The following is a 57671-nucleotide window of genomic DNA, read 5'->3' as shown; positions in this document are numbered from 1 at the left end:
AGCAGATCAACGTCGGGACCGATGCGGTGGTGCCGCATCTGCGGCGCTTTGCCGATCGCATTCATACGCACGGCGCGGCACTGATGTGCCAGATCACGCATCTCGGGCGGCGCGGCGATGCATACACCGAACCCTGGCTGCCGATGATCGCGCCATCGGCCGTGCGCGAAACGCTGCACCGCGCCATGCCGCAAGCGATCCACGACGCGGACATCAAACGCGTGATTCGCGACTTCGGCCTCGCGGCGAAGCGCTGCCGCGACGGCGGGCTCGACGGCATCGAAACGCATGCGGGCGGTCATCTCATCGGCCAGTTCATGGACCCGACCGTGAACCTGCGCACCGACAAATACGGCGGCTCGACAGCCAATCGCGTGCGCTTCGCGATCGAGGTCCACGAAGAGATCCGCAAGCAGGTGGGCGACGATTTCATCGTGGGCTTTCGCTTCGCGCTCGAAGACGGATGCAGCTTCGAGGAAGGGCTGGAGATGTCGCGCATTCTGCAAGGCACCGGCCTCTTCGATTTCTTCAATGTCGCGTTCGGCCGCATGGACACGAAGATGTCGCTCGCGGTCAATTCGATGCCCGGCATGTTCGTGCCGTCCGCGCCGTGGCTGCCGAAAGCCGCCGCGTTCAAGCGCGCGGTCGATCTGCCCGTGTTTCACGCGGCGAAGATCGCCGATCTCGCCACCGCGCGCTATGCGATCCGCGAAGGCCTGCTCGACATGGTCGGCATGACGCGCGCGCATATCGCGGAGCCGCATCTCGTGAAGCTCGTCGAAGCGGGCAGGGAGGACGAAGCGCGGCCGTGCGTGGGCGCATCGTTCTGCCGCAATTTCCGCGCGACGTGCATTCATAACCCGGCGACGTCGCGCGAGACGTACCTCACGCACGACATACCCGAAGCCGCGCAGAAGAAGCGCGTGCTGATCGTCGGCGCGGGACCGGCGGGTCTCGAAGCCGCGCGTATCTGCGCGACGCGTGGGCACGACGTCACCGTGCTCGAAGCGAACTCGACGGCGGGCGGACAGATGCTGCTGGCGGCGACGGGAAGCTGGCGGCGCGATCTCATCGGCATCGTGGACTGGCGCGTGGCGCAGCTCGACAAGCTCGGCGTCGAGGTGCGCTACAACCACTACGCCGAACTGAGCGACGTGCTCGATCATGGCGCGGATGCCGTCATCATCGCGACGGGCGGGCTGCCGAATCTCGATGCGCTGCCGGGCGGCGAGCTGTGCAAATCCGTCTTCGATGCGCTCACCGAAACGCCGCCGCGCGATGGCAGCGTGCTGGTGTACGACGGCACGGGCCGGCACAACGCGTATCTGTGCGCGGAACGTTATGTCGATGCGGGCCTCGACGTCTCGCTCGCGCTCATCGACAGCATGCCCGCGCAGGAAACCGGCGGACGCGGCGACGATCAGGTGTGGATGCGCAACATCGCGCGCTGGGACGTGCCCGTGCGCGCGAACATCGAACTGATCGAAGTGAGTGCGTCGGCGGACGGCAAACGCCGCGCGGTGTTCCATCATCATCTGACGAATGAGCGCATCGAGATGGAAGCGGATCATGTGGTCGTCGAGCGCGGCATGCTCGCGGTCGAGGATCTCTTCGAGGCGGCGCGCATGTATTCCGTCAACGACGGCTATACCGATCTCGAAGCGTTCGCGACCGGCAAGCCGCAGCCCGCAGCGCAGGACGGCGAAGCAGGGCAATTCCATCTGTACCGCATCGGCGATGCGAGCGCGTCGCGCGACATCCACACGGCCATCTATGACGCTTACCGGCTTTGCCTTGCGCTATGAAGGCCCGTTCAACACCATCCGCCATAACGACATGACCGAGCGAGGCTGACCATGACATTGCCGAAGGAATTCGTAGTCGCCGATCCAGGCCGCCGCAAGGCGATCAAGACGCTTGCCGCCGCGGGCGCGGCGACCCTCATCCTGCCGGGCGCGTCATCACTTGCGTTCGCGGCGACCGAGCCCACGCCGCAACGCGGCGGGCGCATTCGCGTGGCGCTGGCGAACCAGTCGCTGATGGATTCGCTCGATCCCGCGAAGGGCACGCACACCGGCGACTATTCACGCGCGTACATGTTCTACAGCGGCCTCACCGAACTCGACGCCGACTTCAAGACGCAGAACGCGCTCGCGGAAAAGCTCGAAACGGACGACTTCCTGAAATGGACCATCACGCTTCGGCCCAACGTGCATTTCCACGATGGCAAGCCGTTTACATCGGATGATGTCGTGTTCTCGCTGATGCGCCACAAGGACCCGGCGACGGCATCGAAGGCGAAGTCGATCGCGGATGGCTTCAGCTCGGTCAAGGCGGCCGGCCCGCTCAAGGTCGAGATCACGTTGACGGAGCCGAACGTCGATCTTCCCGCGCTGCTCGCGATTCCGCATCTCGTGATCGTCGCCGCGAACACGACGGACTTCTCCAAGGGCAACGGCACGGGCCCGTTCACATGCAAGGAATTCACGCCCGCGCAACGCTGCGTCGGCGCGCGCAATGCGAACTTCTGGAAGCCGGGACGTCCCTATCTCGACGAAGTGGAGATCATCGGCATCGGCGATGATGCGGCGCGCACCAATGCGCTGCTCGCGGGCGATGTGCAACTCATCTCGCCGCTGCCCGCGCGCGATGTCGATCGCGTGAAGCAGACGGGCAAGGTGACGGTGCTCGAAAGCCCGTCGCAGCTTTATTCGGACCTCGCATTGCGGCAGGACATGTTGCCCACGAAGAGCGCGGACTTCAACGAGGGCATCAAGTATCTGCATGACCGGCAGCGCATCGTGAACGTGATGCTGCGCGGCCACGGCACGCTCGCGAACGATCATCCGGTGCCGGAGTGGCATCCGTACTTCATGAAGGGCTTGCCGCAACGCGCGTTCGATCCGGACAAGGCGCAGTTCCACTTCAAGAAGGCCGCCACGCCCGGCGCGCGCGCGGAGATCATCGCGCCGCCGTCGGTGGAGACCGCGCTCGATTCCGCCATGATGGTCCAGCAGGCTGCGAAGCAGGCGGGCGTCGACATCAACGTGCGCCGCGTGCCCGCCGATGGCTACTGGACGACCTACTGGATGAAGTACCCGATGACCTACGGCTCGATCCTGCCGCGCCCGACGCTCGATCTGCTGTACACGCAGTTCTTCCGCTCGAACGCGAACTGGAACGAGTCGGGCTGGAAGAACGAGCAATTCGATCAACTGCTGGTGCAGGCGCGCCGCGAGCGCGACGAAGCGAAGCGCAAGCAGATGTACGGCGACATGCAGACCATCGTCTACGAGAAGAACAGTCTCGTGATTCCCGCGTTCATCAACTTCATCGACGCGCAGAGTTCGACGCTGCGCGGTTTGAAGGGCACGCCGTCGGGTCGCGTGATGGGCTATCGCTTCGCGGAGTTCGCGTGGCTCGACAAGGCGTGAAGACCGGCCCCGCCGATGTCCACGCGCAAGGGATCACCACAGCGCCTGGCTGGTCAGCGCGAATTGTGTGAGCGTTGCATCGGCGGATGGCGGGCCGTTCAGCGCCATCTGCTCGATGGTATCGACGAGCGGCAGCCCGAGGCCTTCGAGCCACGAAGACAGCCCGTAGCGCAGCGGCGTATCGACGCGCACGAACATGCCCGCGTTGAGCGCGAGCCAATAGCTGATCAGCGCCTTGGCGCGGCTCTGATCGGGCGATTCGGGCGCGATCACCGGTCCGATCACGTGACCGTCGCCGAAACGCCGGAACAGCGCGAAGCCGATCAGCTCGCCATCGCGATCGAGCGCGATGCCGCTCGCGACATCGAGCAATGCAGGCATCAGCGCGGTGCGATCCAGTCCGCTCGCGCGCGATGCCAGCCCGGCGAGACGCGGCGTGTCCTTCGCGCCGATCGGGCGCAGCCGCTCGCCCGGCGGCAGCGACACGAGCGGAGGCTGAAACGCCGCGCCCTGATGCTGATGAATCGTGTCGATGCGCGTGAAGCCGCGCGCTTCGCACAAGGGTTTGCCTTCATTGGATGCGTGAATCAGCAGCATGCGCGAACCGAGCTTCGCGATCAGCCGGTCGAGCAGGCCGCGACCGATGCCGCGCCGCTGATGCTCCGGCGACACGATGAACATGCCGAGCGTCGCGGCCTGCGCGCCGAACTCGAATGCGAGCGCGGTGCCGACGAGCTGGCCGTGCTGATCGACGGCGGCGAAGCCGCTGCCCAGACGTGCGGCGAGGCGCCAGTCGTCCGCGCGATGCCGCCACTTGACGGACGCCGACAGCGCGTGCGCCGCGGGGATGTCGTCGAGCGTGAAAGCCCGGTATTCGACCACATCGTTATTGCTCGAGTCGGGCACGCCGGCCTCCTCACTTTGAAGACATTTACCGTGACTGTGACATCGCGCAGCGCCTATGGCTAGGACGATCTTCCTGTCCCGCGTGACGCATGGACTGCGCGCGTGGTGCAACGCAAAACCGCAGGTTATCGCAGCGAGAACGCGCGCGCCGTGCTGAATCGGCAATTTTGTCAGCGACATATGCCAGTGCGCCGGGCCTACGATGAAGCCATGTCAACGCAACGTCCCGGAGGACTTACGCATATGGACCGGTTCGATCCTGCCAGCATCGTCATCAGGAGCGGCCATTTCATCGGTGGCGAATTGATCGATGCGGGCGCGTCGCGCATCGAGGTCGCGCGGCCGTCGGATGGCGTGGTGTATGCATCGGTGCCCGTCGCCGATGAAGCGATGATCGACTACGCCGTGCAGAACGCCTACAGCGCGTTCAGGCAAAGCGACTGGGCGCGCCGCGCGCCGCGCGAGCGCGCTCGCGTATTGCGCCGATTCGCCGATCTCGTCGCCGCCGATGCAGCCAATCTCGCGCCGCTCGAAGCGCTCGGCTCGACACGTCCCGTGCGCGATGCGTACAACTGGGACGTGCCGTTCACCGCCGAGAGCATCCGCTTCTATGCGGAGTTCGCCGACAAGATCGGCGGCGATGTCGCGGCGACCGATCATCGGCATCTCGGCATGACGATCGCCGAGCCGTACGGCGTGATCGGCGCGATCGCACCGTGGAATTTCCCGCTCGTGATGGGCATATGGAAGACCGCGCCCGCGCTCGCGGCGGGCAATGCGGTCGTGCTGAAACCATCGGAGATGACGCCGTTTTCCGCGTTGCGTCTCGCTGAACTCGCTTTGGAAGCAGGCGTGCCGCCGGGCATCTTCAACGTCGTTCAGGGCGATGGCCGCACGACCGGCGATGCGCTCGTGCGTCATCCGCGCATCGGCAAGGTGACCTTCACCGGATCGACGCGCACGGGCGCGGCGATCATGGCCGCCTGCGCGGAGTCGGGCACCAAGCCCGTCACGCTCGAACTGGGCGGCAAGAGTCCGCAGATCGTGTTCGCCGATGCGCCGCGCATCGATGAGGTCGCACGCCGCATCGCGGGTGCGATCACGGGGAATGCGGGACAGGTGTGTGTCGCGGGTTCGCGGCTGCTGGTGCAACGCGGGATCGCGGATGAACTGACCGATCGCATCGCGCAGGCTTTCAGCGAACTCAAGGCGGGCGCGACATGGGCTGCGGGCACGACCTTGTCGCCGATCATCTCCGAGCCGCAGGCGCAGCGCATCGACGCAATCGTTCAACGCAGCATCGCGACCGGTGCGAGCCTGCGTTGCGGCGGCAAGCGCGCCGATGCGGCGACGCCGGGCGCGTTCTATGCGCCGACTTTGCTGTGCGACGTCACGCAGGACAGCGATGCCGTGCGCAGCGAGATCTTCGGCCCGGTGCTGACCGTGCAGTCCTTCGATACCGAAGAAGAAGCGCTCGAACTCGCCGCGCATCCCGACTATGGCCTCGCCGCAGGCGTGCATACGGCGGATATCGGCCGCGCGTTGCGCTTGGTGCGCGGCATCGAGGCCGGCACGGTCTGGGTGAATCGCTATGGCCGCACGAGCGACTTCGTGATTCCGACGGGCGGCTACAAGCGCTCGGGCATCGGCAAGGATCTCGGGCGGCAGGCGTACGAAGCGAATCTGCGCTTCAAGAGCGTGCTGATCGACACTGAAAGTTGATGAGCACGATCGTGCGAAAAGAGCGCCGCATTATCTGCTGCGGCGATGCTTCAAAACGCATGACTTATGTCGTCGCGAGGCGCGCATTCAACGCCATCAGTCATTTTTGCCTTGTTTAAATTTCTCTCAACACTTCGCTGTTGCTTGCTTTCACCACTGAACTCCGGACGGGTTCAATTCACGACAGGACTGACACCATGATCGATTTCGAGCCGAAGTACATCACGTTCGACTGCTACGGCACGCTGACGAAATTCCGCATGGCCGATATGGCTCGCGAGATGTACGCCGATCGCCTGCAAGGCGACGACCTGGAGCAATTCGTCAAGTTCTTCGCGGGCTATCGCCGCGACGAAGTGCTCGGCGCGTGGAAGCCGTATCGCGACGTGATCGTCAATTCGGTGCGCCGCACGTGCGAGCGCATGAAGGTTGAATTCAACGAAGCGGAAGCTGAAAAGTATTACCTCGCCGTGCCGACCTGGGGCCCGCATCCGGACGTGCCGGAAGGCCTCTCGCGGCTTGCCAAGAAATACAAGCTCGTGATTCTTTCGAACGCATCGAACGATCAGATTCAAAGCAACGTCGACAAGCTCGGCGCGCCGTTCCATCGCGTGTTCACGGCGCAGCAGGCGCAGTCGTACAAGCCGCGCATGCAGGGCTTCGAGTACATGTTCGACCAGTTGAACTGCAATCCGGAAGACGTGCTGCATGTTTCGTCGAGCCTGCGCTACGACCTGATGACCGCGCACGACATGGGCATCAAGCACAAGGCGTTCGTCAAGCGCGGCCACGAGCCGGGCACGCCGTACTACGAGTATTACGAAGTGGACACCATCGGCGATCTCGCCGGCCAACTCGGTCTGTAATTCCAGCCACTTCACGCGAGCAATGCCGATGAAACTCGACTCCTACTGGCTCGACACCGCGCCCGCGATGATCTCGACGTGCGAAGGCCCGGCGGATGGTCAGGTCGATGTCGCCGTGATCGGCGGCGGGTTCACGGGTTTGTCGGCAGCGCTCGCGCTGGGCAGGCGCGGCGCGTCGGTCGCCGTGCTCGATGCGGGGCGCATGGGCGGCGGCGCGTCGGGACGCAACGGCGGCCAGTGCAACACGGGCGTTGCGCAGGATTATGCGGCGCTGCGTGCGCAACTCGGCGCGGAGCGCGCGCAAGGTTGCTATCGCGCGTATGCCGCAGCCGTGGATACGGTCGAGCGTCTGATTCGCGAGGAGCACATCGATTGCGACTATCTCGCGTCCGGCAAGCTCAAGCTCGCCGCGAAGCCGCATCATCTCGAACACATCGCGAAGACCGCCGGCCTGATCCGGCGTGAAGTCGATCCGGACATCGATCTGCTCGATCGCGAGCAGGTCCGCAACGAAGTGCAGTCCGATGCCTTTTACGGCGGCTTGCTGCAGCGTCACGGCGGACAAATGCATATGGGCAAGTTCGCTGACGGACTTGCAAAGGCAGCGGCGAGGCAGGGTGCGCGTCTCTATGAGCACGCCGAAGTCACTGCAATAACGAAGGAAGGCTGCGGATATCGAATCGATTCGAAGCGCGGCACGTTGTACGCGAAGCAGGTTTTGATCGCGACGGGCCCGTCGAAGCACGGCCCGTTCTCGTGGTATCGGCGCAGGCTCGCGCCGGTGGGCTCGTTCATCATCGTGACGGAGCCGCTGCCTGCGGATCAGTTGCAACAACTGCTGCCGAACCGGCGCTCGTACACGACGAGCCGCCTGATGCACAACTATTTTCGCGTCACGCCCGACGCGCGCATTTTGCTCGGCGGACGTGCGCGCTTCACCGCATCGGAGCGGCCATCGGATGCGAAGAGCGGACGCATCCTGCAAGCGAATCTCGCGTCTATCTTCCCGAGTCTCGCCAATGCGCGCATCGACTATTGCTGGGGTGGTCTCGTCGATATCACCGCCGACCGTCTGCCGCGCGCAGGCCAGCACGATGGCATCTATTTCTCGATGGGCTACAGCGGCCACGGCACGCAGATGTCGACACACATGGGCCAGGTCATGGCCGACGTGATGAACGGCAACGCGGACGCGAACCCATGGCGCGATTTCGACTGGCCCGCGATTCCGGGTCATACGGGCAAACCATGGTTTCTGCCGCTCGTCGGCGCGTATTACTCGATCAAAGACGTGTTCTATTGAAGCATCGAAGCAAAGACAGGCGGCCCATATTCCATCAACAAGCCGTCGAACATTCACAGCCCCTATCGCGGAGAAGTTCATGAGCATCGACAAATCGCCTGAAGCACTTGCCCATGCCGATGCCGGCAAACGGCTCGAAGAACTGACGCGCAGCGGCGCGTCGCGGCGCAACGTCCTGCGCGCGATGGCCGCGGGCGGCTTGCTGTCGGTGACGGGCGCGGGGCTTCTCACCGCAAGCGGCGCGGCTTTCGCGCAGAGCAAGCCGAAGCAGGGCGGACGCATCCGCGTGGCGACGCAGTCGTCGTCCGCCGCCGATACGCTTGATCCCGCGAAAGGCGCGCTCGGCACCGACTACGCGCGTGGGTTCATGTTCTACAGCGGCCTGACCGAACTCGACAATCATCTCGGCGCGAAGATGGCGCTCGCCGAATCGCTCGAAACGAAGGACGCGACCGTGTGGGTCGTGAAGCTGCGCAGCGGCGTGCAGTTCCACGACGGCAAATCGCTCACGCCGCAGGATGTCATCTATTCGCTGATGCGCCATAAAGACCCGGCGATCGGCTCGAAGGCGAAGACGCTTGCCGACCAGTTCAAGGAAGTCAAGGCGACCGGCCCGAACGAACTAACCATCACGCTGACGGGCGCGAATGCGGACCTGCCGGTGATTCTCGCCGACTCGCACTTCCTCATCATCAAGGACGGCACGACCGACTTCAAGACGGCTGTCGGCACGGGCCCGTTCAAGGTGAAGGAGTTCTCGCCGGGCGTACGCACCGTGGGCGTGCGCAACGAGAAGTACTGGAAGCCGGGCATGCCGCATCTGGACGAAGTGGAGCTGATCGGCATCGCCGACGAGCCCGCGCGCGTGAACGCGCTCATGTCCGGCGACGTGCAGCTCATCAACGCGGTGAGCGCGCGCTCGACCGAGCGCATCAAGGGCACGCAAGGTTTCGCGGTGCTGGAAACGAAGACCGGCCAGTACACCGACCTCATTATGCGCGACGACGGCGGCATCACGGGCAATGCGGACTTCCGCCGCGGCATGATGTATCTGATGGACCGCGAGCAGATGCGCAAGACGATCTTCCGCGGCTATGGCGCGATCGGCAACGATCAGCCGATCGATCCGAGCAACAAGTACTACATGTCGGGCCTGCCGCAGCGCGCGTTCGATCCCGACAAGGCGAAGTTCCACTTCCAGAAGGCCAAGCTCGGCAGCGCGCCGATCCAGCTCTATGCATCGCCGGCGGCGGAAGGCTCGGTCGAAATGGCCGTGCTGATGCAGCAGGTCGCGCCGCAGGCGGGCATCAATCTGCAAGTGACGCGCGTGCCGTCCGACGGCTATTGGTCGAATCACTGGATGAAGCATCCGCTCGGCTTCGGCAACATCAATGCGCGCCCGAGCGCTGACGTGATCTTCACGCAGTTCTTCAAGTCCGACGCGCCGTGGAACGAAGCGAACTGGAAGAGCGCGCAGTTCGACCAGATGCTGGTCGCCGCGCGTGGCGAACCGGATGACGCGAAGCGCAAGAAGATCTACGGCGACATGCAGGAACTCGTGCACACCGATGGCGGCATCGGCATTCCGATGTTCCAGAGCTCGCTCGACGCGCACACCACGAAGCTCAAGGGTCTCGGCGGCATTCCGCTCGCGGGCCTGATGGGCTGGATGTTCGCGGAAAACGTATGGCTCGAGGCATGAACGTGCTGTGACACCGGACGCGCGTCGTCACGTATTCGGCGGCGCGCGAAGTGAACCCCGAAGTGAACACTTCAACGAGAGGCGATATCCGATGAAAGTTCATGCGCAACGACTCGTCGCCGCGCGCCTCGGCCTCGCGCTGCTCACGCTGTTCATCGTGTCGATGGTGGTGTTCGGCATCACCGGCCTGTTGCCGGGCGACGCGGCACAGCAGGCGCTCGGCCAGGCGGCCACACCCGAACAGGTTGAGGCGCTGCGGCATCAGTTCGGCCTCGATCAACCCGCTGTTACGCGCTATGTGCAATGGCTCGTGCATGTGGTGACGGGCAACTTCGGCACGTCGCTGTCGAACAATCTGCCGGTCAGCGAACTGATCGCCACGCGTCTGCCGAATTCGCTCGTGCTCGCGGGGCTGACCGCGCTCGTGTCCGTGCCGGTCGCGCTCGTCATCGGCATTGCATCGGCGATGTATCGGGGCTCGCTCGTCGATCGCGCGCTCAACGTGCTCACGCTGTCGACCGTCGCCGTGCCCGAGTTTCTCGTCGCGACCATCGCCGTGCTGATCTTCGCGGTGAAGCTGCGCTGGCTGCCCGCGTTGTCGTATCTGTCGGATGTGTCGTCGTTCAGCGGGCTCGTGCGCACCTATGCGATGCCGGTGATGACGCTGTGCTGCGTGATCGTCGCGCAGATGGCGCGCATGACGCGTGCGGCCGTGCTCGACCAGTTGAACGCGTCGTATGTGGAGATGGCGCTGCTCAAGGGCGCTTCGCCGATGCGCGTGGTGTTGCGCCATGTGCTGCCGAACACCATCGGACCGATCGCGAATGCGGTCGCATTGAGTCTGTCGTATCTGTTCGGCGGCGTGGTGATCGTCGAGTCCATCTTCAACTATCCCGGTCTCGCGAGCCTGATGGTCGATGCCGTCACCAACCGCGACATGCCGCTCGTGCAGGGCTGCGTGATGGTGTTCTGCGCGGCCTATCTCGCGCTCGTGCTCATTGCCGATCTGGCTCAGATCGTCTCCAACCCGAGGCTGCGTCAACGATGAACCGGAACGTTTCTTCTCACGCCACGACCATGCTATACGACCAGCCTCCCGCCGACGCGCCGCAGGACGAGGCGCCCGTGGTCAAGCGCAGCGTGTTCAGGCGCCTCGTCGATCGCTTCGCCGTACTGGGGCTGATCGGTCTTTTCATCGTCGTGTTCTGGCTCGCGGTCGCGTTCATCGGGCCGGTCATCGCGCCGTACAAGGGCGGCGCGTTCACGTCGACGGAAGTGTTCGGCTCGTTCAGCGCGGCGCATCTGCTCGGCACCGACTATCTCGGCCGCGACATGCTGAGCCGCATTCTCTACGGCACGCAATACACGGTCGGGCTTGCGCTCGCATCGACGGTCGCGGCGAGCGTCATCGGCACGTTCTTCGGGCTGGTGGCCGCCGTGTCGGGGCGCTGGGTCGATGAAGTGCTGAGCCGTCTTTTCGATGCGCTCATCTCGATCCCGAGCAAGATTCTCGCGCTCGTCGTGATCGCCGCGTTCGGCTCGTCCATTCCGATGCTGATGATGGTCGCAGCGCTCGCGTACATCCCCGGCGCGTTCCGCATCTCGCGCTCGCTCGCGGTGAACATCATGACGCTCGAATACGTGCAGGTCGCGAAGGCGCGTGGCGAGAAGCTGTTCTACATCGCGCGAGTGGAAGTGCTGCCCAACATGATCCATCCGATGCTCGCGGACTTCGGCCTGCGCTTCGTGTTCATCGTGCTGCTGCTCTCGGGCCTGAGCTTTCTCGGCCTCGGCGTGCAGCCGCCGAACGCCGACTGGGGCTCGCTCGTGCGCGAGAACATCGGCGGGCTTGCGGAAGGTGCGCCTGCGGTGCTGATGCCCGCTGTCGCCATCGCGACGCTGACCGTCGGCGTGAATCTGCTCATCGACAGCCTGCGTCGTCATGGCGCGCGTTCGCATGGAGGCGGGCAATGACTACGAACATGATCGAAGTGAAGGGCTTGCGCGTCGTTGCTGGCGTCGCGCCCGATCCGGTCGTCGAGATCGTGAAGGGCGTCGACTTCACGGTGAAGAAGGGCGAAGTGCTCGCGTTGATCGGCGAATCGGGCTCGGGCAAGACGACCATCGCGCTGGCGCTGCTCGGCTATGCGCGTGGCGGATGTTCGATCGCGGGCGGCTCGGTGAAGATCGGCGATACGGATGTGTTGTCGCTCGATGCAAAGGGCCGCCGCGCATTGCGTTCACGCACGGTCGCGTATGTCGCGCAGAGCGCATCGGCGGGCTTCAATCCGGCGCGCACGATCATGGATCAGGTAACCGAGCCCGCGCTGCTGCACAAGCTCATGACGCCCGTCGCGGCGCGTCAGAAAGCGATCGGCCTGTTTCGCTCGCTCGCGTTGCCGAATCCGGAGACGATCGGCGATCGCTATCCGCATCAGGTGTCGGGCGGCCAGTTGCAGCGCCTCATGGCGGCGATGGCGTTGATCACCGATCCCGCCGTCGTCGTGTTCGATGAACCAACTACCGCGCTCGACGTGACCACGCAGATCGAAGTGCTCGCCGCATTCAAGGGCGTGGTGCGCGAACTGGGCACGACGGCGGTGTACGTATCGCACGATCTGGCGGTCGTGGCGCAGATGGCGGATCGCATCGTCGTATTGAACGGCGGACGCGTGCGCGAGAACGGCACGACCGCGCAAGTGCTCGACGCTCCCGCCGACGACTACACGCGCCAGTTGCTGGCGGCGACGCGCCGTCCCGAAGCCGAACTCACCATGCCGGACGAAGCGAGCGATGTCCCGCTGCTCGAAATCCGCAACCTGAGCGCGGGCTATGGCCGCATCGATGCGAACGGCGTACCCGCCGTGCGCGTGCTCGACGACGTGAGCCTGAAGATCGCGCGTGGCAGCACGCTCGGCGTGATCGGCGAATCGGGCTCGGGCAAGACGACGCTCGCGCGCGTGATCGCGGGCCTCGTGGATCGCGCGCGCGGCGACGTGCTGCTCGACGGCAAGCCGCTGCCCGCGAAGCTTTCCGAGCGCACGCTGGAGCAATATCGACGCGTGCAGATCGTGTTTCAGAACGCCGATACCGCGCTGAACCCGAGCCGCACCATCGCCGATATCCTCGCGCGGCCGATGAATTTCTATCACGGCCTGCGCGGTGCGCCGGCGCAAAAGCGCATGCTCGAACTGCTCGATCTGGTGAAGCTGCCGGCATCGATCGCGAAGCGTCAGCCAGGCGGTCTGTCGGGTGGACAGAAGCAGCGCGTGAATCTCGCGCGTGCGCTCGCGGCGAAGCCCGAGCTGATTCTCTGCGATGAAGTGACCTCCGCGCTCGATACGGTCGTCGGCGCGGCGATCCTCGATCTGCTCGCGGAACTGCGTCGTGAACTGAACGTGTCGTACATGTTCATCAGCCACGACATCTCGACGGTGCGCGCGATCTGCGACGAAGTCATCGTGCTCTACGCGGGGCAGTGCGTCGAAACGGGGCAGCGCGATGCGCTGTCGCATCCGCCGTATCACCCGTACACGGGCCTGCTGGTCGATTCGGTTCCCGCCTTGCGCCCCGGCTGGCTCGATTCGCGCCGCGCGATGGCGCTCGGCGCGTTGCCCGCGCTCGGCCCCGAAAGCGATGCGCCCGAGCTGTGCAGCTTCCGCTCGCGTTGCGCGGCGCGTATCGATGGCAAATGCAACGTGACGCCGCCTGCGAAGAAGACCTTGCCATCGGGCGCGGAAATTCTGTGCCATCACAGCGCCGACGATCTCTCGCGCATGCAGTCGGCGGAAACGGTGACGGCATGAGCGGACGGTTCGTGAGGGTCGCGGAGCAAGGGCGCAGTACGTTCGAGATCGTCATCGACGGCAAGCGCGCGCTCGCAGCCGCCGGCGACACGCTGATGGTCGCGTTGCTGACTTCGCAGGACGCGCTGCGCGATTCCGAATTCGGCGATGGCCGTCGCGCGGGCTTCTGCGTGATGGGCGCGTGCCAGGACTGCTGGGTGTGGATGGCGAACGGCGAACGCGTGCGCGCCTGCACGACACAGGCCGTCGAAGGCATGTCGATCGTCACGCGGCTCTCGCAAGCAAAGGAGGGCGTATGGCCGCGACTGTGATCGTGATCGGCGCGGGGCCGGCGGGCGTGCGCGCGGCGCAGGCGCTGGTCGAAGCGGGTCTGCGTCCCGTGGTGATCGATGAAGGCAGGCGCGATGGCGGGCAGATTTATCGTCGTCAGCCAGAGGGTTTTACGCGCACGTATGAGACGCTGTACGGCACGGAAGCGCAACGCGCGCGGGCCTTGCACGAAAGCTTCGATGCGTTGCGCGCGAAGATCGACTACGTGCCCGATACGCTCGTATGGAACATCGAGCCGAACGCGGTGCATGTGGTGAGCGGCACACGTCATCGCAAGCTCGCGTTCGATGCGCTCATCATTTGTAGCGGCGCGACCGATCGTCTGATGCCCGTTCCGGGCTGGCATCACGCGGGCGCGTATAGCCTCGGCGGCGCGCAGGTCGCGCTGAAATCGCAGGGCTGCGCGATCGGCGCGCGCGTCGTGATGATGGGCACGGGACCGTTGCTGTATCTCGTCGCCGCGCAATACGTGAAGGCGGGCGCGACGGTGAGCGCGGTGCTGGATACATCGACGATCGCGCAACGGCTGCGCGCGTTGCCGCAATTGCTCGCGATTCCATCGACGCTGAAGAAGGGCATCGCGTTGATGCGCGTGCTCAAGGATGCGCGCGTGCCGGTCCATCGCGGCATCACGCCAGTTCAGATTCAAGGGACGCCGGAGCGCGGCGTGCAAGGCGTGCGCGTCAAACTCGCCGATGGCGCGCTGCTGGACGTCGAATGCGATGCCGTCGCGCTCGGTTATCACTTGCGCTCCGAGACGCAGCTCGCCGATCTCGCGGGCTGCGAATTCCGCTTCGATCAGGCGTTGCAGCAGTGGCTGCCCATCGCCGATGAAGACGGCCGCAGCAACGTGAAAGGCATCTATCTGGCGGGCGATGGCGCGCGCGTGCGCGGCGCGGATGCGGCCGAACGCGCGGGGCGGCTTGCTGCGCTCGCCGCATTGAAAGATCTCGGTATGACGCGCGACGAAAGCGAGGCCAACAATTTGCGCATGCAGCTATCGCGTTTCACGCGCTTTGCCGCGGGCTTGCGCACGGCATTTCCGTGGCCCGCGCGACTGGCCGCCGCGTTGCCGGATGAGACCATCGTGTGCCGCTGCGAAGCGATCACCGCTGGCGAACTGCGACGCGTGGTGAACGAAATGGGCGCGCAGGAAGCGAATCGCGCGAAGGCGTTTTCGCGTGTCGGCATGGGACGATGCCAGGGCCGCTTCTGCGCGCATGCGGGCGCGGAAGTGATCGCGGCGCAAGCGCGCGTGCCGCTCGAAGCGGTTGGACGCCTGCGCGGACAAGCGCCCGTCAAACCTTTGCCGATGGCGCTCGCGCCGCATCAGGACATGGAGACGAGCGAATGAGCGAGCGCGCCGATGTGATCGTGATCGGCGGCGGCATCGTCGGCACGTCGACAGCCTTGTTTCTGCGCCGCCGCAAGCGTTCGGTGATTCTGCTCGAACGCGGCCTGACCGGACAGCAGGCAAGCGGCGTGAACTTCGGCGGCGTGCGTCGGCAAGGACGCGCGCTCGAACAACTCGCGATGTCGAATCGCGCGCTCGACACATGGCGGCGTTCGCGCGAATTGCTCGGCGAGGATATCGAGTTCCTGCCATCGGGTCATACGCGCGTGTGCTATCACGCGCATGACGCGGAATACTTTCATCGCTATGCCGCCGATGCGCGTGACTACGGACTCGATCTCGAAGTGCTCGAAGGCGCGGCCATGTTCCGACGCTTTCCTTTCCTCGGCCGCGACGTGCTCGCCGCATCGATCTCGCCGCTCGACGGCCATGCGAACCCGCGTCTCGCCGCGCCCGCGTTCGGGCGTGCCGCTGCGCGACTCGGCGCCCGCATCGTCGAGAATACGGAAGTGATGCACGTCGAAAAGGAATCGGACGGATTTCGCGTGCAAACCGCGACGGGCGATGTGTATCGCGCGGATCAAGTGCTGATTTGCGCGGGCGCGTGGGCCAATGCGCTGTCGACGCAATTCGGCGAACCGGTGCCGCTCGCGGCGCGCGGCCCGCAAATGGCCGTGACCGAACCCGTGCCCTACGTGTTCCAGTTTTCGATGGGCGTGTACACGTCGATCAAGGAAGAGAGCGTGTATTTCCGGCAGATTCCGCGCGGCAATATCGTGCTGGGCGGCGGTCCTGCCGGCCCCGCCGATGCCGGCACGCGCAGAGCTTCTGTTCTGCCGGAGAACACCGTCGCGCAGATGGCGCAGTTCCGCCGCATGGTGCCCGCGATGGGTCCGCTGCATGTGATTCGCGTGTGGAGCGGAGTCGAAAGTTATCTGCCGGATTCGGAACCGGTGATCGGACCGAGTTCGAAAACGGACGGCCTCTTCTATGCGTTCGGCTTCAGCGGATCGGGCTTTCAGATCGGCCCGGGCGTCGGTGAAACGCTCGCCGAGCTGATCGATACGGGCAGCACGCCGATCGATCTCGCTTCGTTTTCCATCAGACGATTTCAGCGCGCATCGTCGACGCACGCGGAATCGGTCACTTCCGAGTCTTAGCCATGAGCCAAGCCAATCTCGTCGACGCGCTCGCCTATATCGAAGCCAATTTCGATCAGACCGTCAGCCTTGCGCAGCTTGCGGATCTGTCGGCGCTGAGCGTATCGCGTTTCGCGACCGTATTTCGCGAGCAATTCGGGCTGTCGCCCTACAAGTATCTGTGCGAGTTGCGCGTGCGGCGCGCGCAGACCTTGTTGCTCGCGGGCGTGCCGGGATCGGTCGTCGCAACGGAAGTGGGCTTCTTCGATCAGAGCCATCTCGCGCGGCATTTCAAGCGCATGTGCGGCATGACGCCGAGCGCATTCGTTGCGCGCACGCGCAAGAAAGCGCGCTCAGCCGAGCGTGATGCCGGAATGCTTAAGCGCGTCGCGCAAACCCAGCCGCGGGTACTGGCTTTCGACGATGCGCAGGTCGCTTAACGCTTCCTGAATGATCCACGCGCGCACATCGGCGACGATGGGCCTGACGGGCCGGTTCGGCGGCGTGAGCAGGCAGCAGCGCCGGCTCGTGACAATCAGTTCCTCTTCGGTCGGCACGAGCGCGCCTTGCGCAAGCCAGTGCGATGTCACGTTGAGCCACCCGAGCGCGATGCCCTGGCCCAGCAGCGCCGCCTGCACGACAATCGCGTAGTCGTTGAATCGCAACATGCCCGCTGCATGGCGCGCCTTTGAAGCGAATGCATGAAAGCGCTCGTGCCAGCCGCGCTCCTCGTCATCCATGACGATCACCGTATCGCCATGCGCGCGCGCCGCGTCCGTTTGCGCGAGTTCGTGATAGCGCGGATTGCAAAGCGGCAACAGCATCTCGGGCATGACGAGCACGGCGTTCTCGTCGATTTCCTCATCGTGAACAAAGCGCATGCCGAGATCGACATCGACGAGCGGCCCGCCGATGCGCCCTGATATCAATTGAAACCGCAGATCGACGGAAGGAAACGCCTGATTCAGGCGGCTCATGCGCGGCATGAGCCAGTGCGTGGTGAAGCCGGTGGACACAGACAGCGTGACCGTTTCGATGCCCGTCGCGCGCGCTTCTATTTCGCGGATCGCGCTTTCTATGCCGCTGAAGCCTTCCGATATCTTGCGATAAAGAATTTCGCCGCTTTCCGTGAGTTCGATGCCGCCGCGCACGCGCTCGAAAAGCCGCACGCCGATATGGTCTTCCATGCGCGCGAGCATGCGGCTCACGGCGGGCTGACTCACATAAAGCTCCTGCGCGGCGCGCGTGAAATTACCGCAGCGCGCAGCCGCTTCGAACACGAAAAGCGCGTTTGCGCTGGGCAGTTTTCTGCGAAGGTTTGGCATGACTTCGTGTTATGCCCGATCCAACAATTTTGGAATTGCCGTCAAAAACATCGCGACATAGTATTTTCCCAACCATTGCTCTTTTCGACGAGACGAACGACATGGACGCACGCGCTAAAACCGGAGTGTCGATCAGGTCCGCGACCAAGCGCTACGGCGCGGTGACAGCGCTGGACGATGTATCGCTCGATATCGCGCCCGGCGAGTTCGTCTCGCTGCTCGGGCCATCGGGTTCGGGCAAGACGACGCTGCTCGGCATCCTCGGCGGTTTCGTGCAGCCGTCTTCGGGCAGCGTGTGGGTCGGCGAGCGTGACATTACATTTGCGCCGCCGCACAAGCGAGAGATCGGCATCGTGTTTCAGAACTACGCGCTTTTTCCGCACATGAGCGTGGGCGAGAACGTCGCGTTTTCGTTGCGCGCGCGCCGCGAGCCGAAATCGACCTGGGCGAAACGCGTCGCCGATGCGCTCGCGATGGTCGAGCTCAAAGGTTATGAAGACCGCGGCATCCATCAGCTTTCCGGCGGACAGAAACAGCGCGTGGCGCTCGCGCGTGCAATCGTGTTTCAACCGCAACTCATTCTGATGGACGAACCGCTCTCCGCACTCGACAAGCAGTTGCGCGAGACCATGCAGATCGAATTGCGCAGACTGCATCGTCAGCTCGGCGCGACCATCGTCAACGTGACGCACGATCAGCGCGAGGCGCTCACGATGAGCGATCGCGTCGCTGTCCTGAAGGATGGCCGGCTCGTGCAGATCGATACGCCCGAGCGCCTGTATGACCGTCCCTGCGATGCGTTTGTCGCGAGCTTCATCGGCGAAGCGACGATGCTCGATGTCACGCGCGCCGGCGACGACGCCGTGCGTCTCGGCGACACGATTCTGCGCACCGCGCACCCTTTACCGCGCGGCGAAAAGCTGTTGCTCGCCGTGCAGACGGAAAAGCTCGTCATCGACGGCGATGCGGGTCACGCGAATGTGAACCGTCTTTCATGCCGCGTGACCGAAGTGCTCTATCAAGGCGAGAGCCTGCGCGTATTCGCCGCGCTGCCCGACGGCACCGCTATCAGTCTTCGGCAGCCCGGCAGCCACGAGGCGCGCAAGCGCATTCCCGCGCCGGGCGCCTCGATGACCGTCGCGCTCGATCCACAGGACACGATCGTCGTGTCGGCCTGATGCTTTTTCACCGCAACCCGTAGAGGATGAAGCAATGAATCTCACTGATTTCAAGGTTCTGACGTTCGATGTCGTCGGCACGCTGATCAACTTCGAAAAGGGCGTGCTGGATTCCGTGCGCCGGCTGGGCGGGCCGAAGGCAAAGGACCTGACCGATGATCAGATCTTCGAGCCGTATATGGACGGACGTGCAAAGCATCCGGGCCGCTCCAGTCATGAAATGTCGAATGTCTATCTGCATCTCGCGAAGCAACTCGGCCTGCCCGACGACGCGCAGTCCGCCGCTGCGTTTCAGCGCGATGTGCTCGAATGGCCCGCGTTCGAGGACTCCGTCGCCGCATTGAAGCGTCTGCGCAAGCACTTCCGTCTGGTGGCGATGACCAATGCGGATCGCGTGGCGTTGTCGGCGTATGCGCACACGCTCGGCAATCCGTTCGACGATACCGTGTGCTGCGATGAAACCGGCGTCGCGAAGCCCGATCCGCAATTTTTCGCTTATAACCGTGGGCGTCAGGCTGCGTTCGGCTACAAGTTCGAAGAGATTCTGCATACGGCGCAGAGCCAGTATCACGACATCGGCATCGCGACCAAGCTCGGTTATGCGACGTGCTGGATCGAGCGGCGTCAGGGCTTGAAGGGCTTCGGCGCGACGCCGGTGCCCGAAGCCGTCACCGCGCCGACCTGGAAGTTCGCGACGCTGGCCGCGCTCGCGGATGCCGTGGACGACGAAGTACGCGCCGCTGCCTGACAATGCGCGCGCCAACCACAGCATCGCGCCCGCAACCCGAATCGCTATGGCGGGCGATGGCCGCGCGCGTGCCCGTGATGGACGCGCCGGTCAGCACGGGCGCGCCGCTCGCACGCGACATCGATGTGGAAGTGGCGATCATCGGCGCGGGTTATTCGGGCTTGAGCGCCGCGTATGCGCTGCAAAAGCGCGGCGTCGAATGCGCGGTGCTCGATGCGAATCCGGTCGGTTGGGGCGCGAGCGGACGCAATGGCGGCGTGGTGTCGTCGAAGTTCCGGCTATCGTTTCCGGCCATCGCGGGCGCGCATGGCATCGATGTCGCGAAGCGCATGCATCGGCTCGCGCATGACGGCGTACGCACGGTCGAGGCGTTCATCGACGAATTCAGGCTGACGCGCGCGCGATTCGAGCATACGGGCAGCTTGCGCTGCGCGCATACGGAGCGCGCGCTCGCATCGATCTGTGCCGAAGCGGACTGGGTGCGCACGATGCTCGGCGATGCATCGATGAGCGTGCAATCGCGTGCGCAAGTGCAGCATGAAACGGGCTCGACAGGCTTCGTCGGCGGCGTGCTGAGCGCGGATGCGGGCACGATTCTGCCGCTCGAATACGTGCGCGGCATCGCGGCGGGCCTGACCGCGCGCGGCGTGCCGATCTACGACGCGACACCGGTGATCGACATGTCGCGCGCGCAGGACGGCCGCGCGCATTTGCGAGCGCCGGGCGGCACGGTGCGCGCGAGGCAGGTGATCGTCGCGACCAACGCGTACTCGAATCTGACCGATGCCACGGCTTCGTATCATCGTGAACTGGTGCCGTTCAGAAGCGCGATGATCGCAACGGCGCCGCTGTCGCCCGAGCTCGATGCGCAACTCATGGTGCAACGCCGCAGCTATACGGAAACGCGTCGCATGATGAAGTGGTTCCGGAAGGTCGATGGCCGCATGCTCTTCGGCGGTCGCGATGCATTCGGCAAGGAAGGCGAGCCGACCGGCTTCGATGCGCTGCAACGCGCGATGGTCGCGCTCTTTCCGCAATTGAAGGATGTGGTGGTGGAGTATCGCTGGTCGGGCTATGTCGGCATGACCTTCAACGCGCTGCCGCATGTCGGCCGCAGCGACGACGCCACCACGTTCTGTCTCGGCTACAACGGCGCGGGCATCGCAATGGCGAGTCTCATCGGTCAGCACGCGGCGGCGCTCGCGCTCGGCGAAAAGCCGGAACTCGCGCTGCTGGCGCAAGACGGCTTGCGGCCGGTGCCGTTTCATGCGCTGCGCGCGCCGGGCGTCAGGCTCGTCGCCGCGTGGTATCAGTTTCTCGACGCCGTAGGTGCATGATGACGACAGCCAAACGGATTCTCCAGGACACCGCCGTGATGCATGCCGCCACGATCGACCCCTCGGTGCGCCATCAGCGCCGCGAAGACCGCACGATGCTGATGTTGATGGCGCCCGCGTTGCTGGTGGTGATCGTGCTGCTCGTCGTGCCGCTCGCGTGGCTTTCGTGGCAGTCGCTTTATCACGACGGCGTGCTCTCGCTCGTGAACTATCGGCGCGTCTTCACGGGCGCGTATCTCGACACGTTCGTGCTGACCTTCAAGCTCAGCTTGATCGTGACGGCCATTACGCTGCTGCTCGGTTATCCGGTCGCGTATTTCGCGGCGTCGATCTCGCCGCGATGGAGCGCGCTCGTGCTCGGCATGGTGATCCTGCCGTTCTGGACCAGCGTGCTCGTGCGCACCTACGCATGGCTCGTGCTGTTGCAACGCACGGGGCTCATCAACAAGGCGCTGCTCGGCATGGGTTTGATCGATCGGCCCTTGCAGCTTTCGTATAACCAGTTCGGCACCATCATCGCGATGGTGCATATCCTTCTGCCGTTCATGGTGCTGCCGCTGTATTCCGCGATGCAGAAGATTCCGCCGAATCTATCGCAGGCGGGCGCGAGCCTCGGCGGTTCGCCGCTACACGTGTTTCTGCGCGTGTTCCTGCCGCTCTCGATGAGCGGCGTGCTCGCGGGCGTGACGCTCGTGTTCGTGCTGTGCCTCGGCTTCTACATCACGCCGGAGCTGATGGGCGGCGGCAAGTCGATGATGGTGTCGATGATCGTGAGCCGCAACGTCGAGATCTATAACAGCTGGGGCGCGGCGAGTTCGGTGAGCGTGGTGCTGCTCATCTGCGTGTTCGCGATCTTCTACGGCGTGAGCCGCGTGATTCCGCTCGAAAAGACGTTGGGGGCGAAATGATGCAAATGAGGAATACGATGTCCTTGGGTCGAGTGACGTTGGCTGCATCGGTGATGCTGATTCTCGCGTTCCTGATGATTCCGGTTGTGATCGTCGTGCCGCTTTCCTTCTCCGATGCGCGCTTCCTGACGTTTCCGCCGCCCGCTTATTCGCTGCGCTGGTATCACGCGTTCTTCGATAACGCCGCATGGATCGATGCCGCCAAGACCACCTTCGCTGCCTCCACATGCGCGGCCCTGATCGCGACGCCGCTCGGCGTCGCGGCGGCTTACGGCATTCAGTACGGATCGCACTGGTCGCGGCGCTATCTGCGCCCGTTGTTGATGCTGCCGTTGATGGTGCCTATCATCATCGTCGCGGTGGGCGTATTCTTTGTCTTCACGCAAGCGGGTTATGTGAATACGCTCGGCGGACTGATCATCGCGGACACGATGCTCGGCCTGCCTTATGTGCTCATCTCCGTGGGCGCGGACTTGCGCACGTTCGACCGCACGCAGGAGATGGTCGCGCGCAGTCTTGGCATGAACCGCTTTCGCGCCTTCATGGCGGTGACGTTGCCGCAGATCAAGGCGAGCGTGATTTCCGGCGCGGTGTTCGTGTTCATTCAGGCGCTCGATGAAACCGTCGTCGCGCTGTTCATTTCCGGCGGCAGTAACCAGACGCTCACGCGCCGCATGTTCGTCACGCTGCGCGATGAAATCGATCCGACCATTGCCGCCATCAGTACGATGTTGACGGCGCTGACCTTGTGCCTCGTGATGATCGTCGTCGTGAGCCGGCGTTCTTCGACGGTGGCGCGAGCCTGACTCTTCCACTACTCAAAAATATGCGACATCTCCAGCAGTTCTATATCGATGGCGAATGGGTCGAACCTTCGGGCAGCGCGCGTTTGCCTGTCATCGATCCGTCGACGGAAGAAACGATCGGCGAAGTCGCGCTCGGCGATGCGCACGATGTCGATCGCGCGGTAGCGGCGGCGCGGCGCGCGTTCGTATCGTTTTCGCAGACGAGTGTGGAAGAGCGCGTCGCGTTGTTGCAGCGCCTGCTCGATGCGTACATCGCGCGCTATGACGAGATGGCCGAGGTCATCTCGCGCGAGATCGGCGCGCCGACCAAGCTTGCACATGCGTGGCAGGCCGCGCTCGGCAAGCGGCATATCGAGGAAACGCTGCGCACTGTCGAGCGCTTCCAGTGGCAGCGCAGCAAAGGCACGACGCTCGTCAATCACGAACCCGTGGGCGTGGCCGCGCTCATCACGCCGTGGAACTGGCCGATCAATCAGATCGTGTGCAAGGTCGCGCCGGCCATCGCGGCGGGCTGCACGGTAGTGCTCAAACCGAGCGAAGTGTCGCCGATGAACGCGATCCTGTTCGCCGAAATCATCGACGCGGCCGGCGTGCCCAAAGGCGTGTTCAATCTCGTCAATGGCGACGGACCGACGGTCGGCGCAGCATTGAGCGCGCATCCGGATATCGACATGGTGTCGTTCACCGGATCGACGCGCGCGGGCATCGAGATCGCGAAGCTGGCCGCGCCGACGGTGAAGCGCGTGCATCAGGAGCTGGGCGGCAAGTCTGCGAACATCCTGCTCGACGATGCCGATTTCGACGCCGCCGTGACCGCGGGCGTGAACTCGTGCTTCAGCAACAGCGGGCAATCGTGCAATGCGCCCACGCGCATGCTCGTGCCCGCGTCGCGGCACGATGAAGCGGTGGCGATCGCATTGCGCGCGGCGCAGAAGCACCGTGTCGGGCCGGCCGACGATCCTGCCACGACGATGGGCCCCGTCGTCAGCGATGTGCAGTTCGGGCGCGTGCAACGGCTGATCGATGTCGGCATCGAAGAGGGCGCTTCACTGGTGACGGGCGGACCCGGACGTCCCGATGGACTCGAACGCGGTTATTACGTGAAGCCGACCGTATTCGCGAACGTGAATCCGTCGATGACGATTGCGCGGGAGGAAATCTTCGGGCCGGTGCTCGCGATCATGCCGTATCGCGACGAAGAGGAAGCGATCGGCATCGCCAACGATACGCCGTACGGTCTGGCGGCGTATGTGCAGTCGAAGGATCAGGCGCGTGCGCGTCGTGTGGCGATGAGAATGCGCGCGGGTAGCGTGTACGTCAATTATCCGGCGTGGGATGCGGGGTCGCCGTTTGGCGGGTATAAGCAATCGGGGAACGGGCGGGAATATGGCGAGTGGGGGTTGGAGGCATTTCTCGAAGTGAAGGGGATCGTGGGTTACGGCGAGTAGTTCAGAGCGCGCGCGGCCGTTTCATATTCGTCACTCGCCGCGCCGCGCAACGCATCCGCCACCCGTTCCGCGATCATGATCGTCGGCACGTTCGTATTGGCGCACGGAATCGAAGGCATCAGCGACGCGTCGCACACATGCAGCCCTTCGACGCCGTACACCGCGCCATGCGAATCCGTCACGGCCAACGGATCGGTCGATGACCCCATCCGGCACGTTCCCGACGGATGCCACGTTCCTCCGACATTGCGTTGGACGAACGCGGTCATCGCGCGATCGTCGGCGAGCGGCTCTGCGATGCTCACGCCTTGCGTCACGACGCTCTTGATCAACGCGCCGCGCAGAGGTCCGGCGATATCGAGCAATGTACTCAACGCGCCACGCTGCACCGCGTTCCATGTCCCCGGCACGGCCACCGCCGCCACGCGCGGCGAATAGCTCGATGGAAAGATCACATCGCGATGCGCATTCATCGAAGGCGATGCCAATACGGCAGCGCCGAATCGCAACGCGAGCTTCAGACGTTCGAGATCGCGCGAATCGGAGAGCATCGCGAAATCGACATCGGGTTCATCGAACGCACTCGCCGACGCCAGCGTCACGCGTCCGCGCGAGTACGACTTGTTGACCCAGAAGAAGATCGTGCCCAGCCTATAACCCACGGAATGCCAGCCCGAACGCGACAGAATCGCGCCGTGCATGTCACCTTGAACGGTATCCGCCAAGCCGGACGAGAAGCGCACGATAGCCTGCTCGTGATGCTCGTCCGGAAACGGCGTACGCGCGGCGCGCGGCAGGAACGCGGAGACGGCGATCGACGGATGTTCCATCAGATTGCGCCCGACGCCCGGGCGATCCGCAAGCACGTCGATGCCGAGCGCGGCGAGTTCGTCGGCCGGTCCGATGCCGCTTCGCATCAGCAACGCGGGACTGTGTATCGCACCGGCCGACACGATCACGCGTCGCGCTTTCAGCTCTTCACGCGTGCCGTCGGCGCGAACGATGCACGCGCCGATCGCACGCTTGCCATCGAACAGAATGCGCTCGACGACTTCACCGGTGCGTATGGTCAGATTGCTGCGTGCGCGTGCGGTATCGTCGAGATAACACACCGACGTGGGGATGCGTTCTCCGTTCGCGCTCACGCCAATCGAGCCGATGAACGTACCGTCTTCCCAAGGGCCGTTCTGGTCTTCGTGCAGCGCATGACCACGCTCGGCGAGCGAGTCGAGCACCGCGCGCACGAACGGCGAAATGCGCGGCCACGTCGGGCGCTGAATGCGCAGCGGTCCATCGCCGCCATGCAACGGGCCGCTGAAATCGCAATCCGTTTCGAGCTTGCGAAACCAGGGCAGACACGTCCGCCAGTTCCAGCCATCGGCGCCGAGCGTTTCCCACTCGTCGTAGTCGGCGGGCGAGCCGCGATTGGCCATCAGCGCGTTGATCGCGGAGCCGCCACCCAGAAGCCGCGCCTGTTCATAGCGGCGCCGCGCGCCGCTCATGCTCATGCTCATGCGCGCTTTCAACTGCTGCCAGATGTTGCGCGTGTCGAGATACGCGCGGCCCGGATAGCGGCTGCGAATGGCATCGGGCATCGTGTGCGCGGAGATATCGCGACCCGCTTCGACGAGACATACGTTCGCGCGCGCATCTTCGGAAAGGCGCGCGGCCAGCACGCAGCCGGCCGAGCCGCCGCCCAGAATCAGATAGTCGAACACGTATGGCGACGAGTGAACCGCGTCACTGCATGAACTTGAGCCAGCGAGCCTTGGCCTGAATGCCGGGCTCGGTGGCCCACCATTCTTCCGACAAGAGCGCCTGCTTCGCCGCGTTCGCCGGCGCGCTCGGGAGTTCGGCCGCGCGCTTGTCGGTGATCTTGCCGGTCTTGAAGGCGGCCGGATTGCCCGGACCATAGTCGATATAAAGCGGCAGATTCGCCTGCAATTCCGGCGACACGGCTGCATTCAGAAAGCGCACGGCGTCGTTCAGATTCGGCGCGTTCTTCAGGATGCAAAGCTGCGTGTTCTGCAGAATGCCATCGTTGAACGTGAAGGCGATGTTGGGATCATCCTTCATCACGGCGCTCGCGCGGCCGTTCCAGATCATCGTCATGTCGACTTCGCCGTCGTGCAGCAATTGCGCTGACTGGCCGCCCGATGTCCACCACACCGTGACGTTCGGCTTGATCTCTTCGAGCTTTCTGAAGGCGCGATCCACATCGAGCGGATAGAGTTTGTCGCGCGGCACGCCATCCGCGAGCAGGGCGGCTTCGAGCACGGTCATCGGGTCGTTGCGCAGCGCGCGCGTGCCGGGGAAATTCTTCACGTCCCAGAAGTCCTTCCAGCTTTGCGGGACCTTCTTGAGCGTTTTCTTGTTGTAGCCGATGACGGTCGAATAGAACTCGTAGGCCACCGAATACGGCGTGCGGTATTTCTCGGGAATGGCTGCCGCGTTCGGGATCTTCGAGAAATCGAGCTTCTCCAGCAGGCCTTCGCGCCCGCCGCGCAGACAGTTCGAGGTCGGTGTATCGACGACATCCCAGATCGGCTTGCCGGTGGCCCCTTGCGCCTTGATTTGCGGCCACGCATCCGGAATGCTGTCCTGCGTGATCGTGATGCCCAGTTCTTTCGCGGCGGGATCGAGAATCGCCTTGGTCTGCGCTTCCTGATACGCGCCGCCCTGCGATACGAACGTGATCTTGCCCGCGGCGAACGCCGGCGCCGTGCCCGCGATGGACAGCAGCAACGTCATGGCGAGCGGGCGAATGGGAAAGTGCGGACAGCGGAACCTTGCAATCTTCATCACGGCGTATTCCTCGAACAAGGTTGATGCAGCGGACGTATTGCAGATGACTAAAAATATATTGAGTCAAATACGCGGCGGCAACGCCGGAATTGTTGGAGTGACCATGACCTGATGTTATGTCAGGGCAATGGCCACGTCCGGTCAGAAGATCACGTAGACCTTGCGCATGGTTTCATCGACTTCCCATGTGCCTTCGGTGTTCGCTTCGAAGAAGAGCGTGTCGCCGCCGGTGAAATGGACGGTGTCTTCGCCATCGGGGGTGAAGCGGCCGCGGCCCGCGAGAAAATGCATCACCTCGGCCTGTTTCACCGAACGGCGGTACGTGCCGGCTGTGCATTCGAACACGCCGGTATCGATGGCTTCGCTGCCCGGGATTACTTTCTGAACGCCGCTTACCTTGATTTCCTGCGTGCCGGGGAGGCCCGCCGTGCCCCAGTCTTCCAATCCCTCGATTGCTATGCTCTGCTTGATCTGCTGAACTTTCATGTTTCTGCCTCTGGAGAAGATTGTTTGGTTTTTTCGCCGGATCCCGGGATCCGGCGACGAAGCTCTAATTGAATCGAATGCGCTGTTCGATCTTGCCGAGCCTCACGACCGTCACCCCCGGCCGCAACTGCCGCAACGACGGCATCACGAGCATGCAATCGTCATACGGCGTTTCGACAGGCTCGCCATCCAACCAGCCGATCACACTGCCCGCGTCAGGAAACACTTCGAGACCGGTGTACTCGCCGGCGAAACGGAAGTCCATGCTCTTTGCAACGACGGGCTCCGTCACGCGCACGATGAGCATTTCCGGCGGCGATGGCTGAATCCAGCCCGCAGGCAAGTCTTCCTCGTCGACCACGCCGGACAGCACGAGAAACCGCGCCGTCACATCACGCGCAACCGTGACCGCATTCGCTTCCCAATGTTGTCCGCATTCGATCAGCAACGCGTTCTTCGGGCTTCCCGCATCGCCGAAGCCTTCGTAATCACGCATGCGCCGGCCTTCTGGATGGCCTTCATCGCAAATGACGGTCGCAGGCGTGCCGAGCTTCGCCGACAGTTCGATGCCCTTGTCCAGCGGTCCCGCGACGATCAGCGGCTTGCTCTTCTCATGCATCGAATGAAGATCGAGCAGCAGATCCACCGTATCGACGACAGGTCGCATCGCGCGGGCGCGGCACAATTCGCTCGAATCGCGCGAGGCGTCGTCGAGCGTCTGCGCGGTCCACACGCGATTGAAGTCCTGATCGACGAAGCGCGATGCGTCGGGCTTCTCCGCATCGAAGCGCGCGTAGGCATCGACGTTGGCGAATGCGAGCGTGAGCTTGCCGCGCCGCGGTTTCAATTGCGCGCGCAGCAATGCATCGACGACGATCGCGCCGCACACTTCGTTGCCGTGCGTGAGCGCGTTGATCATCACATGCGGACCATCGACGCCCGAATCGAAGGTATGCACATAAGGCACGCCCGCATTGCCCGCCGCATGCACGCCGATATCGGGAAACGTGATCTCGATCGGATACGCGTTCATTCGAGTCCGCCCTGACAGAGGTATTTGATCGAGAGGTAATCGTCGAGACCGTATTTCGAGCCTTCGCGTCCATAGCCCGATTCCTTCACGCCGCCGAACGGCGCGGCCTCGCTTGAAATCGCGCCTTCGTTGATACCGACGAGCCCCGATTCGAGCAGACGCGACACGCGATCGATGCGCTTCAGGTTCTGGCTATAGAAATAAGCGGCAAGGCCGAACGGCGTGTCGTTGGCGGCGCGGATCGCTTCGGCTTCGTCGTCGAAACGGAACAGCGGCACGACCGGGCCGAAGGTTTCCTCGCAGCTCAGTTGCATCTCGGGCGTTGCGTCGGCGAGCACGGTCGGCGCGTAGTAGTTCGGACCGAGTTCGGCCAGACGCTTGCCGCCCGTGAGCGCGCGCGCGCCATGTTCGAGCGCATCGTTCACGTGACGTTCGATCTTCTCCACCGCGCGCGCGTTGATCATCGGGCCGATCTGCGCGTCGGCATCGGTGGCGGGCGCGACCTTCAATGCCGCGACACGCTTCGCCAGAAGATCGGCGAACTTCTCATAGACAGATGACTGCACATACACGCGATTCGGGCATACGCAAGTCTGCCCGCCATTGCGGAACTTCGATGCCATGAGGCCCGTGACGGCGGCATCGAGATCGGCATCGTCGAACACGATGAAAGGCGCATTGCCGCCGAGTTCCAGCGACAGCTTCTTCAGCGTGCCCGCCGATTCGCGCGCGAGATACTTGCCCACCGGCGTCGAGCCCGTGAACGTGATCTTGCGCACGCGGCCATCTTCGAGCCAGTCGGCGACGGCTTCCTGCGCGTTCTCGCGCGAAGCGCTGAGCAGATTCAACGCGCCCGCCGGCACGCCCGCTTCATGCGCGAGCAGCACCAGCGCGAGCGCGGTGAGCGGCGTGTCCTCGGCTGGCTTGCCGACGACCGTGCAGCCCGCCGCGAGCGCGGGCGCGATTTTGCGCGCAATCATCGCGAGCGGAAAATTCCACGGCGTGATCGCCGCGACGACGCCCACCGGTTCCTTCACCGCGCTCATGCGCTTGCCGCGCTGCTGCTGCGGAATGATGTCGCCATAGATGCGCGTGGCTTCATCGGCGAACCATGCGACATACGACGCGCCGTACATCACTTCACCGCGGCCTTCCGCGAACGGCTTGCCTTGCTCGAGCGAGATGAGACGCCCGAGCGTATCCGCGTTCTCGACGATCAGCGCATGCCAGCGATGCAGCACGGCCGCGCGGTCCTTCGGCAAGGTATCGCGCCAGGCAGGGAACGCGCGCGCGGCGGCATCGGTGGCGGCGCGGGCATCGGCGGGGCCGCTGTCGGCGACCTGCGCGATGATGTCGCCCGTCGCCGGATCGGTGACGGCGAAGCGCTTGCCGCTCGCGGCGGGAACCCATTTGCCGTCGATGAAATTGTCGGCGCGAATCAGATCGCTCAACTCGTAGCGTTGCGTCATGATGGTCTCCACAAGGATCAGGCGAGCAGGCGCGCAATGGCCGTGCCGACTTCCGTCGTGTTCGCGCGGCCGCCGAGATCGCCGGTATGCGGCCCTTGCTTCAGCACGGTTTCGATGGCGGAAAGGATCGCATCGTGCGCGGCCCGTTCGCCGAGGAAATCGAGCATCATCGCGGCGGACCAGATCATCGCGACCGGATTGGCGATGCCCTTGCCCGCGATATCCGGCGCGGAACCATGCACCGGCTCGAACAGGGACGGGAAATTGCGCTCCGGATTCATGTTGGCCGAAGGTGCAACGCCGATCGTGCCCGTGCATGCCGGACCGAGATCCGAAAGAATGTCGCCGAAGAGATTCGTCGCGACGACCACGTCGAAGCGGTCCGGACTGAGCACGAAGCGCGCGCACAGAATGTCGATGTGCTGCTTGTCCCACTTGATGTCGGGATACTGCTGCGCGATTTCGGCGGCGCGCGAATCCCACCACGGCATGCTGATCGAAATGCCGTTGCTCTTGGTCGCGACGGTCAGTTTCTTCTCACGCTTTTGCGCGAGATCGAACGCGAACTTCAAGACGCGTTCCGCGCCCTTGCGCGTGAAGATCGACGTTTGCGATACGAACTCGCGATCCGTGCCTTCGAACATCGTGCCGCCGACCGACGAATACTCGCCCTCGGTGTTCTCACGCACGATCATGAAGTCGATATCGCCCGCCTTGCGATTCGCGAGCGGCGAGGGCACGCCATCGAACAGGCGCGCCGGACGCAGGTTGATGTATTGATCGAACTCGCGGCGGAACTTGAGCAACGAGCCCCACAGCGAGATGTGATCCGGCACCGTGTCCGGCCAGCCGACCGCGCCGAACAGAATGGCGTCGCTGTCCTGCAGTTGCGCTTTCCAGTCATCGGGCATCATCTGGCCGTGCTGCGCGTAGTAATCGCAACTCGCCCACTCGATATGCCGGTACTCCAGTTCGATATTGAAGCGCTTGCTCACGGCATCGAGCGCGCGCACTGCTTCGGGCATCACTTCCTTGCCGATGCCGTCGCCCGGAATCACGGCAATACGATATTTGCTGGACATGTGCTACTCCGCGTGAAGTTGATCGACGATAAAAAGCACGCGCGTGCAAAAAGCCCGCGCGTGCGTTCGAATGAAAAAGGTCGAGGCGCGTGCCTCAGTGATGGCTCTGCGAGAAGAGCGTTTCGAGCGGGTAATGCGTCTTGACGAACGACGTCTTGATGATGACATAGCTGAAGTACTTCTCGATGCCGATACCGCGCTCCAGCAGTCCCTCGATGATGCTTTGATAGTGGCTCACGCTGCGCGTGACGAACTTGAGCAGGTAGTCGTAACCGCCGCTCGCGAGATGACATTCCACAATCTCGTCGACGTCTTTCACCGCGTTCACGAAGTTGATGAAGTCCTCGCGGCGATGATCCGCGAGCGTGACTTCCGTGAAGACGACCTGCACGTCGCCGAGCTTTTCCAGTTGAATCTGCGCACCGTAACCGACTATATAACCCGCCTTCTCCAGCCGCTTCACACGAATCAGGCAAGGGCTGGGTGACAGACCGACCGCATCGGCAAGCTCCACGTTCGTGATGCGCCCGCGCTTCTGCAATTGCGAGAGGATACGCAGATCGATTCGGTCCAGCTTGCTGTCGTTGCTCATCGTGACGGGTTCGGTCTCGCATGTCGGCGGTCGGTCGATGTTATCACGCGGCCGCGCGAGAACTGCATCCGGACGCGCCCGTCAATGCGGCGCGCACGTCGCTTTGCGCAAGCACGTCGTCGAGCGTTTTGGTAAGGCGCTCGAACAGCATGTCGAAGTCCGCTTCGGTATAGCAGAGCGCCGGCGCGAAACCGAGAATGTTGTCGCCGAACGCGCGGAACACGAGGCCGTTGCCATAGGCCGCAGCGGCGATGCGATCGGGCAGTTTCAACGAAGCATCGAAGCCGCGCTTGCTGTCTTTATCGGCGACGAGTTCGAGCGCGCCGAGCAAACCGCGATGACGCGAATCGCCGACGAGCGGATGCGCGAGCAACGCATCGAGGCCTTGCGCGAAGCGCGGCGCCTGCGCCTGGCCGTTCGCGAGCAGGCCGCCTTCGTGATAGAGCCGCATCACTTCCAGACCGATCGCCGCGCTGACGGGATGCGCCGAGTACGTATGACCGTGACCGATGACGGCGGATGCATCGCCGCCATCCGCGATGCCCTGATACACGGCATCGGACATGAGGACCGCGCCCATCGGCGCATAGCCTGCGGTCAGGCCCTTCGCGACCGTCATCAGATCCGGCTCGACGCCTTCGCCCTCGCACGCGAAGAGCGGACCGGTGCGGCCGAAGCCGGTGATGACTTCATCGGCGACGAAGAGGATATCGAGCTTGCGGCACGCTTCACGCATCGCCTTCAACCAGCCGACGGGCGGCACGATCACGCCGCCCGAGCCCTGGATCGGCTCGCAAAAGAACGCGGCCACATGATCCGCGCCGAGTTCCGCGACCTTCGCTTCGAGCGCCTGCACCGAAGCCGCGATGAGCGCGGCGTCGTCGGCGTAGTCGTTGCGGTAGGCGTACGGCGACGGAATGTGATGCTGGGTCGGCAGCGGCAGATCGAAGTTGCGATGAAACGCGGGCAGCGCCGTGAGTCCCGCGCCGATCGACGACGAGCCGTGATAGCCGCGTTGCAGCGCGATGCAATGCTTCTTCGACGGACGGCCCGTCGCGTTGTAGTAATGCGTGATGAAGCGCAGCGCGGAATCGACCGCATCCGAGCCGCCGAGCGTGAAGTACACGTGTTGCAGCGAGGCGGGCGCGAGTTCGACGAGCTTAGCGGCGAGTTCGATCGCGGGCTCGGAGCCGAAGTGGAAATAGCCCGTTGCGTAGGGCAGCTTCGTCATCTGTTTCGCGGCGGCCTCGACGATGCTCGCGTGACCATAACCCGTGTTCACGCACCACAGGCCGGAGAAGGCATCGAGCAACTGCTTGCCGTCGATATCGCGCAGGAACACGCCATCGGCGGAATCGAGCACGGTGACGCCGCGCGCCTCATGCGCGCGATAGCTGACGACGGGATGAATCAGGTGCTTACGGTCGGACTCGACAAGCGATTGAATCGGCATGATGCGGCTCTCTCTTCGCGAAGGGGGCGGAATGGCTCTTGACCGTTTCATACTATCGGCAGAGCTGTATCGCGCGCATCGCCAAAAAAATCGCCAAAAAGCAAATTCACGGCGTTTTGCGGGGCGCGCGCAGCATTTTGTGCTGCGCGCGCCGTGCGACGGTCAATAGCCGCGGGTGCGATCGATTTCGCCGGTCATCCGCTCGCCCGCGCGATGGCGACGCAGGTTGTCCAGCACGCGGTCGACAGCCGTTTCAGGACGCGTCGCGCTTGCGATATGCGGCGTCAGACGCACGCGCGGATGCGTCCAGAACGGATGCTCGACCGGCAGAGGCTCGGGATCGGTGACGTCGAGAATGGCGGCATGAAGCTGGCCGCTGTCGAGCGCGTCGAGCAGGTCCTGCTGGATCACGTGCGGCCCGCGCCCCACGTTGATGAACGACGCGCCTCGCGGCAGCGTATCGAACACGCGCTTGTCGATGAGACCGCGCGTTGCATCCGTGAGCGGCAGCAGGCACACGAGGATATCGGTGCGCGCGAGGAACGCATCGAGCGCCTCGGCGCCCGCATGACATTCGACGCCTTCGATCTCGTGCGGCGAACGGCTCCAGCCCGCGCAATCGAAGCCGAACAGACGCAGTGTTTTCAGCACCGCCGTGCCGAGCATGCCGAGCCCGAGCACGCCGACGCGTCTCGTCGCAGCGGCGCGCACGGGCATCTCGCGCCACACGCGCTCGCGTTGCAGCGCGGCGTAATCGAAGAGATCGCGATGAATGGTCAGCACGGACTGCGTCACATACTCGACCATGCCTTCGACGATGCCAGGCTCGGTCATCCGCACCACGGCCACATGGGGCGGCACGCCCGACAGATCGAACTGATCGATGCCCGCGCCGACCGAAAATATCACTTCGAGATTGGGGAAGGTCTGCATGACATCGGCGGGCGGCTGCCATGCGGCGAGATAGCGCACGGCGGCGGGATCGCCGATATCGGGCCATACACGGAACGGCACGTCCGGCGCCTTCTGCGCGAAGAACTGCGCCCACTGTCTGCCGCGTTCGGGATCGGCCTTGTAGAGGATCGTCATGGTCGTCAGCCCAGCGCCTGATTGATGATCGCGAATTGCGCGACGGATGCATCGCGTGATGGCGTGCCGTTGCGCGCCATCTTGATGACCGTGTCGACGCGCTTGAGCCCGATGCTTTCGAGCCAGTCCGACAGACCGCTTTCGTCGGGCGTATCGATGCGCGTGAACTGGCCTTCGTGCTGCGCGAGCCAATGCGCGATGAGCGCCTGCGCGCGGCGCGTGTGCTCCTCATCGGCCGTGACCGATACGACCGGACCGATGGCAAGGCCGCGCCCGAACTCGCGGATGAGCGCGAAGCCGAGCGTTTCGCCATCGCGTTCGAGCACGACGCCGCGTGCGATTTTCAACAGCGCGGGCAGCAGCGCGCTTCGGTCGAATCCGCTTGCGCGCGATGCGAGCGCGACGAGCGTGTCGGCATCGCCGGGTTCGATCGCGCGAATGCGCTCGCCGTTCTGCAAGTCGATGCGCGGCACGTTGAAATCCGCGGATTGATGCTGATGGATCGCGCCGATGCGCTCGAATCCGAGCTTGGCGTAAAGCGGCTCGCCCGCAGGCGTCGCGTGCAGCACGGTGATGCGCTTGCCGAGCGCTTCGAGCAGCAACTCCATCAGCTTGCGGCCGATGCCCTTGCCCTGGCAATCCGGCGCGACGATCACCATGCCGAGCGATCCGCCAGCGTCGCCATGATTCCAGTACAGTGCGGTGCCGACCACGCGCTCGCCGTCCTGCGCGATGAAGCCTGCGCCGGCATCGAGAACGAAGCGCCAGTCATCGGCGCGATGCGGCCATTTGACCTCGACCGACAGCGCGTGCGCGACAGCGATGTCGTCTGCGGTGAAAGGGCGGTAGAGAAGGGACACGGCATGCTCCACGTCAGAGGATGCGCGTTACTTTGTCATGCAGCCGCCAGCGCGGATAGGACGATCCTGTTACGTCAGGCGCTCGCGCTTCGCCTCCCGAGCCAGACCAGTCCGGCCGCGCCCAGTCCCAGCGCCGCCACCGCGATCCATAGTGCGATGGAGAATGATCCCGTGTGCGCGGCGATCGGCGCCGCGACCAGCGGTCCGACGATCTGTCCGAGGCCGTATGCGGCTGTCGCGTAGCCCATCAGTCCGGCTGCGGCATCGCCGCGCAGACGCCGCGCCTCGCGCATCGCGAACAAGGTGATCGCTGTGAAGGGCAAGCCCAGCAACAGGCTGCCGATGCCGAAGCCGAGCGCGTTCGGGAACACGATGCCGAGGCCTATCCCCAATGCCTGAATCAGATAGCACGCGGCCAGCAGCAAGCGGTTATCCCACGACAGCGGCAGCCGCGCACCGGTCAGCGCGCCCGCAATCAGCGCCAGTCCGAAGGCCGGCCAGAACAGGTCGGGCCACGGCGAGCCCGGCAAGGCCTGTCGCGCGATCACGGGCAGGAAGGTTGCCGTGATGATGTAGCCGAATCCCGCGAGACTGTAGAGACCGACGAGGCCGATCGAATCGGCGCCCGTCGACGCGGGCGGCGCGCGATCGGCGACACGCGCGTGAGCGCGCATCGCCGAGGTCGGATGCGCGAACGCCTGCCACACGATCGCCCCCGCCACCACCGAGCAGACCGCGAATCCGATCCATACCGATGGCGCGGGTACGTCGAGCGCCGCGGCGGCCGCGCCCAGCAAACCGGTCGCCACGATGCCGACGCCGGGCCCCGCATAGATCACGCCGCCCAGACCGTGCGCGTCGAGTTCCGCGAGCCGCCGCAGGCCCCACTGCGACGCGAACACGAACGCCCACGCGCTGACGACGCCCGCCGCGAAACGTATCGCGGCCCACAGCCAGAAGACGTGGACGAGGCCCATCGCGAGCGTCAGCACGATGGTCGATGCGAGCGCGAGCCGCACCATGCGCGCGTGGTCGACGCGGATCGCCGCGCACGACAGCGCGCCGATCAGATACCCGGCGTAATTGGCCGACGCGAGCCAGCCGCCGTGGCGGATATCGAGCACGCCGCTCGTCAGCATCAGCGGCAGCAGCGGCGTGAACGCGAAGCGCCCGACGCCGAGCGCCACCGCGAGCACGACGGCGCACGCGAGCGCGGCGTATCGCGCGGGATGAGCGGGCAGCGACGAAGCGTGGGCGGGCGAGGCCATGGGTCGATCTTCGAAAGCAGGAATAGCTCGATCCTAGCTTGACCGAATCATCTTGAAAAATGAATAATCGAGATGTCATCAATCTCCAGAGAAGATCATGGATCTCGCAGCGTTGACCATTTTCCGGGCCGTCGTGCGCGAAAACGGCGTGACGCGAGCGGCGCTCAAGCTCAATCGCGTGCAGTCCAACGTGACGACGCGCATTCGTCAACTCGAAGAGACGCTCGGTACGGACCTTTTTATCCGCGACGGCCGCCGGCTCGTGCTGACGCCTGCCGGCGAGACGCTGCTGCCGTACGCGGAACGTCTGCTCGCGCTGGCCGAAGAGGCGCGTCACGCGGTCAGCGAGAATCGTCCGCATGGGCGTCTGCGGCTCGGGACGATGGAAAGCACCGCCGCGAGCCGTCTGCCGCGCGTGCTGGCGACTTATCACCAGCGCTGGCCGCAGGTGACGCTCGAACTGGCGACGGGCGTGACGCGCGCGCTCATCGACAGCGTTCGCACGTTCGAAGTCGACGCGGCGGTAATGGCGCGCCCGATCGAGCCCGAGGCGCTGCCTGCCGAACAGTTCGAGTCCGTGCCGGTGTTCGAGGAGGAACTGGCGCTGGTCACGCCGCGCGGACGGCACCCGGCGGCCATGGCGAGCGAAGCTGCGGGACTGACGCTGGTGGCGTTCGAGCGCGGCTGCGCATACCGCTCGTATGCGATGCGCTGGTACGAGCAGCGCAAGATCAGGCCGGCGCGGGTGCTGGAGCTGGGTTCGTATCACGCCATCGTGGCCTGCGTGGCGGCGGGGGCGGGCGTCGCGGTGGCGCCGCGTTCGGTGCTCGAACTGGCGCGCCTCGACGATGAAGTCGATCTGCATCCGATGGGCGAACTCGGGCGCGTCGACACGCTGCTCGTCTGGCGCAAGGGTCATGCGTCGGCGGCGCTCGATGCGCTGCGCAACCTGCTCGTCGCTGGCGCGTGACGCGATGCGCGTCAGCTGTTCAGCCTGCGATACGCATTCAAATGACGAATCAGACCTTGCCGGTCGCCGCGCTTGTCGAGCAGGATCGCGAGGTTATGATGCGCGTCCGCGTAATCGGCGTCGGCTTCCAGACATCGTCGATAGCTTTGCAGCGCTTCTTCGACGCGGCCGAGCCCTTCGAGCGCGACGGCGCGATTGAAGTGGAGCACGGCGTCGGCGGGGAAGTGTACGAGCGCCGTGTCGAAGACGAGCAGCGCATCGTCGCAGCGTCGTTCGTCTTCGCACAGCAATGCGCCGAGATCGACATACGCTCCGTAATACGGTTCGGGCGATAGTTCGATCGCGCGCCGGTAGGCTCGTTCCGCGCCCTTTGCGTCGGTTTTCATGAGCTGTCCGCCGAGTTCATACCAGTCCCGCGCCTGGAGTGCGGCGGCGCTTTTGCGTTCCGGCGTGGCATCGAGCAGCACGACGTCGCCCTTCACTTCGGCGAGTTCGAAATCGAGCAATAACTGGCCGGTCACGGCGTCCCATTGCGATGGTCCGGTCTTCACGACGACCGAGCCGCCCTCGGCTGTGACGCGCAGACCCGAAAGCGGCAACTCGTCCGGCAGGTCCGCTTTCAATCGGGACAGCGCCTGGCTGATCTTGCGCGGCGCGACGTCGGCTTCGCGAAGGCGCAGCGCCGTGCGCAGCAGCACCACGTCCTGAAAGGAAAAGCGCAGTTCATTGCGAGGCCCGCGTTCGGGCGTGACGAAGCCCGCGTCGATCAGGCCGGTGACGACCCGGCGCGTCACGCCCAGCATCGACACGAGTTTCGGCAACGACAGATCGTGCGCGACCATTCCCCTTGTCACTTGCGAGCGCGCGTTCTGGCCGGCGCTTCGACCGGCGCCTTCGGCGCGCGCGCGGCGGGCTTTCTGACTTTGGGTACGTCGATGACTTCTTCTGCCTGCGCTGCGGTCTTGCGCTTCGCCGGCGCTGTGGCCTTCGCTTTGCCGTTGGCCTTGCCGAGGCTCGCACGCAACGCGTCCATCAGATCGATGACTTCGCCGCCGCTGGCGGGTTCTTCGGCTTCGGGGGAAATGATTTCCTTGCCCTCGATCTTCCGGTCGATGGCGGCGAGGATGCGTTTCTTTTCCTCGTCTTCGTAGGCGGCCGCGTCGTAGGCGTCCTCGGTGCCCTGTTCGATGATCTGAAGCGCGAGCTTGAGTTCTGCCGCCGAAACCGGCGCGTTTTCGATATTCAGATCCTTGAGCGAGCGCACTTCATCGGCGAAAAGCAGCTGCTGGAAGACCATGCCGTCTTCGGCGGGACGCACCTGCACGATTCTCGTCTTGCCCTTGTAGGACCATTTGGCGAGCGCGCAGCGTCCGCTTTGAGACAGGGCCTGTTGAAGCAGGCTGTATGGCTTGCCGCCGCGCTTGTCGGGCGCGATGAAATAGGCTTTGTCGTAGAAGATCGGATCGACCGATTTCTCGGGGACGAACGAGACGATTTCGACGACGTGGCTCGCGCCTTCTTCCAGCGCCTTGAGTTCGTCGCCGGTGAAGACGACATAGCGGCCTTTCTCGAACTCGTAGCCCTTTTTCATGGACGAACGCTCGACGACCTCGCCTGTCGAGTCCGAGACGTACTGCTGTTTGACGCGCGCGCCATCGGGGGCGAGCAGATTGAAGCGGACGTCCGACGCGCTTTCCGTCGCGGAGTAGAGCTTGACGGGAATCGAGACGAGTCCGAAGGATAACGACAGTGAGGCGATCGAGCGGGCCGGCATGAGGTCCTCCTCGCGAAGCAATCGGCGAATCGCCACACAGATTACCACCGGTCGGGCGGCGGGGTCTCAGTCGAAGTCCACGGTGTTGCCGTGTCGAAGTTCGTCCAGCCGCCGGATCTGCTCGGGCATGATCCGGCCGAGCGACAGCGCTGGAAGATCATCGGGACTGAAGAATCCGACCGCATCGGTTTCCGTGCCGACCGTCGCGCCACTCTGACGAATCTCGCCGAGAAAAACGAGCTTCCAGATATGAAAGACCGACGGCGGATGTCGATGCTTCGCCATGTCCCACACAGCGAGCAGCCGCACGATCTCGACGGTATATCCGCTTTCTTCGCGGACTTCCCTCGCTGCGTTTTCCGCCGGAGATGAACCCACGTCGGCCCAGCCGCCGGGTAGGGACCACAAACCATCGGCGGCCTCGCGCACGAGCAGTATGTGTCCGGCTTCGTTGAACACGGCGCATCGGACGTCGAGCTTGGGATTGGCGTAGCCCGTTTCGAATGCGAATAGTTCGGCGAGATCGCCGGTTTCCATCGACGCGAGTTCGGCGAGCTGCTCGTGGGCGATTGCCGCGATTTCTTCGTAACGTTCCTTGTCGAAGACGGCGGTGGTGTAGTGCAGGCCTGTCTGGGCGAGGGCGAGCAGGCGGCGGGCTTGATCGAGTCGTCGGTTTTCCGATGTCATGGCAGGTTCGATGGCGCGAAATTGTCAGGCGAGAAGTTGCTTGATCAAGTCAGTGGTGGTTTTCACTTCGTATTTTCGCAAGAGACTTGCCCGATGGATGTCGACTGTGCGCGGGCTGATGTCGAGTTCTCTTCCGATCTCCTTGCTCGTCATCCCGTGCACGACCAGAGCAGCGACGTCGCGTTCGCGCTCGGTCAGCAGACTCGCGACGTCCGATTGCTTCTCCTGCTTCGAGAGATCCGTGAAAGTCCACAGAGCCAGCTCATAGGGACGCTTCGGATTGAAGCCGAATCCGCATACCGTCACCCAGAAGTGACTGCCGTCGATACGCCGCATGATGCGGTCGTCGCTGAATACCGCGCGTTTCGCAATCAATGGGGCGATCCGGCGACCCGTGCTCGCGAAATCCTTCTGCTCGGGATAGAGGACAGCGAACGATTGATTCACGATGTCGCTTCGTGTGGCCCGAAAGAGGGCGAGCGCTCTGTCGTTGCAGTCGACCATGACGCGCTCGCGCGCAACGATGACCGCAGTCGGTAGCTTCAGGAAGACATCTTCGTAGTCGAGCGGCGGCGCTGGCGTGGACATTTACCTAGGTAACCGATACGTATAGACCTATGTAATTGACAAGCATACATTGCTCTCACACGGACAGCCAGTCGAAAAGAGGGAAGAGCAATGACACTGCACGAGCGTTGCGTCGTGATGGACGGTCTCATCGTTTCCAGATGGGACCGATCGATCTTCGAGGACATGAGTCGCGGCGGACTGACGGCCGCGAACTGCACGGTATCCATCTGGGAGGACTTCCTTGGTACGGTCGACAACATCATCGAGATGAAGAAGCTGGTCGCCGCGAGCAGCGAACTGGTGACGCTTGCGCGGTCGGTGGACGACATTCGCGCCGCGAAGCGCTCAGGGAAGACGGCGATCATCCTCGGGTTCCAGAACAGTCATGCGTTCGAGGATCGGGTCGAGTATGTCGGAATCTTCAAGGAACTCGGCGTGGGAATCTCGCAACTCGCCTATAACACGCAAAACCTCATCGGCACGGGTTGTTATGAGCGTGACGGCGGGCTATCGGGCTTCGGACACGAGATCGTCGAGGAAATGAATCGTGTCGGCATTCTGGTCGACCTCTCGCACGTGGGGCCGAACACGTCGCGAGAAGCGATTCTGGCATCGAAAAAGCCGGTCTGCTATTCCCACTGCCTTCCATCCGGACTGAAAGAACATCCGCGCAACAAGTCCGATGAAGAATTGCGTTTCATCGCCGACCGCGGCGGATTCGTCGGTGTGACCATGTTCTCGCCTTTCCTGAAAAACGGTCCGAATTCGACGATCGAAGACTACGTCGAGGCGATTCGATACGTGATCAATGTCGTGGGTGAGGATTCCGTCGGCATCGGAACCGACTTCACTCAGGGCTACGACAAAGGCTTCTACGACTGGATCAGCCACGACAAAGGCGCTTACCGGAAGCTGACCGACTTCGGAACGGTTTTGAATCCGCTCGGTTTGAGGACGATCGGCGAATTCCCGAACCTCACCCGCGCGATGCAATCCGCAGATATTCCGGAGCGTGTCATCGAGAAAGTGCTTGGCGAAAACTGGCTTCGCCTGCTGGGCGAAGTCTGGTCTGTGTGATTCACGCCAGGCCATCTGAAAACACCATAAGCCCGCAATGCACGGAGAAGACATGTACAGAAAGATTCAGCCGCTCGCGAGCGATCTGATTGACGACACATCGGAAACGCAAGCTCAATCCCGGCTATATAGAAAAGTCGCGTGGCGGCTCATTCCGCTGTTGTTCATTTGCTATGTGGTGGCCTATCTCGATCGCATCAACGTCGGCTTTGCCAAACTGCAGATGCAGGAAGCGCTCGGTTTCAGCGACACGGTGTATGGACTGGGCGCGGGCATCTTCTTCATCGGATACTTCCTGTTCGAAGTACCGAGCAACATGATTCTCGAACGCTTCGGCGCCAAGAAGACGATCGCGCGAATCATGATTTGCTGGGGCATCGTGGGATGTCTGATGGCCCGCGTGTCGAGTCCCACCGAATTCTATGTTCTGCGCTTCCTCCTCGGTGTGTTCGAAGCGGGCTTCTTTCCGGGCGTCGTCTACTACATCGGCTGCTGGTTTCCGGAGTCGAGGCGCGGTCACATGCTCGGCATTTTCATGACGGGCATCCCGATCGCCGGCCTCTTTGGCGGACCGGTGTCCGGCTGGGCGATGTCGAGTGTCAGCGGCCTCGGCATGGCGGGCTGGCAATGGCTCTACATCATCGAGGCGGCGCCGGCGGTGCTGCTCGGGATCGTCGCCATCGCCTATCTCGATGACAACGCGAAGAAAGCGAAGTGGCTCACCGCCGGCGAGCGCGAACGGCTGAGCCGTGCGTTAATGACCGAGTCCGAAAGGAATGTTTCCCGGGCCGACTCCAGCTTGCGCACGGCGATGACAAGCCCGCGGCTGTACGCCATGGCGTTCGCCTATTTCGCTTTCATCTGCGGGACATACGCCGTGAGTTTCTGGTTGCCGACCGTGCTCAAGTCGAGCGGCGTCACGGATGTCGCGCGCATCGGCTGGTATTCCGCGATTCCATACGGGATCAGCGCAGCAGGCATGGTCTGGCTGTGCCGCAATTCCGACCGCACGATGGAACGGCGGTGGCACACGTCGCTTGCCGCGATGGCCGGCGCACTCGCGCTTGCGTTGCTGCCTCATGCACCCAAGGACGTATCGGTGACCATCGTCCTGCTCACCGTGGCCGCGACCGGCATCTTCGCCACGATGCCATTGTTCTGGTCGATCGCGACCGATTATTTCGCGGGGACCCCGTCGGCTGCGGTTGCGATCGCTTTCATCAACAGCCTCGGTCTGGTGGGCGGCTTCGCCAGTCCGTTCGCGATGGGCTGGCTCAAGACCGCGACCGGCTCGCTCACGTCGGGACTCTATCTCGTGACGGGCGTGCTCCTGCTGGGCGCACTGGTCCTTATCGTATGCGCGCCTCGAGCGCCGACAACGCGGCCTTCAGCCGATCGATGCGCCGCGTAATCGGCGGCGTCGACGTCGGTGATCTGAGCGCGTCGATGCGCGCATGCCAGTACGTGAACGGAAACGTGCCGTCGGAAGCCTGCTGAACGATTCGTTCGAGATGCAGAAGATCTTTTTCGATGATGAATTGAAGCATGGTCCAGACGAATGCACGCATCCGAAGCGAATAGGTTTGCAGGTGGACCGAACGGCCCTCTCGATAACCCATACACTGGAGCAATCTCCGTGCCAAGGTCGCGCGCATTGCAAGACCGTTCTCACTCTCAGCAACGAACGCCCAAATGTGGACTGTCGCGTCCGCACCGGCAAACCGGTGTGGACGATTCCGTCCACATCACGTCCCCGTCATGCGCGAGCACGCATCCTGCCGAAGCTCGGCCAGCAACTGCATCGCCGAGTCGACGCGGGGCGTGACGCCGGGCGCGAGCGTGCGCAGTCCGCGCTCGAGCGTGTCGATGCTCTCGCCGATGCGGCCCGTCGCGCGCAGCAGCAACGCAAGATGATGCGCAGCGTCGATGCGTGCGGGCATCGAACCGAGCGCGAGCGCCGTCGATAGCGCGGTGCGCAATCCCGACTCCGCCGCGCCCAGATCGCCGAGCGCCCAATGCGCACGCGCCTGGATGACGAGCAATTCCCCCATGTAGACGCGTTCCTGACGCGCCAGCGTTTCCTCGATCGCATCGGCGATCATCGCCTTGCAAGTTTCGGCGCGACCGGCGCGCAACAGCAGTTCGCCGTGCTGCCACGCCTTGAACGAGAAGAACAGGGCGCCGCCGTTGCCGACCATGTGATTGTCGAAGCCATCGAGCATGACGGTTTCCGCTTCGTCGTAACGACCGAGTGATGTCAGATGACACCCGCGCAACACCTGTCCCACGCCCCGATAGAAAGCGAAGCCATGCGTGATCGATATGCCTTCGAGTTCGCTCGCGAGCCGGCCGAGCCGGTCCATGTCGTCGAACAGACATGCGAGCCAGGCCGCGCCCTGCAGGTTGACCGCGTGCGCGAACGCATGTCCGCTCGCCTCCGACACACGTTCGATCAGCATCGTCATGGCATCGCGAGCCTGATCGAAGGCGCCCGTATGAAAGGCCGAGAGCCCTTCGAGCGTCAGGGCCAGCGCGGCCAGATCGATGCCTTGCGAACCGGTGCGCGCATCGTGCCGCCCGATGCCCGCGAGATTGCCGCGCGTGAGGCAGGCGAGCGCCTCTTCGCTGTCGCCGAGCCAGAACAGTGTGTTGGTCAGCGCGACGTGCGCCTCATCGAGCGCGACGCGATCGCCGCTGTTCTGGGCACGCTGCAGCATGTCCTGCGCTGTCGCGCGCGCTGGCTTGAGTTGCAGCGTGGTGAGTTGCGTCGTCCAGATGCCGAACTGGATCATCGCGATTTCGCGTGCATCGCAGAGTCCTTCGCCGATGCCCAGCGCGGCCGCATAGCACGCGGTCGCTTCGGCGTGCAGCCAGCCGTGCACGCTGCGCAGACTCATGCCGAGCAGACGGTAAGCATCGAACTGAAGGCGGCGCACGTCGTCCTGATCGCCGTTTCCCTGCAGCGTGTTCAGACAACGGCGAAGCAGGGGAACCGCCTCCGCGAACCGCGAATCCTCGATCAGCGCGTTCGCGCGCTCCAGATCGCCGCGTGCCTTCAGATGAAACTGCTCGCGCGCCTTGAGCCGCCGCTCGACCATCTTGCGCCCCACGCCCAGCAACGCCGCCGCGGCGCTCTTGTTGCCGCCGGTGCGTTCGAGCGCGCGATCGACGAGCAGATCTTCGGCTGCCGCGAGCTTGTCCCGCCCTTCCAGTTGCAGAAGCATGTCCGCCAGACTCACGCGCGAAACCGGCTCGACTTTATCGTTGGCGAGCAGCGGTGCGAGCGCATCGACGTCGATGCGCGTGCTTTCCGCGAGCACGCTCAGGCGGCTGACGAGATTGCGCAACTGACGAATGTGCCCCGGCCACGGATGCGCGCACAACTGCCTGAGCGCCGCCGCGGAGAACTCGAGCTTGCGCGGATGCTGCGCGGCGAAGTGGGCGATGAGCGCGGGAATGTCCTCGACACGCTGTTCGAGTCCCGGCACCGCGAGCACGAACACGGCAAGCCGATAGTAGAGGTCTTCGCGAAAGCGCCCCTCGTTCGCCAGTTCGCGCAGATCGCGATGCGTCGCCGCGACGATCCGCCCTTCGAAGCGCAGATTGGTCGATGAGCCGACCGGCCGGAACGTGCGCGTCTCCAGCACGCGCAGCAGCTTGGGCTGCAATGCGAGCGGCAGTTCGCCGATTTCGTCGAGCAGCAGTGTGCCTTTGCCGACTTGCTGGAACAGGCCCTGGCGCGTCTCGCCGGCGCCGGTGAACGCGCCCTTGACGTGCCCGAACAGCTCAGCCTCGACGAGATGCTCGGGAATCGCGCCGCAGTTCACATCGACGAAAGGCTGATCGCGCTGCAGGCTGCCCGCGTGTACGCGGCGCGCGACCAGCTCCTTGCCGGAACCCGTCGGTCCGAAGATGAGCACGGCGTGATCGGTCGGCGCGATCCGGTCGATCGTGCGGACGAGTTGCTGAAAAGCCGTCGAGCTGCCGATGAAGCTGCCATCGGCGTCGGCGCGCGCGAACGGAACAATTTGACTGCCACTCATGGCTGAGCGCTCCAGGTCGGTTATGCTCGGGAACGTCGTGCCGGAGTTAACGGCGTTTTCCCGCGATCCTTGAGCGCGCCGGCGACGGCGGCCGCAGCTTTCGCTAGCGTTTCATTTTCTCGTCGTCAAGGCGGCACATTCCGTATACCCGGGTCTATCCTCGGAGCCATGACGCTCGGCATAATGGGAGTGATTAAATGACCGTCGCAATTCCACCCGAAGCCGGCAAAGACATGAGCGAACAACGAGCAAAGCGAGACCCCGAGGGCACGCGACGGCGCATTCTGGAGGCCGCCACCGAACAGTTCACGAAGTTCGGCCTCGCCGGCGCACGGGTCGACGCCATCGCCACGGCGGCCGGCACGAACGAGCGCATGCTCTACTACTACTTCGCGAGCAAGGAAGGCCTGTACGTCGCCGTGCTCGAAGCCATGTATGCGCAGTTCGCGGAACGGGAGGCGGGGCTCGATCTGTCCGGCCTGCAACCGGCCGACGCCGTTCGCGAACTGGCGAAGTCCATCTGGACGCACTTGCGGGAGAATCCGCAGTGGCTGAGCCTCATCAATAACGAAAACCTGCACGAAGGGCGCTATCTGGAGCGTTCGAGCCACTTGCGCGAAACCATCTCGCCGGTGGTCGATCTGCTGCGCGTCACGCTGGAGCGCGGCATCGCATCGGGGCAGTTCCGGCAGGGCATCGATCCGCTGGACTTCTATGTGACGCTGGTCGGCATGGGGTACTACATCGTGTCGAACCGTTTCACCATCGATATTTTCACGGGGCGTAATTACGCCGAGCAGGACCGTCAGGCGTCCATTTCGGCGATGCATCTCGACATGCTGCTGACTTACCTGCGCCCGGTCAGCTAAGCCCGCGCGGGAAAACCCGGGCGGGCTTCTGTCGCGGCAGGCAAAAAGCGCTTGCTGCCCGCCGCGACGCGGCTCAACGGATGAAGCCGAGTTCCTGGCTGATCCTGTCCAGAATGGGCTTCTTCTTCTCGTTGAACACGGCCTTGTTGTCCTGAATCAGGTTGTTGCCCTTGGTGTCGATGGAAATGATCAGCGGGCCGAACTCCCTGACCCGGTTGATCCACAGGGTTTCCGGCATACCCAGATCCTGCCATTCCGCGCCTTCGATTTCCTCGACCAGCGTCGCCGCCAGCACCGCGCAGCCGCCTGGAAAGATCGCGTGCACGGCCTTGTGCTCCATGCAGCCCGCAGCCGTCTCCGGCCCCATGCCGCCCTTGCCGACGATCAGCTTCACGCCGGTCTGCTCGATGAACTCGCGCTCGAACTTCTCCATCCGCATGCTGGTCGTGGGTCCGATAGAGACCATTTCGAAACTGCCGTCGTCCTTCTTCCGGACGATCGGTCCCGCGTGGAAGATCGCGCCGCCGTCGAGATCGACGGGAAGTTCGCGGCCTTGCTCGATCAGTCTGCGGTGCGCGACATCGCGACATGTGACCAGCCGTCCGGTCAGATAGACGACGTCGCCGACCTTCAGATCTTCGAGGTCTTCGCTTTTGATGGGGGTCGTCAGAACCTTTTTCACAGCACCACTCCTTCGTGGGAAAGCACTTCATAGGACAGGTCGGCGTTGATGCGGATCTTGCCGCGCCGGTGCGCCCAGCAGCCCGTATTGACGGCGACGCCGATGGTCGAGGGATGCCGCGCCGACGATTCGATATTCACGCCCATCACGCTGTTGTTGCCTTTCAGGCCTTGCGGGCCGATGCCGATTTCGTTGAGGCCGTCCTCCAGCAATTCCTCCATCAGCGCGGCGCGCGGATTGTCGCTCTTCGAATCGACCGGGCGCAGGATCGCCAGCTTGGACAGGCGCGCCGCAGTCTCGACCGACGTCGACACGCCGATCCCGACGAGCAACGGCGGGCACGCATTCACGCCGCGCTCCGTGATGACGTCCATGACGAATTCCGCGACGCCTTCGTAGCCTTGCCCCGGCATCAGCACCTTGGCCGCGCCGGGCAGCGTGCAGCCGCCGCCGGCCATATAGACGTCGATGGTGCAGCTATCCTTTTCCGGAACGATGCGCCAGTCGAGCCACGGAATCTGCGTGCCCGTGTTGGTGCCGGTGTTCTTCTCGTCGAAGGTTTCGACGGCGTTGTGGCGCAGCGGGCCCATCCGGGTCGCGCCCGCCGTGGCTTCACGCAGGATTTCTTCAAGCTCGCCGAGCAGCGGAAAATTCGCGCCGGACTCGACGAAGTACTGAATCACGCCCGTGTCCTGACAGCTCGGACGGTCGAGCTTGTCGGCGGCTTCCTGATTGCCGTGCATCGAGTCGTAGATCGACTTGGCGAGCGGATTCGTTTCCATCGTGCGCAATTCCGCGAGCTTGGCCTTCACGTCCTTCGGCAGACGCTTGCCGATATAGGCGGTGAATTTCGCCATGGTGTCCGTGACGGACTGGATGGCTGCTTCCTTTTCCATGTTGCATTCCTCTGACGACGTTTGACGTATTGAGATGGGGGACACGCGTTTGTTTTTTTTCAGTGCACGGCTGCATTGCCGGGCGTGATGGGCGCTTTCTGCGTGCGAGCCAGCAGAAGCGTGAGCACGGCGGAGAGCACGAGCAGGCCCGCAACGAAGTAGAGCCCGCCGCTGAAGCTGCCTGTGCGGTCCTTCACCCAGCCGATCATCGCCGGGCCGACGAAGCCGCCGAGATTGCCGATCGAATTGATGGTGGCGATGCCGGTGGCGGCCGCCGCGCCGGACAGGAAGGTCGTCGGCATGGTCCACAGCGGCGGCTTCGCACAACTGATGCCGATATTCACGAGCGTCAGAGCCGCGATCAGCCCGACGACGCTACTGGCGAGCGCCGCGATCACGAGGCCGATCGTCGCCGCGACGCAGGCCAGCACGACGTGCCAGGTGCGCTCGCCGGTGCGGTCGGAGTGGCGCGACCAGAACACCATCGCGATCACCGAGATGACGGGCGGAATCGCGTTGAGCAGCCCGACCGTCATCGACGCGACACCGAGTTGCTTGATGATCTGCGGCGCCCAGATGCCGAGCGTGTACAGGCCGGCCGACGTGCCGAAGTAGATCAGCGACAGCGCGAGGACACGCGGATTCGCCAGACCGCTGATGATGCCGTGCTTGCCGCCGGTGGCGCGGTTGGCGGTCTCGGTGTTCATCACGTTGACGAGCCAGGCGCGTTCGTCGTCCTTGAGCCACTTCGCTTTTTCGGGTTTGTCCGTCATGTAGAAGAACACGACGACGCCGAGAATGAGCGCGGGCACGGCTTCGAGAACGAACATCCATTGCCAGCCGCGCAGACCCATGACGCCGTTCATTTCGAGCAGCGCGGCCGAAAGCGGCGAGCCGAGCGCGGTCGAGATCGGCGCGGCGGCCATGAAGAGCGCCACCACGCCCGCGCGGTGCCGCGCCGGGAACCAGTAGCTGAGATACAGGATGATGCCGGGGAAGAATCCGGCTTCCGCCGCGCCGAGCAGAAAGCGCACGACGTAGAAGCTGGTCGGTCCCGTGACGAAGGCCATCGCCGCGGAAATGATGCCCCACGTGACCATCACGCGGGCAATCCACATGCGCGCGCCGACCTTGTGCAGGATGATGTTGGAAGGCACTTCAAACAGGAAGTAGCCCCAGAAGAAGATGCCGGCGCCGAAGCCGAGAATCGAGGCCGTGAAGCCCAGATCCGTTTTCATCGTGAGAGACGCGAAGCCGATGTTGACCCGGTCGATGTAAGCGATGAAGTACAGCAGCATGATGAACGGCACGATGCGCCAGCTCACCTTGCGCAAGGTGCGTTTTTCCAGATCCTTGTCCATGGAATGTCTCCTTTTTCCGATGACCTATGGATGTCAGCCGTCTTGTGCGGCTTCGTTCTAGCCTGGAATGAAGGTTAAAACCGATGGAAACACGTATGAATCGAACTAAACTTAATTCATCATTGCAAAAAATTCACGAATGAGCATGGACTCGGAGTTGAGCTTCTTTTGCCTGCTGGTCAAGCAGGGCAGCCTCGCGTCGACGGCGCGGGAGCTGAATCTGACGCCGCCGGCGGTTTCCCGGCGGCTTTCCGCGCTGGAAGACCGGCTGGGCGTGCGGCTGCTCAACCGCACGACGCGGCGCATCAGCCTGACGAGCGAGGGCGAGGTCTATTTCGCCCATGCCCAGCGCATCCTGAGCGACATCGATGACATGGAGCGGCTCGTTTCGAGCAGCCGGGCCGCGCCGAAGGGCCTGCTGCGGGTCAACGCGCCGCTGGGATTCGGGCGTTCCTACATCGGACCGGCGATTTCGGTGTTCAGTCAGGACTTTCCCGATGTCGAAGTGCAATTGCATCTCACCGACCGGCCCGTCAGCCTGCCGGACGACAGCATCGATGTGTCCGTGCGGTTCGGCGAGATGCCGGACTCGCGGCTCATCGCCAAGAAAATCGCCAACAACCGGCGTCTGCTGGTTTCATCGCCCGGCTATTTGCGTGCCGTGGGCGCACCGGCTCACCCGCACGACCTGACGCAGCATCAGTGCATCGTGCTGCGGCAGAACGACGCCGCCTACGGCAACTGGCGATTGAGCCGCGGCGGGCGCACCGAGACCATCAAGGTGCACGGCAAGCTGAGCACGAACGACGGCGAAGTGGCGCTCAACTGGGCGCTCGAAGGCCACGGCATTCTGATGCGGGCCGAATGGGATATCGCCAAGTATCTTCGCAGCGGCCGGCTGGTGCAGGTTCTGACCGACTACGACACGCCGCCCGCCGATATCTACGCGGTCTATCCCGAGCGCCTGAATCTTTCCGCGAAAGTGGCGTGCTTCGTCGAGCATCTGCGCGGATATCTGGGCCAGCATGCCGACGGCCCGTCGCCGGTCGCTTCGAACTGGTAGAGCATTTACTCGCCCTTGAGCTCCTGCGCGATGAAGTCGACGAACGCGCGAATCCGGTTCGACATCTGATGCCGCTGCGAATAGACCGCGAAGATGTCGGCGTTCGGGGTTTCGTGATCGGGCAGCACGCGAACGAGCGAACCGTCCGCCAGATACGGCTTGAGGTCCCATTCGGCGCGCATCAGGATGCCGTGGCCTTCCAGCGCCCACTTGACCGCGATTTCGCCGTCGTTGGTGGTGAGCGTGCCGTTGATCCGCACGGCCTCGGTCTTGCGCGACGTTCCGCGGCCCGATGTCAGCCGCCACACGCCGTACGCTTCATCGCCCTGACGGATGCCGATGCAGTTGTGCCGCGCGAGATCGTGCGCGGTGAGCGGCATGCCGCGCGACGCGAGATAGGCCGGCGCCGCGCACAGCAGCCGGCGGTTGCCGGCCAGCCGCCTCGCGACCACGCGCGTATCGGGCGGCTCGCCGAAACGGATGCAGACATCGAAGGCATCGTCGGTGAGGGGCGGCGGCGTCACCGACAACTGAAGCTGCACCGACACCTGCGGATAGTGCGCGACGAACTTCGATATCACCGGCGCGACGTGGCTGCGCCCGAAGCCGAGTGTCGCGTTCACGCGCAGCAGACCCTTCGGACTCTGTTTCGCGGAGCCGAGCATTTCCGACAGTTCATCGATCTCGTCGAGAATCCGGCGCGCACGTTCGAGATACAGCTCGCCTTCGGGCGTGAGCATCATCCGGCGCGTGGTGCGGTTGACGAGCGCCACGCCCGCGCGCGATTCCATCTGCGCGAGGCGCTTGCTGACGGCCGCCGCCGTGAGACCCAGTTCCCGTGCCGCGGCGCTCAGGCTGCCGGCGGCGGACAGCGTCGAGAAGAAACTCAGATCGGCCGGCTGGACGGTATCGGGCATCGTGGTCATTCGTGAATCGAAGTTGACGATGCTTCGAGTTTAGCAGCGGTTCTTAATGCTTATTTAGCAGTTGCATATCGTCAGAAATTGGATGGCCACGCGCGTATGCGGCGTTAGCATGAGCATCCCTTCATCACGGCCATTTCGCGTTCTTCGCGTTTCGAACCGATGTCATCCAAACTTCCACGCTTCGGCGTCTGGGCGCTCGTGCACGGCAGCCGCGCTGCCCTGCAAGATCCCGCAGAACCCTATGACGCTTCCTGGGCACGCAACAAGGCGCTCGTGCTCGAAGCCGAACGGCTGGGCTTCGACTCGGTGCTCGTCGCCCAGCACACGGTCAATCCGCACGATCCGGCGCTCGATCAGCTCGAAGCGTGGACGGCCTCGGCTGCGCTCGCGGCGCTCACGTCGCGCATCGAGATCATCGCGGCGATCAAGCCTTATCTTTACCATCCGGTCGTGCTCGCGAAGATGGCGCAGCAGATCGAGCACATCAGCGGCGGGCGCTTCGCGATCAATCTCGTGAACGCGTGGAATCGGCCGGAGCTGGAGCGCGCCGGCATCGGCTTCGCGGAACACGACGAGCGCTATGCCTACGGCCGCGAATGGATCACGGTCGTCGACAGACTGCTGCGCGGCGAGACCGTGAATCATCGCGGCGACAATTTCCATATCGATGACTATCGGCTGCTGCCGGCCGATCCGTTTCGCGCGCGTCCGCGTATCTACGTGGGCGGCGAGTCAGAGCCGGCGCGCGCGCTGGTGGCGGCGCACGGCGATACGTGGTTCATCAACGGCCAGCCGCCCGAGGACGTCGCACGCCTGATCGCCGATGTCTCAGCGCGTGCGCGTCCGGCCGGACTCGATACGTTGCGCTTCGGCCTGTCGGCGTTCGTGATCGCGCGCGCGACGCAGGCGCAGGCCGACGCGCATCTCGATCATCTGTTCACGCTGGCCGAGCTGGACAAGCCGCTGCGCGAACAGCAGAAGGCCAATACCGATCCGAGCACGGTGATGCATAAGACCTTCGCGCGATCGCCGCGCGTCGGCTCGAACGGCGGCACGGCGGCGGGACTCGTCGGCGACTACGATACGGTCGCGCGGCGCATCGCGGATTTTCATCGGTCGGGCATCGAACTCTTCATGCTGCAGTTCCAGCCGTTCGAAGCCGACATGCGCCTCTTCGCGGAAGAGGTCGCGCCGCGCGTGCGCCGTCTGTTGTCCGCGTGATCAGAAGAACGCGCCCGTGGGCGGAAGCTTTCCGCTGAGCGCGTTCTGTCCGAGCAGGCGCTCCTTGTACAGCCGCGGATTATGCGAGGCGATCACCTTGATGTTGCGCCAGTGCCGGTCCAGCGCGCCCACGCGCGAGACCACCGAGCCCGAGCCGAGATCGATCAGCCAGTTCGCGATCTGCGGCGCGAGATCGTCGATCACGACCTTGGCTTCCGCCGCCGCGAAGGTGGCGGCGAGCGTGGCGTCGTATTCGCCGGCGCTGGCGTGCGCGTCCCATGCGCGCTGCAACGCGGCGACGGCGCGGTCCGCGGTCGCTTCGACGCTGGCCGCGTAGGCGCGGATGCGGCCGAGCAAGGCCTGCAACACGGGCTCGTCGGTGGGATGAGCGGCTTCGCCGTGATAGAAGTTCCGCCCGCGTGAGCGAAGGACTTCCACGGCATCCAGCGCGACGCGCCGCGCAATGCCCGCGATGCAGTTGGTCAGATAGACCTGGTGAAAGGTGAAGCCCCACGGCGCTGCTTCATCGGAGCGCGGCGGGTCGGTCGGATAGACATGCGCGGCGGGCACGGCGACATCGCGGAACTTCGCTGTCCCCGAACCGGTCAGGCGCTGGCCGAAGCCCTGCCAGTCGTCGTCGTTGCCGACGCCCGGTCCGCGTTCCAGCACGTATTGCACGGTGTTGCCCGCGCGGCTTTCCACCGCGACGCCGATGAATGCATCGTTATACAGATTGCCCGTCGCATAGACCTTGTCGCCCGAGCCGACATACGCCTGCCTGATTTCGTCCCATTCGAGGCGGGTGAGAACCTTGCCGGGGCGAGCGCCTGCCGCGACGACATCGGTTTCCGTGAAGCTCAAGCCCACGGTCTTCCGCTTGCCGGTGAGTTCGAGAACATGCGCATGAAAAGGATGATCGCGCTGCCGGAGCGCCGCTTCGACCTGCCACAAGTGATTGCGAAACGCATGCGCGATGTTCGAATCCGCCGCCGCGACATCGCGCGCCACGACGAAGAGTTCGCTGAGTGAGGCGCCGTGTCCTCCGGCATCGGCCGGCAGACGCAATGCGCCGAAGCCGAGCGCCTTGAGTTGCGCGATCTCCTCGAACGGCAGCCGATGTTCCCGTTCGCGCGCCGCCGCGCTCGCGGCGATCCCGGCGATGACTTCGGCGAAGCCGAGCTTCGCGGACAGCGGCGAGACCAGCCGCACTCCGATGGTGTTCGTGTCGGTCATCGTCAAACCTTGATGCTGTAGTCCGCGACCTTGATGCGCGAATTGATGATCTTGCGTTCCGCGAGCCAGTCGGCCGCGCGCTGGAACTGGGCGAGAAACGCGGCCTCGTCGGCTTCGTGAAACTGGTTGACGCGCTTGAGGCCCGCCAGATAGTCGCGCACCTGATCCGGATATTTGCCTTCCCGCTGCACGAGTTGCTCCGACTCGACGGAATGCGTCGACTGCCACGCGCCCTCGACGTAGTACGCGTCGATCACCGCGCGGATCAGCTCGGAGTTCTCTTCGGTGAACTTGCGGCGCGTCACGAGCGAGCTGTAGTCGATCAGGAAGTCGAGGTCGCGGCCTTCGACGAAGATGTCCTTCGCATCGTTCGAAAAGCGCGCGATGTCCACGCCCGGCGACCACATCGACCACGCGTCGACCTTGCCCTGCGCGAACGCGGGCGCGGCATCCGGCGGATTCAGATAGACGAACTGAACCTTGTCCCGATCGATGCGGTGCTTCTCCAGCGCCGCGATGAGCAGGAATTCGCCCAGCCCTGAACGATTGACGGCGACCTTGCGGCCCGCCAGATCCGCGATGGAATTGATGCCGCTCGCTTTCTTCACGATGATCGACGTCGAGCGCGGCGAATAGATATCGAACGCATTGAAGACGATCGGCGAGCCGGCGAGCATCGCGGCCAGCGCGGGCGTGGTCGACCCCCAGAAGCCGAAGTCCGCGCTGCCGCCGACCACCGCCTGAATCGACGGCGCGTGGTTCGGGAACGGGCCGATCCATTCGACCTTGATGCCCTTCGTGGCGAGCGTTTTCTCGAATACGCCGCGCTGCTTCGCGATATCCGGCAGACTGCCGTAACCCCAGCCGATGCGCACGACATCGGTGTTGCGCGTCAGCTTGCGCGGCTCGGCTGCGCGAGCCGCGGCGGGAAGGACAGCGCCGGCTAAGAGGCCGCCCGCCGCGCGCAAAAGTTGGCGGCGGGTCAAAGAAGAATCGGTCATGCAGTCATGGTCCTTGTCGTTTTGTTTCGTACGCCCAGTGCTTCGAGCAGAACGGGCCGCAGTGTCTGCGGCGTGTGGTCTTTCGGTTGGAAGGAAGCGGCGATGTGTCCGGCGCGCATGACGAGAATCCTGTCGGCGAGCGTGAGCGCTTCATCGACGTCATGTGTCACGATCAGCACGCCCGGCTGATGCAGCGCGACGAGTTCCTTGACGAGCCTGTGCATCTTGATGCGCGTAAGCGCGTCGAGCGCCGCGAACGGTTCGTCGAGCAGCAGCAACGCGGGATCGCGCACGAGGGCGCGCGCCAGCGCCACGCGTTGCGCCTGACCGCCTGAGAGATTGCGCGGCCAGTCGTCTTCGCGTCCGGCGAGTCCGACTTCGGCCAATGCGCGTATCGCGCCCGCGCGGCCGATCGTCGATTCATGACCGAGCGCGACGTTGGCCCATAACTCCGCCCACGGCAGCAGCCGATGCTCCTGGAACACGACGGACGGGCGCTCGGGCGCGCGGATCGTGCCGGCGTCCGGCTGATCGAGCCCGGCCAGCGCGCGCAGCAGCGTGGTCTTGCCGCAGCCGCTTTCGCCGAGCAGCGCGACGAATTCGCCCTGGCGGATATCGAGGTCCAGCGCATCGATGACGACGCGGCTGCCGTAACGCCGTTTCAGACCGCGCACGGATACGGCGAGCGGCGGCTCGTCGTCGAGAACATGCGCGTTCGAATTGCGCGACAGGGCGATGCTCTGATTCATCAGCGCGCTCCTTTGGCGTAGTTCGCGTGCCACGACAGAAAACGCGCTTCGAGCAGACGCACCAGCGTATCCGCCGCCACGCCGATGATCGCGTAGATGATCATGGTCAGCAGGATGACATTCGTGTTCAGGAACTCGCGCGCGTCCATCGCGAGAAAGCCGATGCCCTTGGTGGTCGCGAGCGTTTCGGCGATGACGAGCGCGAGCCACGCGTGGGCGAGGGCATAGCGCACGCCCGTGAGGATCGAGGGCATCGCGCCCGGCAGGATGATTCGCCGCACGATCGCGGCCCAGCCGAGCCCGACGACCTTGGCCAGTTCCATCAGCTTGGAATCGATCTGGCGAATGCCGAGCATCGTGTTGATATAGATCGGGAACAGCACGGCGAGCGAAACCAGAAAGATCTTCGCGATCTCGCCCACGCCGAACCATACGATCACCAGCGGCAGCATCGCGAGAAACGGCACGGCGCGCACCATCTGGATCGAGCGGTCGAGCAGCGCCTGCGCGAGCGGTGAGAAGCCGACGAGAATCCCGAGCACGAGCCCGAGCGCTCCGCCGATCACGAAGCCCGCTGCGGCACGCAACAGCGAAACACCGAGGTGAACGAAGAGATCGCCGCTACGAGCCATGTCGAAAGCCGTTTCGACGACACGGCTAGGCGCAGGCAACACTTGCGGCGCGATCAGCCCGAGGCGCGCGGCGGCTTCCCAGATCAGCACGACCAGCGCGGGAACGATCCACGACAGCCATCGATAAAGCGCGGCCTTCGACAAACCGGATCGGCCCGGTGTCGAAGCGACATAGCGGGGTGGAGAGGAAGTCAGATCGGACATGTCGATTCCGGGTGGGACATTGCGAAAGAGAGCTTGCTATTAGAGGCTGTCGGGCGTGGCCGTGACAAACGGTTTTTTATGCTTAGCTTTCCAGCTTCGGCGCCTTGCTGGAGCGCGTTTCATATGGATATGAAACATCGTTCGTTAGCGCATGAACGCCCGTTGACTAGACCGGGTCGCCTGTTCGCCGGCCCATGCCGGCATCACACTCGCGCTCTCATGCCCCGACACCTGCACCTCAACCTCTTCGTTCATGGACGCGGTCATCATGACGACCAGAGGTGTGTGAGGCGGTGGCGCAGCTCAGGTGAGGTTGCTTAAACCTGCCCGAGCACCCCCAACCACGCCTGCCCGATAACCTCATGACTCGCATCCGCGTTCGGCGGATGAAACGCGCCTGCGCGGACATCGCGATAAAGCCGCTCCAGTTCACCATGACGCGACAGCGACGCCGCGCCCGCGATCTTCAGCGCGAGGTTCACGACGCGTAACGCGCCATCCACCGCATGCTGTTTCGCGGCGAGCAGATGCGCGATCCACGGCTCGTCCGCGCCATAACCGTCCCACCAGCGATTCGCGACGCGTTCGAACAGCGCCTCGATGCTGTCCAGTTCGATCGCGGCCTGCGCCACCGCCTGCTGCGTGAGCGGCCTAAACGCATACGTCCGGCCGCCGATCGCCGGCGACGTGCGATGCTTCGCCGATTCGACCGCCAGGTCGAAGGCGCGCTTCGCAATGCCGTAATAGACCGCCGCGAGCCCCGGCAGCACCGCGCCCAGAATGCCGTCGACGAACGGATCGTCAGGAATGCCCGCGGGCAGCACGCGGATCACCTTGTCGCGTGGCGCGATCGCGCCTTCGAGAAAGGTATCGTCGCTGCGTGTGGCGCGCAGGCCGAGCGCGTCCCACGTCTGCACCGTGCGATGACCGGCCGCATCGCGCGCGATGAACGCATGCACGATCTTCGGCGCCTGCGGGTCCGAATCGTCGATGCCGTGTACGCCGAGCCAGTCCCACGCGGGCGCGAGCGACGTGAAGATCTTGCGGCCATCGAAGCGATAGCCGCCGTTCGCAAGCGGCGTCGCCTTGACCGATGACCACGCGAGACCGAGATCGTTGCCCGGCTCGCCGTGGCCCGCCGCGAACACCTTGCCCGCGCCGGCTTCTTCCAGAATCCATTGCGCCGATGTATCGCCGCGCCGGTGCAGATGCAGCGCCGCGCCGACCCAGTACAAATGCATGTTCAGCGCGAGCGCCGTGGCGG

52 protein-coding genes (1 of these 52 running past the window's edge) are annotated in these 57671 nt (G+C 64.0%); 25 read left to right on the top strand and 27 right to left on the bottom strand.

What is annotated here, in order from left to right:
- Both AWB80_RS28175 and AWB80_RS28170 read left to right on the top strand, forming a co-directional pair.
- Nucleotides 1–1805, top strand: the 3' portion of a protein-coding gene (locus AWB80_RS28175; RefSeq protein WP_061177963.1) for an oxidoreductase. The gene continues 223 nt to the left of window position 1, outside the view; the window shows 1805 of its 2028 coding nt (coding positions 224–2028); its start codon lies beyond the left edge, outside the window; it ends in the stop codon at nt 1803–1805.
- Nucleotides 1806–1856: 51 nt separating this feature from the next.
- Nucleotides 1857–3434 carry an ABC transporter substrate-binding protein gene (locus AWB80_RS28170; protein ID WP_061177962.1) on the top strand — a complete coding sequence of 526 codons (1578 nt, stop codon included), beginning with the start codon at nt 1857–1859 and terminating at the stop codon, nt 3432–3434.
- Between the two features lie 33 nt (nt 3435–3467).
- Here the strand turns inward: AWB80_RS28170 and AWB80_RS28165 are convergent, their stop codons facing one another.
- The gene (locus AWB80_RS28165) at nt 3468–4340 is read right to left on the bottom strand and encodes a GNAT family N-acetyltransferase (protein ID WP_061177961.1); all 873 of its coding nucleotides are present in this window, start codon (nt 4338–4340) and stop codon (nt 3468–3470) included.
- Between the two features lie 243 nt (nt 4341–4583).
- Between AWB80_RS28165 and AWB80_RS28160 the strand changes: the two genes are divergently transcribed.
- The 11 genes from AWB80_RS28160 to AWB80_RS28110 all read left to right on the top strand — a co-directional run bounded on the left by AWB80_RS28160 (nt 4584) and on the right by AWB80_RS28110 (nt 17002).
- The gene (locus AWB80_RS28160) at nt 4584–6062 is read left to right on the top strand and encodes an aldehyde dehydrogenase family protein (protein ID WP_061177960.1); all 1479 of its coding nucleotides are present in this window, start codon (nt 4584–4586) and stop codon (nt 6060–6062) included.
- A gap of 197 nt (nt 6063–6259) precedes the next feature.
- Entirely contained in the window at nt 6260–6928 is a 669-nt protein-coding gene (locus AWB80_RS28155) for a haloacid dehalogenase type II (protein ID WP_061177959.1), read from the top strand.
- 28 nt (nt 6929–6956) lie between these two features.
- The gene (locus AWB80_RS28150) at nt 6957–8231 is read left to right on the top strand and encodes an NAD(P)/FAD-dependent oxidoreductase (RefSeq protein ID WP_061178021.1); all 1275 of its coding nucleotides are present in this window, start codon (nt 6957–6959) and stop codon (nt 8229–8231) included.
- A gap of 79 nt (nt 8232–8310) precedes the next feature.
- Nucleotides 8311–9933: an ABC transporter substrate-binding protein gene (locus tag AWB80_RS28145; RefSeq protein ID WP_061177958.1), complete on the top strand. Its 1623-nt coding sequence runs from the start codon at nt 8311–8313 to the stop codon at nt 9931–9933.
- 91 nt (nt 9934–10024) lie between these two features.
- Nucleotides 10025–10981: an ABC transporter permease gene (locus tag AWB80_RS28140; RefSeq protein WP_061177957.1), complete on the top strand. Its 957-nt coding sequence runs from the start codon at nt 10025–10027 to the stop codon at nt 10979–10981.
- On the top strand, nt 10978–11907 hold the full coding sequence (locus tag AWB80_RS28135; RefSeq protein ID WP_061177956.1) for an ABC transporter permease: 930 nt from the start codon (nt 10978–10980) through the stop codon (nt 11905–11907). The genes AWB80_RS28140 and AWB80_RS28135 overlap by 4 nt, the downstream gene beginning before the upstream one ends.
- Nucleotides 11904–13739 (top strand): ABC transporter ATP-binding protein, encoded by a 1836-nt coding sequence (locus AWB80_RS28130; RefSeq protein ID WP_061177955.1) that lies wholly within the window; start codon nt 11904–11906, stop codon nt 13737–13739. Before AWB80_RS28135 ends, AWB80_RS28130 begins: the two co-directional genes overlap by 4 nt.
- Nucleotides 13736–14050 carry a (2Fe-2S)-binding protein gene (locus AWB80_RS28125; RefSeq protein WP_061177954.1) on the top strand — a complete coding sequence of 105 codons (315 nt, stop codon included), beginning with the start codon at nt 13736–13738 and terminating at the stop codon, nt 14048–14050. Before AWB80_RS28130 ends, AWB80_RS28125 begins: the two co-directional genes overlap by 4 nt.
- Entirely contained in the window at nt 14035–15423 is a 1389-nt protein-coding gene (locus AWB80_RS28120; RefSeq protein ID WP_061177953.1) for an FAD/NAD(P)-dependent oxidoreductase, read from the top strand. Before AWB80_RS28125 ends, AWB80_RS28120 begins: the two co-directional genes overlap by 16 nt.
- The gene (locus AWB80_RS28115) at nt 15420–16583 is read left to right on the top strand and encodes an NAD(P)/FAD-dependent oxidoreductase (RefSeq protein WP_061177952.1); all 1164 of its coding nucleotides are present in this window, start codon (nt 15420–15422) and stop codon (nt 16581–16583) included. The genes AWB80_RS28120 and AWB80_RS28115 overlap by 4 nt, the downstream gene beginning before the upstream one ends.
- A 2-nt stretch (nt 16584–16585) precedes the next feature.
- Entirely contained in the window at nt 16586–17002 is a 417-nt protein-coding gene (locus tag AWB80_RS28110; protein ID WP_061177951.1) for a helix-turn-helix domain-containing protein, read from the top strand.
- Here the strand turns inward: AWB80_RS28110 and AWB80_RS28105 are convergent.
- Nucleotides 16916–17887 (bottom strand): LysR family transcriptional regulator, encoded by a 972-nt coding sequence (locus tag AWB80_RS28105; protein WP_061177950.1) that lies wholly within the window; start codon nt 17885–17887, stop codon nt 16916–16918. The genes AWB80_RS28110 and AWB80_RS28105 overlap by 87 nt on opposite strands.
- Before the next feature lie 101 nt (nt 17888–17988).
- On the opposite strand from AWB80_RS28105, the gene AWB80_RS28100 reads away from it, so the two are divergent.
- The 6 genes from AWB80_RS28100 to AWB80_RS28075 are packed head-to-tail and all read left to right on the top strand — an operon-like array spanning nt 17989 to nt 24312.
- Nucleotides 17989–19065, top strand: coding sequence for an ABC transporter ATP-binding protein (locus tag AWB80_RS28100; protein WP_061177949.1), 1077 nt, complete (start codon nt 17989–17991; stop codon nt 19063–19065).
- Nucleotides 19066–19099: 34 nt separating this feature from the next.
- Nucleotides 19100–19813 carry an HAD-IA family hydrolase gene (locus AWB80_RS28095; RefSeq protein WP_061177948.1) on the top strand — a complete coding sequence of 238 codons (714 nt, stop codon included), beginning with the start codon at nt 19100–19102 and terminating at the stop codon, nt 19811–19813.
- A 2-nt stretch (nt 19814–19815) separates the two neighbouring features.
- On the top strand, nt 19816–21150 hold the full coding sequence (locus AWB80_RS28090) for an NAD(P)/FAD-dependent oxidoreductase (RefSeq protein ID WP_061177947.1): 1335 nt from the start codon (nt 19816–19818) through the stop codon (nt 21148–21150).
- Nucleotides 21147–22058, top strand: a complete 912-nt coding sequence (locus AWB80_RS28085; RefSeq protein WP_061177946.1) for an ABC transporter permease — start codon at nt 21147–21149, stop codon at nt 22056–22058. Before AWB80_RS28090 ends, AWB80_RS28085 begins: the two co-directional genes overlap by 4 nt.
- A gap of 17 nt (nt 22059–22075) precedes the next feature.
- Nucleotides 22076–22864 carry an ABC transporter permease gene (locus AWB80_RS28080; RefSeq protein WP_087131650.1) on the top strand — a complete coding sequence of 263 codons (789 nt, stop codon included), beginning with the start codon at nt 22076–22078 and terminating at the stop codon, nt 22862–22864.
- 20 nt (nt 22865–22884) lie between these two features.
- Nucleotides 22885–24312, top strand: coding sequence for an aldehyde dehydrogenase family protein (locus AWB80_RS28075; RefSeq protein WP_061177945.1), 1428 nt, complete (start codon nt 22885–22887; stop codon nt 24310–24312).
- Here the strand turns inward: AWB80_RS28075 and AWB80_RS28070 are convergent.
- The 11 genes from AWB80_RS28070 to AWB80_RS28020 form a co-directional block, all read right to left on the bottom strand.
- Nucleotides 24300–26030: a GMC family oxidoreductase gene (locus AWB80_RS28070; RefSeq protein WP_061177944.1), complete on the bottom strand. Its 1731-nt coding sequence runs from the start codon at nt 26028–26030 to the stop codon at nt 24300–24302. The two genes, AWB80_RS28075 and AWB80_RS28070, sit on opposite strands and share 13 nt — an antisense overlap.
- A 22-nt stretch (nt 26031–26052) precedes the next feature.
- On the bottom strand, nt 26053–27114 hold the full coding sequence (locus AWB80_RS28065; protein WP_061178019.1) for an ABC transporter substrate-binding protein: 1062 nt from the start codon (nt 27112–27114) through the stop codon (nt 26053–26055).
- 144 nt (nt 27115–27258) lie between these two features.
- Nucleotides 27259–27603 (bottom strand): cupin domain-containing protein, encoded by a 345-nt coding sequence (locus AWB80_RS28060; protein ID WP_061177943.1) that lies wholly within the window; start codon nt 27601–27603, stop codon nt 27259–27261.
- Between the two features lie 64 nt (nt 27604–27667).
- Nucleotides 27668–28636 (bottom strand): M14 family metallopeptidase, encoded by a 969-nt coding sequence (locus AWB80_RS28055; RefSeq protein ID WP_061177942.1) that lies wholly within the window; start codon nt 28634–28636, stop codon nt 27668–27670.
- Complete coding sequence (locus tag AWB80_RS28050; protein ID WP_061178018.1) at nt 28633–30105, bottom strand: NAD-dependent succinate-semialdehyde dehydrogenase; 1473 nt, start codon at nt 30103–30105, stop codon at nt 28633–28635. The genes AWB80_RS28055 and AWB80_RS28050 overlap by 4 nt, the downstream gene beginning before the upstream one ends.
- A 17-nt stretch (nt 30106–30122) precedes the next feature.
- A complete protein-coding gene (locus tag AWB80_RS28045; protein WP_061177941.1) occupies nt 30123–31187 on the bottom strand; it encodes a tartrate dehydrogenase in 1065 nt (354 codons plus the stop codon).
- Between the two features lie 94 nt (nt 31188–31281).
- Nucleotides 31282–31779: an Lrp/AsnC family transcriptional regulator gene (locus tag AWB80_RS28040; RefSeq protein WP_061177940.1), complete on the bottom strand. Its 498-nt coding sequence runs from the start codon at nt 31777–31779 to the stop codon at nt 31282–31284.
- Between the two features lie 43 nt (nt 31780–31822).
- On the bottom strand, nt 31823–33232 hold the full coding sequence (locus AWB80_RS28035; protein WP_061177939.1) for an aspartate aminotransferase family protein: 1410 nt from the start codon (nt 33230–33232) through the stop codon (nt 31823–31825).
- A gap of 162 nt (nt 33233–33394) precedes the next feature.
- Nucleotides 33395–34321, bottom strand: a complete 927-nt coding sequence (locus AWB80_RS28030; protein WP_061177938.1) for a 2-hydroxyacid dehydrogenase — start codon at nt 34319–34321, stop codon at nt 33395–33397.
- A 5-nt stretch (nt 34322–34326) separates the two neighbouring features.
- Nucleotides 34327–35181 (bottom strand): GNAT family N-acetyltransferase, encoded by an 855-nt coding sequence (locus AWB80_RS28025; protein WP_244206764.1) that lies wholly within the window; start codon nt 35179–35181, stop codon nt 34327–34329.
- A 74-nt stretch (nt 35182–35255) separates the two neighbouring features.
- Nucleotides 35256–36449: a YbfB/YjiJ family MFS transporter gene (locus AWB80_RS28020; protein WP_061177936.1), complete on the bottom strand. Its 1194-nt coding sequence runs from the start codon at nt 36447–36449 to the stop codon at nt 35256–35258.
- Nucleotides 36450–36546: 97 nt separating this feature from the next.
- Between AWB80_RS28020 and AWB80_RS28015 the strand changes: the two genes are divergently transcribed.
- Nucleotides 36547–37419: a LysR substrate-binding domain-containing protein gene (locus AWB80_RS28015; protein ID WP_061177935.1), complete on the top strand. Its 873-nt coding sequence runs from the start codon at nt 36547–36549 to the stop codon at nt 37417–37419.
- A gap of 11 nt (nt 37420–37430) precedes the next feature.
- Here the strand turns inward: AWB80_RS28015 and AWB80_RS28010 are convergent, their stop codons facing one another.
- The 4 genes from AWB80_RS28010 to AWB80_RS27995 form a co-directional block, all read right to left on the bottom strand.
- A complete protein-coding gene (locus AWB80_RS28010; RefSeq protein WP_425266889.1) occupies nt 37431–38273 on the bottom strand; it encodes a tetratricopeptide repeat protein in 843 nt (280 codons plus the stop codon).
- A complete protein-coding gene (ku, locus tag AWB80_RS28005; RefSeq protein ID WP_061177933.1) occupies nt 38270–39193 on the bottom strand; it encodes a non-homologous end joining protein Ku in 924 nt (307 codons plus the stop codon). The genes AWB80_RS28010 and ku overlap by 4 nt, the downstream gene beginning before the upstream one ends.
- Before the next feature lie 66 nt (nt 39194–39259).
- Nucleotides 39260–39880 carry an NUDIX hydrolase gene (locus tag AWB80_RS28000; RefSeq protein ID WP_061177932.1) on the bottom strand — a complete coding sequence of 207 codons (621 nt, stop codon included), beginning with the start codon at nt 39878–39880 and terminating at the stop codon, nt 39260–39262.
- 24 nt (nt 39881–39904) lie between these two features.
- Complete coding sequence (locus AWB80_RS27995; RefSeq protein WP_061177931.1) at nt 39905–40468, bottom strand: PAS and helix-turn-helix domain-containing protein; 564 nt, start codon at nt 40466–40468, stop codon at nt 39905–39907.
- A 90-nt stretch (nt 40469–40558) separates the two neighbouring features.
- On the opposite strand from AWB80_RS27995, the gene AWB80_RS27990 reads away from it, so the two are divergent.
- Nucleotides 40559–41527, top strand: coding sequence for a dipeptidase (locus AWB80_RS27990; protein ID WP_061177930.1), 969 nt, complete (start codon nt 40559–40561; stop codon nt 41525–41527).
- 52 nt (nt 41528–41579) lie between these two features.
- Entirely contained in the window at nt 41580–42938 is a 1359-nt protein-coding gene (locus tag AWB80_RS27985) for an MFS transporter (RefSeq protein WP_061178017.1), read from the top strand.
- Between the two features lie 334 nt (nt 42939–43272).
- Here AWB80_RS27985 and AWB80_RS27975 read toward each other — a convergent pair whose 3' ends face one another.
- A complete protein-coding gene (locus AWB80_RS27975; RefSeq protein WP_061177928.1) occupies nt 43273–45570 on the bottom strand; it encodes a sigma-54-dependent transcriptional regulator in 2298 nt (765 codons plus the stop codon).
- Nucleotides 45571–45803: 233 nt separating this feature from the next.
- Here AWB80_RS27975 and AWB80_RS27970 point away from each other — a divergent pair, with 233 nt between their 5' ends.
- Nucleotides 45804–46439, top strand: coding sequence for a TetR/AcrR family transcriptional regulator (locus tag AWB80_RS27970; protein ID WP_061178016.1), 636 nt, complete (start codon nt 45804–45806; stop codon nt 46437–46439).
- 73 nt (nt 46440–46512) lie between these two features.
- Here the strand turns inward: AWB80_RS27970 and ttdB are convergent, their stop codons facing one another.
- The 3 genes from ttdB to AWB80_RS27955 are packed head-to-tail and all read right to left on the bottom strand — an operon-like array spanning nt 46513 to nt 49378.
- Nucleotides 46513–47121, bottom strand: a complete 609-nt coding sequence (gene ttdB, locus AWB80_RS27965) for a L(+)-tartrate dehydratase subunit beta (RefSeq protein WP_061177927.1) — start codon at nt 47119–47121, stop codon at nt 46513–46515.
- On the bottom strand, nt 47118–48017 hold the full coding sequence (ttdA, locus tag AWB80_RS27960; RefSeq protein ID WP_061177926.1) for a L(+)-tartrate dehydratase subunit alpha: 900 nt from the start codon (nt 48015–48017) through the stop codon (nt 47118–47120). Before ttdA ends, ttdB begins: the two co-directional genes overlap by 4 nt.
- Before the next feature lie 59 nt (nt 48018–48076).
- Nucleotides 48077–49378, bottom strand: coding sequence for an MFS transporter (locus tag AWB80_RS27955; protein ID WP_061177925.1), 1302 nt, complete (start codon nt 49376–49378; stop codon nt 48077–48079).
- Between the two features lie 139 nt (nt 49379–49517).
- On the opposite strand from AWB80_RS27955, the gene AWB80_RS27950 reads away from it, so the two are divergent.
- Nucleotides 49518–50441: a LysR family transcriptional regulator gene (locus tag AWB80_RS27950; protein ID WP_061177924.1), complete on the top strand. Its 924-nt coding sequence runs from the start codon at nt 49518–49520 to the stop codon at nt 50439–50441.
- Between the two features lie 5 nt (nt 50442–50446).
- Here AWB80_RS27950 and AWB80_RS27945 read toward each other — a convergent pair whose 3' ends face one another.
- Nucleotides 50447–51358 carry a LysR substrate-binding domain-containing protein gene (locus AWB80_RS27945; protein WP_061178015.1) on the bottom strand — a complete coding sequence of 304 codons (912 nt, stop codon included), beginning with the start codon at nt 51356–51358 and terminating at the stop codon, nt 50447–50449.
- Nucleotides 51359–51526: 168 nt separating this feature from the next.
- Here AWB80_RS27945 and AWB80_RS27940 point away from each other — a divergent pair, with 168 nt between their 5' ends.
- Nucleotides 51527–52588 (top strand): LLM class flavin-dependent oxidoreductase, encoded by a 1062-nt coding sequence (locus tag AWB80_RS27940; RefSeq protein ID WP_061177923.1) that lies wholly within the window; start codon nt 51527–51529, stop codon nt 52586–52588.
- Here the strand turns inward: AWB80_RS27940 and AWB80_RS27935 are convergent, their stop codons facing one another.
- From AWB80_RS27935 to AWB80_RS27915, 5 genes are all read right to left on the bottom strand, one after another.
- Nucleotides 52589–53821 (bottom strand): acyl-CoA dehydrogenase family protein, encoded by a 1233-nt coding sequence (locus AWB80_RS27935; RefSeq protein WP_061177922.1) that lies wholly within the window; start codon nt 53819–53821, stop codon nt 52589–52591.
- A 2-nt stretch (nt 53822–53823) separates the two neighbouring features.
- Complete coding sequence (locus tag AWB80_RS27930) at nt 53824–54822, bottom strand: NrtA/SsuA/CpmA family ABC transporter substrate-binding protein (protein ID WP_061177921.1); 999 nt, start codon at nt 54820–54822, stop codon at nt 53824–53826.
- Nucleotides 54819–55571, bottom strand: coding sequence for an ABC transporter ATP-binding protein (locus AWB80_RS27925; protein WP_061177920.1), 753 nt, complete (start codon nt 55569–55571; stop codon nt 54819–54821). Before AWB80_RS27925 ends, AWB80_RS27930 begins: the two co-directional genes overlap by 4 nt.
- Entirely contained in the window at nt 55571–56407 is an 837-nt protein-coding gene (locus AWB80_RS27920; RefSeq protein WP_061177919.1) for an ABC transporter permease subunit, read from the bottom strand. The genes AWB80_RS27925 and AWB80_RS27920 overlap by 1 nt, the downstream gene beginning before the upstream one ends.
- Nucleotides 56408–56724: 317 nt before the next feature.
- Nucleotides 56725–57671 (bottom strand): acyl-CoA dehydrogenase family protein (locus AWB80_RS27915; protein ID WP_061177918.1); only part of this gene is annotated, 947 nt, incomplete at its 5' end.

Source organism: Caballeronia pedi, assembly GCF_001544915.2.
In the GTDB taxonomy this organism is placed as follows: domain Bacteria; phylum Pseudomonadota; class Gammaproteobacteria; order Burkholderiales; family Burkholderiaceae; genus Caballeronia; species Caballeronia pedi.
This window is presented reverse-complemented; position numbering and strand designations above follow the sequence as displayed.

Bases quoted from the DNA above. Each gene is read 5' to 3' on its own strand.
- AWB80_RS28170 (WP_061177962.1), top strand. From the start codon at position 1,857: ATGACATTGCCGAAGGAATTCGTAGTCGCCGATCCAGGCCGCCGCAAG.
- AWB80_RS28160 (WP_061177960.1), top strand. From the start codon at position 4,584: ATGGACCGGTTCGATCCTGCCAGCATCGTCATCAGGAGCGGCCATTTC.
- AWB80_RS28155 (WP_061177959.1), top strand. From the start codon at position 6,260: ATGATCGATTTCGAGCCGAAGTACATCACGTTCGACTGCTACGGCACG.
- AWB80_RS28150 (WP_061178021.1), top strand. From the start codon at position 6,957: ATGAAACTCGACTCCTACTGGCTCGACACCGCGCCCGCGATGATCTCG.
- AWB80_RS28145 (WP_061177958.1), top strand. From the start codon at position 8,311: ATGAGCATCGACAAATCGCCTGAAGCACTTGCCCATGCCGATGCCGGC.
- AWB80_RS28140 (WP_061177957.1), top strand. From the start codon at position 10,025: ATGAAAGTTCATGCGCAACGACTCGTCGCCGCGCGCCTCGGCCTCGCG.
- AWB80_RS28135 (WP_061177956.1), top strand. From the start codon at position 10,978: ATGAACCGGAACGTTTCTTCTCACGCCACGACCATGCTATACGACCAG.
- AWB80_RS28130 (WP_061177955.1), top strand. From the start codon at position 11,904: ATGACTACGAACATGATCGAAGTGAAGGGCTTGCGCGTCGTTGCTGGC.
- AWB80_RS28125 (WP_061177954.1), top strand. From the start codon at position 13,736: ATGAGCGGACGGTTCGTGAGGGTCGCGGAGCAAGGGCGCAGTACGTTC.
- AWB80_RS28120 (WP_061177953.1), top strand. From the start codon at position 14,035: ATGGCCGCGACTGTGATCGTGATCGGCGCGGGGCCGGCGGGCGTGCGC.
- AWB80_RS28115 (WP_061177952.1), top strand. From the start codon at position 15,420: ATGAGCGAGCGCGCCGATGTGATCGTGATCGGCGGCGGCATCGTCGGC.
- AWB80_RS28110 (WP_061177951.1), top strand. From the start codon at position 16,586: ATGAGCCAAGCCAATCTCGTCGACGCGCTCGCCTATATCGAAGCCAAT.
- AWB80_RS28105 (WP_061177950.1), bottom strand. From the start codon at position 17,887: ATGCCAAACCTTCGCAGAAAACTGCCCAGCGCAAACGCGCTTTTCGTG.
- AWB80_RS28100 (WP_061177949.1), top strand. From the start codon at position 17,989: ATGGACGCACGCGCTAAAACCGGAGTGTCGATCAGGTCCGCGACCAAG.
- AWB80_RS28095 (WP_061177948.1), top strand. From the start codon at position 19,100: ATGAATCTCACTGATTTCAAGGTTCTGACGTTCGATGTCGTCGGCACG.
- AWB80_RS28090 (WP_061177947.1), top strand. From the start codon at position 19,816: ATGCGCGCGCCAACCACAGCATCGCGCCCGCAACCCGAATCGCTATGG.
- AWB80_RS28085 (WP_061177946.1), top strand. From the start codon at position 21,147: ATGATGACGACAGCCAAACGGATTCTCCAGGACACCGCCGTGATGCAT.
- AWB80_RS28080 (WP_087131650.1), top strand. From the start codon at position 22,076: ATGTCCTTGGGTCGAGTGACGTTGGCTGCATCGGTGATGCTGATTCTC.
- AWB80_RS28075 (WP_061177945.1), top strand. From the start codon at position 22,885: ATGCGACATCTCCAGCAGTTCTATATCGATGGCGAATGGGTCGAACCT.
- AWB80_RS28065 (WP_061178019.1), bottom strand. From the start codon at position 27,114: ATGAAGATTGCAAGGTTCCGCTGTCCGCACTTTCCCATTCGCCCGCTC.
- AWB80_RS28060 (WP_061177943.1), bottom strand. From the start codon at position 27,603: ATGAAAGTTCAGCAGATCAAGCAGAGCATAGCAATCGAGGGATTGGAA.
- AWB80_RS28055 (WP_061177942.1), bottom strand. From the start codon at position 28,636: ATGAACGCGTATCCGATCGAGATCACGTTTCCCGATATCGGCGTGCAT.
- AWB80_RS28050 (WP_061178018.1), bottom strand. From the start codon at position 30,105: ATGACGCAACGCTACGAGTTGAGCGATCTGATTCGCGCCGACAATTTC.
- AWB80_RS28045 (WP_061177941.1), bottom strand. From the start codon at position 31,187: ATGTCCAGCAAATATCGTATTGCCGTGATTCCGGGCGACGGCATCGGC.
- AWB80_RS28040 (WP_061177940.1), bottom strand. From the start codon at position 31,779: ATGAGCAACGACAGCAAGCTGGACCGAATCGATCTGCGTATCCTCTCG.
- AWB80_RS28035 (WP_061177939.1), bottom strand. From the start codon at position 33,232: ATGCCGATTCAATCGCTTGTCGAGTCCGACCGTAAGCACCTGATTCAT.
- AWB80_RS28030 (WP_061177938.1), bottom strand. From the start codon at position 34,321: ATGACGATCCTCTACAAGGCCGATCCCGAACGCGGCAGACAGTGGGCG.
- AWB80_RS28020 (WP_061177936.1), bottom strand. From the start codon at position 36,449: ATGGCCTCGCCCGCCCACGCTTCGTCGCTGCCCGCTCATCCCGCGCGA.
- AWB80_RS28015 (WP_061177935.1), top strand. From the start codon at position 36,547: ATGGATCTCGCAGCGTTGACCATTTTCCGGGCCGTCGTGCGCGAAAAC.
- ku (WP_061177933.1), bottom strand. From the start codon at position 39,193: ATGCCGGCCCGCTCGATCGCCTCACTGTCGTTATCCTTCGGACTCGTC.
- AWB80_RS28000 (WP_061177932.1), bottom strand. From the start codon at position 39,880: ATGACATCGGAAAACCGACGACTCGATCAAGCCCGCCGCCTGCTCGCC.
- AWB80_RS27995 (WP_061177931.1), bottom strand. From the start codon at position 40,468: ATGTCCACGCCAGCGCCGCCGCTCGACTACGAAGATGTCTTCCTGAAG.
- AWB80_RS27990 (WP_061177930.1), top strand. From the start codon at position 40,559: ATGACACTGCACGAGCGTTGCGTCGTGATGGACGGTCTCATCGTTTCC.
- AWB80_RS27985 (WP_061178017.1), top strand. From the start codon at position 41,580: ATGTACAGAAAGATTCAGCCGCTCGCGAGCGATCTGATTGACGACACA.
- AWB80_RS27975 (WP_061177928.1), bottom strand. From the start codon at position 45,570: ATGAGTGGCAGTCAAATTGTTCCGTTCGCGCGCGCCGACGCCGATGGC.
- AWB80_RS27970 (WP_061178016.1), top strand. From the start codon at position 45,804: ATGAGCGAACAACGAGCAAAGCGAGACCCCGAGGGCACGCGACGGCGC.
- ttdA (WP_061177926.1), bottom strand. From the start codon at position 48,017: ATGGAAAAGGAAGCAGCCATCCAGTCCGTCACGGACACCATGGCGAAA.
- AWB80_RS27955 (WP_061177925.1), bottom strand. From the start codon at position 49,378: ATGGACAAGGATCTGGAAAAACGCACCTTGCGCAAGGTGAGCTGGCGC.
- AWB80_RS27950 (WP_061177924.1), top strand. From the start codon at position 49,518: ATGAGCATGGACTCGGAGTTGAGCTTCTTTTGCCTGCTGGTCAAGCAG.
- AWB80_RS27945 (WP_061178015.1), bottom strand. From the start codon at position 51,358: ATGCCCGATACCGTCCAGCCGGCCGATCTGAGTTTCTTCTCGACGCTG.
- AWB80_RS27940 (WP_061177923.1), top strand. From the start codon at position 51,527: ATGTCATCCAAACTTCCACGCTTCGGCGTCTGGGCGCTCGTGCACGGC.
- AWB80_RS27935 (WP_061177922.1), bottom strand. From the start codon at position 53,821: ATGACCGACACGAACACCATCGGAGTGCGGCTGGTCTCGCCGCTGTCC.
- AWB80_RS27930 (WP_061177921.1), bottom strand. From the start codon at position 54,822: ATGACCGATTCTTCTTTGACCCGCCGCCAACTTTTGCGCGCGGCGGGC.
- AWB80_RS27925 (WP_061177920.1), bottom strand. From the start codon at position 55,571: ATGAATCAGAGCATCGCCCTGTCGCGCAATTCGAACGCGCATGTTCTC.
- AWB80_RS27920 (WP_061177919.1), bottom strand. From the start codon at position 56,407: ATGTCCGATCTGACTTCCTCTCCACCCCGCTATGTCGCTTCGACACCG.